The organism is Bifidobacterium kimbladii (genome assembly GCF_032193675.1).
Taxonomy (GTDB): domain Bacteria; phylum Actinomycetota; class Actinomycetes; order Actinomycetales; family Bifidobacteriaceae; genus Bombiscardovia; species Bombiscardovia kimbladii.
Genome location: NZ_JASTZZ010000001.1, coordinates 749,730 through 807,400, shown reverse-complemented (window position 1 = coordinate 807,400; position 57,671 = coordinate 749,730). Strand labels below are relative to the sequence as shown.

General features: G+C 59.1%; 43 protein-coding genes and 1 riboswitch (2 of these 44 cut by a window edge). Of the genes, 32 read left to right on the top strand and 11 right to left on the bottom strand.

Translation table 11 applies throughout. The annotated features are described in order from the left end of the window. Both QRX41_RS03355 and QRX41_RS03350 read left to right on the top strand, forming a co-directional pair. Positions 1-478, top strand: the final stretch of a protein-coding gene (locus tag QRX41_RS03355; RefSeq protein ID WP_306221524.1) for an ABC transporter ATP-binding protein. The gene continues 650 nt to the left of window position 1, outside the view; only the last 478 of its 1,128 coding nucleotides appear in the window; its start codon lies beyond the left edge, outside the window; the stop codon is at positions 476-478. 172 nt (positions 479-650) lie between these two features. Next, the gene (locus QRX41_RS03350) at positions 651-2,327 is read left to right on the top strand and encodes a DUF4032 domain-containing protein (RefSeq protein WP_313838656.1); all 1,677 of its coding nucleotides are present in this window, start codon (positions 651-653) and stop codon (positions 2,325-2,327) included. Positions 2,328-2,430: 103 nt separating this feature from the next. Here QRX41_RS03350 and rlmB read toward each other — a convergent pair whose 3' ends face one another. The 5 genes from rlmB to QRX41_RS03325 form a co-directional block, all read right to left on the bottom strand. Beyond that, complete coding sequence (gene rlmB / locus QRX41_RS03345) at positions 2,431-3,423, bottom strand: 23S rRNA (guanosine(2251)-2'-O)-methyltransferase RlmB (RefSeq protein ID WP_121914881.1); 993 nt, start codon at positions 3,421-3,423, stop codon at positions 2,431-2,433. Between the two features lie 114 nt (positions 3,424-3,537). Continuing rightward, positions 3,538-4,308 carry a carboxymuconolactone decarboxylase family protein gene (locus QRX41_RS03340; RefSeq protein WP_313838653.1) on the bottom strand — a complete coding sequence of 257 codons (771 nt, stop codon included), beginning with the start codon at positions 4,306-4,308 and terminating at the stop codon, positions 3,538-3,540. 107 nt (positions 4,309-4,415) lie between these two features. Beyond that, a complete protein-coding gene (dcd, locus tag QRX41_RS03335) occupies positions 4,416-4,997 on the bottom strand; it encodes a dCTP deaminase (protein ID WP_045925038.1) in 582 nt (193 codons plus the stop codon). Positions 4,998-5,851: 854 nt separating this feature from the next. After that, complete coding sequence (locus QRX41_RS03330) at positions 5,852-7,255, bottom strand: MFS transporter (protein ID WP_045925037.1); 1,404 nt, start codon at positions 7,253-7,255, stop codon at positions 5,852-5,854. 13 nt (positions 7,256-7,268) lie between these two features. Further along, positions 7,269-8,261 carry a nucleoside hydrolase gene (locus QRX41_RS03325; RefSeq protein ID WP_313838651.1) on the bottom strand — a complete coding sequence of 331 codons (993 nt, stop codon included), beginning with the start codon at positions 8,259-8,261 and terminating at the stop codon, positions 7,269-7,271. 274 nt (positions 8,262-8,535) lie between these two features. On the opposite strand from QRX41_RS03325, the gene fbaA reads away from it, so the two are divergent. Both fbaA and QRX41_RS03315 read left to right on the top strand, forming a co-directional pair. Further along, entirely contained in the window at positions 8,536-9,600 is a 1,065-nt protein-coding gene (fbaA, locus tag QRX41_RS03320; protein ID WP_313838650.1) for a class II fructose-bisphosphate aldolase, read from the top strand. A 194-nt stretch (positions 9,601-9,794) separates the two neighbouring features. Further along, positions 9,795-11,096, top strand: a complete 1,302-nt coding sequence (locus QRX41_RS03315; RefSeq protein WP_029678349.1) for an adenylosuccinate synthase — start codon at positions 9,795-9,797, stop codon at positions 11,094-11,096. A gap of 73 nt (positions 11,097-11,169) precedes the next feature. Here the strand turns inward: QRX41_RS03315 and QRX41_RS03310 are convergent, their stop codons facing one another. After that, entirely contained in the window at positions 11,170-12,207 is a 1,038-nt protein-coding gene (locus QRX41_RS03310; protein ID WP_110413628.1) for a LacI family DNA-binding transcriptional regulator, read from the bottom strand. 319 nt (positions 12,208-12,526) lie between these two features. Between QRX41_RS03310 and QRX41_RS03305 the strand changes: the two genes are divergently transcribed. The 11 genes from QRX41_RS03305 to QRX41_RS03255 all read left to right on the top strand — a co-directional run bounded on the left by QRX41_RS03305 (position 12,527) and on the right by QRX41_RS03255 (position 25,752). Beyond that, positions 12,527-13,864, top strand: a complete 1,338-nt coding sequence (locus QRX41_RS03305; protein ID WP_183129820.1) for an ABC transporter substrate-binding protein — start codon at positions 12,527-12,529, stop codon at positions 13,862-13,864. Positions 13,865-13,947: 83 nt separating this feature from the next. Further along, positions 13,948-14,817, top strand: coding sequence for a carbohydrate ABC transporter permease (locus QRX41_RS03300; protein ID WP_110413698.1), 870 nt, complete (start codon positions 13,948-13,950; stop codon positions 14,815-14,817). Beyond that, positions 14,814-15,638 carry a carbohydrate ABC transporter permease gene (locus tag QRX41_RS03295; protein WP_015022642.1) on the top strand — a complete coding sequence of 275 codons (825 nt, stop codon included), beginning with the start codon at positions 14,814-14,816 and terminating at the stop codon, positions 15,636-15,638. The genes QRX41_RS03300 and QRX41_RS03295 overlap by 4 nt, the downstream gene beginning before the upstream one ends. Positions 15,639-15,658: 20 nt before the next feature. After that, the gene (locus QRX41_RS03290; RefSeq protein WP_232341854.1) at positions 15,659-17,323 is read left to right on the top strand and encodes a glycoside hydrolase family 13 protein; all 1,665 of its coding nucleotides are present in this window, start codon (positions 15,659-15,661) and stop codon (positions 17,321-17,323) included. Positions 17,324-17,363: 40 nt separating this feature from the next. After that, positions 17,364-18,476 carry a glycoside hydrolase family 172 protein gene (locus tag QRX41_RS03285; protein WP_121914888.1) on the top strand — a complete coding sequence of 371 codons (1,113 nt, stop codon included), beginning with the start codon at positions 17,364-17,366 and terminating at the stop codon, positions 18,474-18,476. 35 nt (positions 18,477-18,511) lie between these two features. Beyond that, a complete protein-coding gene (locus QRX41_RS03280; protein ID WP_121914889.1) occupies positions 18,512-19,531 on the top strand; it encodes an FAD:protein FMN transferase in 1,020 nt (339 codons plus the stop codon). A gap of 348 nt (positions 19,532-19,879) precedes the next feature. Next, a complete protein-coding gene (locus QRX41_RS03275) occupies positions 19,880-21,229 on the top strand; it encodes an MFS transporter (protein WP_181414968.1) in 1,350 nt (449 codons plus the stop codon). A gap of 167 nt (positions 21,230-21,396) precedes the next feature. After that, positions 21,397-22,683, top strand: a complete 1,287-nt coding sequence (locus QRX41_RS03270) for an extracellular solute-binding protein (RefSeq protein ID WP_121914890.1) — start codon at positions 21,397-21,399, stop codon at positions 22,681-22,683. 70 nt (positions 22,684-22,753) lie between these two features. After that, positions 22,754-23,635, top strand: coding sequence for a carbohydrate ABC transporter permease (locus QRX41_RS03265; protein ID WP_232341853.1), 882 nt, complete (start codon positions 22,754-22,756; stop codon positions 23,633-23,635). A gap of 9 nt (positions 23,636-23,644) precedes the next feature. Then, on the top strand, positions 23,645-24,526 hold the full coding sequence (locus QRX41_RS03260) for a carbohydrate ABC transporter permease (protein ID WP_181414967.1): 882 nt from the start codon (positions 23,645-23,647) through the stop codon (positions 24,524-24,526). Positions 24,527-24,567: 41 nt separating this feature from the next. Beyond that, entirely contained in the window at positions 24,568-25,752 is a 1,185-nt protein-coding gene (locus QRX41_RS03255) for a glycoside hydrolase family 1 protein (RefSeq protein WP_121914892.1), read from the top strand. Here the strand turns inward: QRX41_RS03255 and QRX41_RS03250 are convergent. Continuing rightward, positions 25,733-26,764, bottom strand: a complete 1,032-nt coding sequence (locus QRX41_RS03250) for a LacI family DNA-binding transcriptional regulator (protein ID WP_183129802.1) — start codon at positions 26,762-26,764, stop codon at positions 25,733-25,735. The two genes, QRX41_RS03255 and QRX41_RS03250, sit on opposite strands and share 20 nt — an antisense overlap. 166 nt (positions 26,765-26,930) lie before the next feature. Between QRX41_RS03250 and gtfA the strand changes: the two genes are divergently transcribed. Together gtfA and ilvC are read left to right on the top strand one after the other, a co-directional pair. Further along, positions 26,931-28,511, top strand: coding sequence for a sucrose phosphorylase (gene gtfA / locus QRX41_RS03245; RefSeq protein WP_313838633.1), 1,581 nt, complete (start codon positions 26,931-26,933; stop codon positions 28,509-28,511). Positions 28,512-29,264: 753 nt separating this feature from the next. Continuing rightward, a complete protein-coding gene (gene ilvC / locus QRX41_RS03240; RefSeq protein WP_015022635.1) occupies positions 29,265-30,314 on the top strand; it encodes a ketol-acid reductoisomerase in 1,050 nt (349 codons plus the stop codon). Between the two features lie 273 nt (positions 30,315-30,587). Here ilvC and QRX41_RS03235 read toward each other — a convergent pair whose 3' ends face one another. Next, a complete protein-coding gene (locus QRX41_RS03235) occupies positions 30,588-32,093 on the bottom strand; it encodes an amino acid permease (protein WP_313836254.1) in 1,506 nt (501 codons plus the stop codon). Between the two features lie 204 nt (positions 32,094-32,297). Further along, entirely contained in the window at positions 32,298-33,689 is a 1,392-nt protein-coding gene (locus QRX41_RS03230; protein WP_396166019.1) for an amino acid permease, read from the bottom strand. Between the two features lie 180 nt (positions 33,690-33,869). Further along, a riboswitch (Lysine riboswitch) is annotated at positions 33,870-34,048 on the bottom strand. 310 nt (positions 34,049-34,358) lie between these two features. On the opposite strand from QRX41_RS03230, the gene QRX41_RS03225 reads away from it, so the two are divergent. The 7 genes from QRX41_RS03225 (at position 34,359) to QRX41_RS03195 (ending at position 45,947) form a co-directional block, all read left to right on the top strand. Beyond that, the gene (locus QRX41_RS03225) at positions 34,359-35,684 is read left to right on the top strand and encodes an ABC transporter substrate-binding protein (RefSeq protein ID WP_313838630.1); all 1,326 of its coding nucleotides are present in this window, start codon (positions 34,359-34,361) and stop codon (positions 35,682-35,684) included. A 143-nt stretch (positions 35,685-35,827) separates the two neighbouring features. Next, positions 35,828-36,784 carry a carbohydrate ABC transporter permease gene (locus tag QRX41_RS03220; RefSeq protein ID WP_313836250.1) on the top strand — a complete coding sequence of 319 codons (957 nt, stop codon included), beginning with the start codon at positions 35,828-35,830 and terminating at the stop codon, positions 36,782-36,784. Further along, complete coding sequence (locus QRX41_RS03215) at positions 36,781-37,716, top strand: carbohydrate ABC transporter permease (protein ID WP_313838629.1); 936 nt, start codon at positions 36,781-36,783, stop codon at positions 37,714-37,716. The genes QRX41_RS03220 and QRX41_RS03215 overlap by 4 nt, the downstream gene beginning before the upstream one ends. A 66-nt stretch (positions 37,717-37,782) precedes the next feature. Next, positions 37,783-39,948 (top strand): 1,3-beta-galactosyl-N-acetylhexosamine phosphorylase, encoded by a 2,166-nt coding sequence (gnpA, locus tag QRX41_RS03210; RefSeq protein WP_313838628.1) that lies wholly within the window; start codon positions 37,783-37,785, stop codon positions 39,946-39,948. A gap of 28 nt (positions 39,949-39,976) precedes the next feature. After that, a complete protein-coding gene (locus QRX41_RS03205) occupies positions 39,977-41,062 on the top strand; it encodes a phosphotransferase enzyme family protein (protein WP_313838627.1) in 1,086 nt (361 codons plus the stop codon). Next, positions 41,062-42,534 (top strand): UDP-glucose--hexose-1-phosphate uridylyltransferase, encoded by a 1,473-nt coding sequence (locus QRX41_RS03200; RefSeq protein ID WP_313838625.1) that lies wholly within the window; start codon positions 41,062-41,064, stop codon positions 42,532-42,534. The genes QRX41_RS03205 and QRX41_RS03200 overlap by 1 nt, the downstream gene beginning before the upstream one ends. Positions 42,535-42,572: 38 nt before the next feature. Next, positions 42,573-45,947: an endo-alpha-N-acetylgalactosaminidase family protein gene (locus tag QRX41_RS03195; protein WP_313838623.1), complete on the top strand. Its 3,375-nt coding sequence runs from the start codon at positions 42,573-42,575 to the stop codon at positions 45,945-45,947. Between the two features lie 136 nt (positions 45,948-46,083). On the opposite strand, the gene QRX41_RS03190 is transcribed toward QRX41_RS03195, so the two are convergent. Beyond that, on the bottom strand, positions 46,084-47,541 hold the full coding sequence (locus QRX41_RS03190) for an amino acid permease (protein ID WP_313838622.1): 1,458 nt from the start codon (positions 47,539-47,541) through the stop codon (positions 46,084-46,086). Between the two features lie 302 nt (positions 47,542-47,843). On the opposite strand from QRX41_RS03190, the gene QRX41_RS03185 reads away from it, so the two are divergent. The 8 genes from QRX41_RS03185 to QRX41_RS03150 all read left to right on the top strand — a co-directional run bounded on the left by QRX41_RS03185 (position 47,844) and on the right by QRX41_RS03150 (position 57,156). After that, positions 47,844-49,334: an amino acid permease gene (locus tag QRX41_RS03185; protein WP_313838621.1), complete on the top strand. Its 1,491-nt coding sequence runs from the start codon at positions 47,844-47,846 to the stop codon at positions 49,332-49,334. Positions 49,335-49,493: 159 nt separating this feature from the next. After that, positions 49,494-51,308: an FTR1 family iron permease gene (locus tag QRX41_RS03180; protein WP_313838620.1), complete on the top strand. Its 1,815-nt coding sequence runs from the start codon at positions 49,494-49,496 to the stop codon at positions 51,306-51,308. Next, positions 51,305-51,928 (top strand): iron transporter, encoded by a 624-nt coding sequence (locus QRX41_RS03175; protein ID WP_045925021.1) that lies wholly within the window; start codon positions 51,305-51,307, stop codon positions 51,926-51,928. The genes QRX41_RS03180 and QRX41_RS03175 overlap by 4 nt, the downstream gene beginning before the upstream one ends. Before the next feature lie 13 nt (positions 51,929-51,941). Beyond that, positions 51,942-53,216 (top strand): DUF2318 domain-containing protein, encoded by a 1,275-nt coding sequence (locus QRX41_RS03170; protein WP_313838617.1) that lies wholly within the window; start codon positions 51,942-51,944, stop codon positions 53,214-53,216. Between the two features lie 21 nt (positions 53,217-53,237). Beyond that, positions 53,238-54,548 carry an ABC transporter permease gene (locus tag QRX41_RS03165; RefSeq protein ID WP_313838616.1) on the top strand — a complete coding sequence of 437 codons (1,311 nt, stop codon included), beginning with the start codon at positions 53,238-53,240 and terminating at the stop codon, positions 54,546-54,548. A gap of 16 nt (positions 54,549-54,564) precedes the next feature. Further along, a complete protein-coding gene (locus QRX41_RS03160) occupies positions 54,565-55,731 on the top strand; it encodes an ABC transporter permease (protein WP_313838615.1) in 1,167 nt (388 codons plus the stop codon). 44 nt (positions 55,732-55,775) lie between these two features. Then, positions 55,776-56,603, top strand: coding sequence for an ABC transporter ATP-binding protein (locus QRX41_RS03155; protein WP_101433096.1), 828 nt, complete (start codon positions 55,776-55,778; stop codon positions 56,601-56,603). 1 nt (position 56,604) lies between these two features. After that, positions 56,605-57,156, top strand: coding sequence for an FMN-binding protein (locus QRX41_RS03150; RefSeq protein ID WP_313838614.1), 552 nt, complete (start codon positions 56,605-56,607; stop codon positions 57,154-57,156). 72 nt (positions 57,157-57,228) lie between these two features. Here QRX41_RS03150 and QRX41_RS03145 read toward each other — a convergent pair whose 3' ends face one another. After that, positions 57,229-57,671, bottom strand: partial view of a class I SAM-dependent methyltransferase gene (locus QRX41_RS03145; protein ID WP_306221500.1) — the end only. It continues 847 nt past the right edge of the window; 443 of the gene's 1,290 nt are visible here — the last part of the coding sequence; its start codon lies off the right edge, out of view; it ends in the stop codon at positions 57,229-57,231.

Here is a 57,671-nt window from a genome sequence, read left to right as displayed (position 1 = left end):
CGGTGCGCCTACCGAGCTCTACGATCGGCCCGAGAACGTCTTCGTGGCCGGCTTCATCGGCTCGCCCTCCATGAACATCAACATCCACCCCGTGGTCAACGGGCAGGCCAAGATCGGCGAGGACACCATCAGCCTGCCGCGCGAAGCCGTCGACAAGCTGACCCCCGACGACCAGGGCAAGATCGTCGTCGGCTTCCGTCCCGAGAATGCTTCTCTGGCCGGTGCCGACGAGCCTGATGCCTTCTCCCTGAAGGTGGCCAACGTGGAGGATCTGGGCTCCGACGGCTACATCTACGGCAACATTCTGACCGACAACAGCGCGGCTGAGCAGGCCATCGTCATGTCTGACCAGAACAAGTTGACCACCATCCGCGTCAATCCGCGCGACCTGCCCAAGGTGGGCGACGTGGTCAAGATCCACATCGATCCTGAGAAGATGCACCTGTTCTCCCCGGCCAGCGAGCTGCGGCTGAACTGAGTCTTCCTGCGACCCTGCGGTTCGGCCACGGTTTCCCGCCGGTCCGCAGGGCCTGTATCGATCATTGATATCATCTCCTTTCCTTGTTCGACCGGGTGACCAGGAGCCCCGCGCGGCGCATCCGTGCGGGGCTCTTCCCGTATAGGATGGGCGGCGATGGGATGGATGAAGCATGACTAGCGTGAATATCAACCGGGCGACGGCCTCCTCTCTGGACCCCCGCGCCATGAAAGCCACCTCGATAAAGACCACGGCCGGCCCCTCCTCCGAGCGGGAGCCGGCAGCCCTGCACATCACAGCCACCAGCTCCAACCCCAGGATGTTCACCCTGCCCTGGGAGAGGCCGCTGGCCACCTGGCCCCGGGATCTGCTGGCCAACCTGCCCAGAGGCATATCCCGGCACGTGGTGCGCTTCGTCCACGTAGGCGACGATGTCTATGCCATGAAAGAGATCACCCAGCGGGTGGCGGAGCGTGAGTACGAGCTCCTGCGCAAGCTGCAAAAGCTGGAGCTGCCTACGGTCAACCCCATCGCCGTGGTCACCGGTCGGCACACTCGCGAGGGCGAGCCCCTTGAGGCCATGCTGGTCACCCAGCACCTGAAGTTCTCGCTGCCCTACCGTGCCCTCTTTGCCCGCAACCTGCGTCCGGACACGGCCGAGCGGCTGATCGATGCTCTGGCGGTTCTTCTGGTAAGGCTTCATTTGGCCGGCTTCTACTGGGGCGACGTCTCCCTGTCCAACGTGCTCTTCCTGCGCGACGCCGATGCTTTCTCGGCCTTCCTGGTCGATGCCGAGACCGGCGATCTGCACGCCAGCCTGACCGACGGTCAGCGCGAGTACGATATCGACCTGGCCAGAACCAACATCATCGGCGAGCTCATGGATCTGGATTCGGGCAACCTGCTGGCCGGCGAGGTGGACGAGGTCGGCGTGGGCAACCGGCTGGTGGACCGCTACCACTCCCTCTGGAGCGCCCTGACGGACGTGGACAGCTTCGATCCGGACGAGATGTGGAAGATCGAGCGCCGCGTCAACCGGCTCAACGATCTGGGCTTCGACGTGGACGAGCTGGAGATGAAGACCGAGGAGGACGGCAACCGGGTGCTGGTGCGCCCCAGGGTGGTCGATGCCGGCTATGCCTCCCGCAAGCTGCTGCGGCTGACCGGTCTGGATGTGCAGGAGAACCAGGCCCGGCGGTTGCTCAACGATCTGGATGCCTACCGGGCATCCACCTGGCGGCAGGGCGAGGACCTGGAGATTGTGGCCACCGACTGGATGCGCGAGGTCTTCGAGCCCACCGTGCGCATGATCCCGCCGGAATACCGCTCGCAGATCGAACCGGCCCAGTTCTTCCATGAGGTGCTGACCCACCGCTGGCTGATGGCCGAGAAGGCCGGCCACGACGTGCCCATGGCCGAGGCCGTGCAGAGCTACATCAGCGAGTCCCTGCCCGAGTACCGGCTGGACTCCGAGGACATGAAGACCATCAACGAAGAGGCCGATGCCGGGGTGGTCGATGACGAGATGAGTTGGCAGGACGCCCATGCCCAGGCTGGTCAGAGTAAGCAAACTGCCCGTGATCAGACTGACAAGGATGCAAGTGGCCATGAGGAGGGGGGCCATGACGCAGCCAACAGTGGGATGACTGGCCAAACCAGTGTTGGAGGCCAGACCGGAGCGGGCGCCCAGAAGGATCGTGACCGGGCAGGCGGGGAGGTGCCGTCGCAGCCGGCCTTTGAAGACGCCAATGGCGGCCGAAGCTCGCTGAGATCGGTCTACGCCCCTGGCAGCCTGGATGCGGCTGCCGACGAGGACGATCAGGATGATGCGGTCTGGGCCTCCAGTTGACTCTTGGGTTTGTGCGGCACCGGTCTGATGCATGCTGGCTGAGGCGCGCAGGCTGTTGCCGCTTGGGTCTGCCCGTCTTCAGATTGCCGGTGCCTGTCTGGGGCTATTTGGCTTGGCTGGCGGACCGTCGGCGTGCCATGGCTACGGCGTACAGGCTGATGCCGGCCGCCACCGAAGCGTTCAGGGATTCCACCGAGCTGGAGATGGGGATGGAGGCCAGGGCATCGCAGTTCTCTCGGACCAGGCGGCTCAGTCCCTTGCCCTCGGAGCCCAGGACCACCACCAGCGGATCGGTTTCGAAGCCTGTCTCGCCCACTGTGGTGGTGCCCGCGCCGTCCAGGCCGACCGCATAGTAGCCGCGCTCCTTGAGTCCTTGAATGGCCTTGGTCAGATTGACCACACGGGCCACGGGCAGATGGGCGGCGGCCCCGGCAGACACCTTCCAGGCTGCGGCTGTGACCGAGGCGCTGCGACGCTCGGGCAGAACCACCCCCGAGGCTCCGAAGGCCGCGGCTGAACGGATCACTGCCCCCAGATTCTGTGGGTCGGTGACCCCGTCCAGGGCGATGAACAGCGGGCGGGCGGCAACCCTGGTCGCTTGGTCGGCCCCTTCCAGGGCGGCCGCGTGTTTTTCGGCCCTGTCGACCAGGCTCTGCAGGGAGGCGTACTGGTAGGGCTGCACCTTGAGGACCACGCCCTGGTGGTTGCCGGACCGGGCGATGCGGTTCATCTCCAGACGGTCGGCTTCCAGCAGGTTGAGTCCCTCCTGTCCTGCCAGCCGCACGATCTCCCTGGTCCTGTCGTCGTGTTCCATCCGGGCGGCCAGATAGAGCTGGCTGGCCGGGACTCCTACGCGCAGGGCTTCCAGGACGGCGTTGCGGCCGATGACCAGGTCGTCGGAATCGGAGGTGAACCGGTCGGCCCGGCGGCGGGCCGCCAGGCGTGGGTCGGCCGCCTGTCTGCGCTGGGCCGCCTGCCGGGCCTTGTAGGCCTTGTGGTAGACGCGATCCTCGGCCTTGGGGGTAGGCCCCCGGCCGCGCAGTTTGTTGCGGTGCTTGCCGCCCGAACCCTTGGTCGGGCCTTTCTTGTTAGCCATGTCTTCAGTGTAAAGGCAGGCGGGAACCGGTCAGATATCGGTCGGCCTCAATATCTGCAGGGCGAAGACACGCTCTACCTTTATCGTTCAGGCCGGGCGGATCGGCCGTGCGGGTCATCCCAGAGCGGCTACCTGATCAGGATCTGGGAACTCCATCCACTCGACCGGGGACTGTCCCTTCGATGCCGGGGTGACGGCGATGTGGGCCATGGATGACCGGCCTGAAGCCCCGTGCCAGTGTCTGACGCCAGCCGGGCAGAAGACCACATCACCTGGTTCCAGTCTGCGCGGCTGATGGCCTTCCTCCTGCTCCCACCCTTGCCCGGCGGTGACGATCAGGAGCTGGCCATGCGGGTGGGTGTGCCAACGGTTGACGCATCCGGGTGCGAAGGTCACATTGCTGGCTGAGCATTCCGCGTCCGGATCGGTCAGAGGGTGCAGCCAGACATGGCCGGTGAAGTTGGGTCCGTCTGCCGAATCTCCCAATGGATAGGGCCCTGAATCCGGCTCAGTCCCGGCTTTAGATGGGGTTGCAGCAGTATCCCGGCTCTCGTCGTCGCTGTCGCCCTCACCATAGACCTCCTTGGCCAGGTCGAAAGCCGACCATGCCTTGGGCCATCCCGCGTAGAAGGCCAGGTGGGTGATCAGCGCCACCATTTCAGTGCGGGTAACGCCATTGCCCTTGGCCATGGCCATATGGCTCTTCAACTGGGGGAAGAGCCCCATGCTCATCAGACCTGCGCAGGTGATCATGCTGCGGTCCCGAGCCGAAAGTTCGTCCTCGCGGGACCAGACCTGGCCGAAGAGCACATCGTCGTTGAGGTGGGCGAATTGTGGTGCGAGCCGACCGAGTTGGTCGTGGCCCGCCGTTTGTTTGATTGCCATGGGTTGATCTCCTTGCCGTCATCTTGGCCGGGTCATTCCGGCAGGTTCAGCTATACCCCTTCGAGTGCGCTCGAAGTCAAGGTGATGGCGGAAGCGGCTGCTGGCAGTCAGCCCGAGACGTCGGCCTTGTAGAAGTTGACGTAGGAGCGGGAAGGGGTCGGACCGCGCTGGCCCTGGTAGTGGGAGCCGTTGTGCTTGGATCCATAGGGGTACTGTGCGGGCGAGGAGAGCTGGAAGAAGCACATCTGGCCGATCTTCATGCCAGGCCAGAGCTTGACAGGCAGGGTGCTCACGTTGGACAGCTCCAGGGTGATGTGCCCTTCGAAGCCCGGATCGACGAACCCGGCGGTGGAGTGGGTCAGAATGCCCAGACGGCCCAGGGAGCTCTTGCCCTCCAGCCGTGCGGCCAGCGTCGAGTCCAGCTTGACGTACTCCCAGGTGGATCCCAGAACGAACTCGCCTGGATGCAGGATCCAGGGTTCGTCCTTGGGCACCTCGAACTGCTCGGTCAGTGCGCCCTGGTCCTCTGCCGGATCCACGTAGGTGTACTGATGGTTGTTGAAGACCCGGAAGTAGCGGTCCAGGCGCACGTCCACGCTGGAGGGCTGGACCATGGCAGGCGTCCACGGGTCCAGATTCAGGTGTCCTGCCTGGTGGGCATCCAGGATGTCATGGTCGCTGAGCAACATGCCTAGGTATCTCCTTCAGGTTCGTTGATCGAGGGTCTCTCCTCTGACGGGAAACTATCCGGAATCCAGTCTAACCGGCCCTATGCCCGCTTTCTGACCTGGCCGGATTCACAGAGAATTTTCAGATAACACTATCGTCACTACAAGGTAGTTGTTCTTTACTATAGATATCGGCTCAAAAACCGAACGGGCGGTTGACCTCCGTCCGACAACTGATTTCCCTTTCTTCTCTCTCGCCCGGCGGTGTTCAAGCACCGCCGGGTTCTCTTCATTTTGGGGGAAGGATCAGTGCGCCGACGTTTCACGTGAAACCACCTGGCCAATGGCTCGATTGAGTTCGATGAGGCTTATTGCAGGACAGCAGGGCATTCGCAAAACCATGAGACGTCTAGTGTTTGATCGGGCCGGGCTTCTGTTCCTTGAGCTTCCATCTCCTTTGGATTTGAGACTCAAGGTCGGCTAATCTCCAAGATGGGCTCGAAAGTTCCGGGCACTCGCATTCTCTGGTTCAGATTCCTCTTCTCTGATGTCTGTATAAATTGTGTTTCGGTGTACGGCCCGAGTCGTAGGCACAGAATTGAAGACAGGAGCTGAAGATATGAAGATATGGAAGAACCCCCGTCAGTTATGGCTATGACGGGGGTCCTCCACCGGGGGGAGGGGCGGCGATCTTCTTGCCTTCGGCGGCTGAGGGAAGAGGGGGACTATCACAATGCCGAAAGCAGTCCGAACTCCGCTTCCTCCCCGGTTCGCGCGGCCGGGTGCCGGGCCTGGACCTGACCCATTCCCAAGGCTGGGAAGAGCGGACCGGGCCGTGCGGCTATCCGACCAAGTATGTGTGGGTCACACCAGCCTTACTCCTGGGGAGCCTTGGCTGACATGGCCTTGTGGAAGACGGCCACGATGATCAGGGCCAGCAGGGCGGCCAGCGCCATGACCCAGAACATGTTGGCCACCTGGGCCTGGATGCCGGTCTTGACGCCCGCCAGTGCATGCGACCCGAATTGGGGATTGGCCATGAGTCCGCTGTAGACGGCCATGCCGATGGAGGCCGAGGTGTTCATCATCAGATCTCCGATGCCGATGCCGCGTCCGTTCTGATCCACGGGCAGGGTGGCCGAGAAGGAGTCGTAGAGGGGCGTGTAGGACATGGTGATGCCGGCGATGAAGACCGAGGCCAGCGCGGTCAGGACCCAGAAGCCCGAGGTGAGCATCAGGGCCGAACCTGCAGCTCCGGCGATCATGAGCAGGGCAGACAGGATCAGCATGGGCAGGCGTCCCATGGCGTTCATGATGACTCCGGACAGGCAGCCCACCAGGGTGGCCACGATGTAGACGATGGTCAGGCAGAGGGAGACCTGGCTCAGGGAGATTCCGTAGATGCGGTCGCCGATCACGTTGTAGATGGGCACGCAGGCGAAGTTGAAGAAGTAGAAGACGAAGAGGGCCAGCAGGACAGCCATGTAGGCGCCGTTGGTCACGAACCCGCGGCTCAGGAAGGGGTTGGCGCCCTTCCAGACATAGCCGGCGAAAATCAGGATCAGGATGGCCAGCACTCCCAGCATCCAAGTGGCCGGGAAGGAGAAGTAGACGGCCACGAACCCGGCGATCAGCGCGAACAGGGCGATGCCGAAGACATCGATGCGCTCGCCCTTAATGCCGGTGTCAGGCGTGTATTTGAGCACCGGAGGGATCAAAAGAACGGAGACCAGCGGCACCAGGAAGAGGTAGCGCCAATCGATGGAGGTGATCAGTCCGCCAGCGAAGATGCCCACGGCAGAGGATGCGTAGTAGACAGCGTTGAAGATGCCCAGATAGAAGGCGCGCTCCTTGTCGCTCAGGTATTTCATGGCCATGACCAGGAAGACCGAGCCGGCCACCTGGCCACCCGCGGTCTGGATCATGCGGGCCAGGACCACGGCCCAGAAGTTCGATGCGCCGAAGAAGCCCAGGAGGCTGCCGATGATCAGGGCGCCCACGCCGAACAGGGTCATCTTCCGGGGGGAGATGTAGTCGCAGAGGGTTCCGTAGAGCATGCAGACCACGCCCAGGACGATGCCGGGCAGGGTGCTGATCAGCGAGGCGTTGGCGGACATCCCCAGGGAGTCGCCCACGTTCTGGAAGACCAGGTTGAAGGCCTGGATCATCAGGGTGCCCAGCAGGAAGATGGTCAGCAGGGCCGGCAGGGCCCGCTTGGTGCTGCGGCGGTTTTCGTCCACGGTCGCTTCGGTAGCCTCGGTGGTGATGGATTCGCTCATGACTGCCGTCCTTCTATCGTTCGCTCTCGGTCTTGCGCACCAGGGTCAGAAGCCTGTCCATGAAGCGCCGGGTGAACCGCTCGGCGTCGACTGACAGGGCCACCTTGGTGTTCTTGACCGTGTCCAGAAGCCTGCTGGGGTCGCCGATGGTGCGGGCCCGCTGTGGCCCCTCGGTCTCGACCATCAGGTTGGTGGCGAAGGTGGTGACCAGGCTGGGGTCGATGGCCACGGCGGCGGCCAGGGGGTCGTGCAGGTTGCAGCCGCCCAGGTAGACCCCGCTCTCCTTTTCGCTGATGTCGATGTAGTAGTCGGTCATGTCTGCCAGGAAGCGGCCGGCGCTGGTGCCTGTGGCGCGCAGGGCCTCGGTGTCCTCGCGGCTCATCAGCGCCTGGGTGGTCACGTCCAGGCCGACCATAGTGATGTCTGCGGTGGTGGCGAAGACCCGGTTGGCGGCCTCGGGATCCTGGTTGATGTTGGCTTCCGCGAAGGGTCCTACGTTGCCCGGCTGGGTCAGCGTGCCGCCCATCATGACAATGCTGATGCGGTCGACGATGTCGGGGGCCTTTTCCAGGGCGGCGGCGATGGTGGTCAGAGCGCCGGTGGGCACCACGACCAGCTCGCCCTTGGAGTAGCGGCGGACCGCGTCGATGATGAAGTCCACTGAGCTCTGCTGGCTGGCCTGCCGGTCGGTGCGTGCAGGGATTTCAATGTTGCCGGTGCCGTTGGCCCCGTGGAAGATTTCGGAGTCCGGCGGAACGCTGAAGGATTCGGCCGTGCTGGGGTGATCGATTCCCTTGAAGACCGGGATGTCCTCCCTGCCATACATGGCCAGCAGCCGCAGATCGTTGTCGACGCCTTGGCCGAGCACTACGTTGCCGTAGGTGCCGGTGATCCCGATCAGTTCGGCGTCTGGGGAACCCAGGACGTAGGACAGGGCCAGCGTGTCATCGATGCCAGTGTCCAGATCCAGGATGATCTTGCGGACGGTTTCCTTGCTTGCTGACACGTTGGTCTCCTTCCCAGAAGGATGGGCAGCCCCAACCCTCTGCTTACCTATGTCGTGCCTTCCCTAGGCTGATTCGTTACTGCCGTGAAACAAACAACCTGTTTGATGTAACGTTTCATCAAACTGTACGGAGCTAAACTACCTGCGGCTCGGAGGCTTGTCAAAGTGCGTCGCGGGGTGTTCGCCATCAGGGCAGAGACCTGCAAATCCATCGGTGATGTCTGCAGCTGCGAGTGGCCGGCCGCTTTTCCGCGCAACCGACGATAATGAGGGTATGACTTTAGCGACTCCTGAACGGTATGCGGCAATGCTCGATGCGGCCAGACGGGGGTCCTACGCCTATCCCGCCATCAATGTGACCAGCACGCAGACCCTGAACGCGGCCCTGCAGGGGCTGGACGAAGCCCAGTCCGACGGGATCATCCAGATCTCAGTCGGAGGAGCCGCCTACCTGTCCGGACAGCGTTTGGCCGACCGGGTGGCTGGCTCCATCGCCTTTGCCAGATTCGCCCACGAGGTGATCGCCCGCTATCCAAGCATCACCGTGGCCCTGCATACGGATCACTGCGCCCCGCAATACTTGGACGAGTGGGTGCGTCCCCTGCTGGCCTACGAGAAGGACCAGGTGGCTCACGGTCAGGATCCGCTCTTCCAGTCGCACATGTGGGACGGTTCCGGCTTGCCCTTGCGGGAGAATTTGGCCACGGCGGCAGAGCTGCTGGAGCTGTCCCGCGCCGCCCACACCGTTTTGGAGATCGAAGTGGGAACAGTCGGCGGCGAGGAGGACGGTCACTCGGCGGCTATCGACCAACGGCTCTATTCCTCGCCCGAGGATGGCCCCAGGGTGGTCGATGCCCTGGGCCTGGGTGAGCGCGGCCGCTACATGGTGGCCTTTACCTTCGGCAACGTGCATGGGTCCTACAAGCCCGGTGTGGTCAAGCTAAGGCCCGATCTGCTGGGGCAGATCCAGGCCAGGACGGCCAGAGCCATATCCGATGGACAGGTCGGCGGCATCCCCGCCCCGGATGCCCCTGCCGACAAGCCCTTCCTTTTGGTCTTCCATGGGGGCTCTGGCTCGCAGCCGGAAGAGATCGCCTCGGCCGTCGCTCATGGCGTGGTCAAGATGAATGTGGACACCGACACCCAGTACGCCTTCACTAGGGCTGTGGCCGGGCACATGTTCGCCAACTATGACAAGGTCCTCAAGGTGGATGGGGAGGTTGGCGAAAAGAGCGAGTACGACCCCCGTTCTTGGGGACGCCAGGCCGAGGACGGGATGGCGGCGCGCGTGGTCCAGGCCTGCCAGCAGCTGGGCAGTGCAGGACGGGCCATGAGATGATTGGTGATTTCCTATCCGAGTAGGGCCCTGCAAGCGGGGAACTTACGATCGGCTGCTGAGCCTGTCGGGCCTTCTGATGCCAGGGTTGGTGCCTGGGTCGGTCTGTCTTCCGCTCCATACGTAGGGTTAGGCTCGTCTATGGATGGTCTGCCTTTGTTTTCCTTGGATGGCGACCAGCGGATAAGGAGCATCGTATGCCTGGAATCGTGATCGTCGGGGCCCAGTGGGGCGACGAGGGCAAGGGCAAGGCAACGGATCTGATCGGCGAGCACATGGACTACGTCGCCAGGTTCAACGGGGGCAACAACGCCGGCCATACCGTGGTCGTGGGCGATCAGGAATACGCCCTCCATCTTCTGCCCTCGGGGATCATTCACCCGGCCATCACCCCGGTCATCGGCAACGGCGTCGTGGTCGACCCGGCCGCCCTCTTCGAGGAGATCGATGGGCTCCAGTCCCGTGGCGTGGACTGCAGCCGGTTGCGGATCAGCGAGTCTGCGCACATCATCGCCCCCTACCACCGGACGCTGGACAAGGTGACCGAGCGCTTCTTGGGCAAACATAAGATCGGCACGACAGGCCGCGGGATCGGCCCGGCCTATGCCGACAAAATCAACCGTGTGGGCATTCGTGTGCACGACCTGTTCAATGTCGACCACCTGCGCGACAAGGTGGAGGCCAGCCTGCACCAGAAGAACCAGATGCTGGTCAAGCTTTACAATCGTCGGGCCATCGAGGTGGAGGCCACCGTTGAAGAGCTGGCAGGATACGCCGAACGGCTCAAGCCCTATGTGGCGAATACCTCATTGATGCTCAACCAGGCCCTGGAGCAGGGCAAGAATGTCCTCTTCGAGGGGGGACAGGCCACCATGCTGGACGTGGACCATGGCACCTATCCCTTCGTCACTTCATCCAACTGCACAGCCGGGGGCGCCTGCACCGGCACCGGCGTGGGCCCGACCAAGATCGACCGGGTGGTCGGCGTGGCCAAGGCCTATGTGACCCGTGTGGGGGAGGGGCCCTTCCCCACGGAGCTGGACAACGAGCAGGGCGAATGGCTGCGCCGTCAGGGTCACGAGTACGGGGTGACCACCGGCCGCTCCCGCCGCTGCGGCTGGTTCGACGCGCTGGTCAGCCGCTATGCAGTGCAGATCAACGGCCTGACCGACATCGTGCTGACCAAGCTGGATGTCCTCTCTGGTCTGGAGACCATCCCGGTCTGCGTGGGCTACGACATCACCCGCTCCGACGGCTCCAGGGTCAGGGTGGATCAGATGCCTGTGGACCAGGCCGAGTTCCAATCCGCCCAGCCGGTGTACGAGGAGCTGCCGGGCTGGCGCGAGGACATTTCCGGCGCCAAGAGCTTCGAGGAGTTCCCGACCAAGGCCAAGGACTACATCCACCGCCTGGAGGACCTGTCCGGCTGCCGCATCTCGGCCGTGGGCTCGGGTCCGGGCCGCGACCAGATCGTGCAGATCCATTCTCTGATCGACTGAGGAAGATCCATGAGTTTGGCCCTGTCTGCCCGCCTTTCCCGGGGCGGTCAAGAGTCGGGTTCAGCGGCGTGAGTCACTGGCCGCTGATTTTAGGTGCGGGCCCCATGGTCTCCCTCAGTATGAATGTGGCTTTAGCAGTAATACGGCGGTGGGGCAGTTTATTTCCATTGGCCAAGCGAATAGCCATTTGTGCAGCTGTCCGGCCGTAGGCGTTTGGCTCATGACGCACTGTTGAAATGCCTAGGGGGCCGGCCAGTTCTCTGTCGTCAAACCCCACCACTGATATGTCATCCGGTACCCGAATTCCCAAACGGCGGAGTTCATGGACCAGGCATATGGCCACTTCGTCGCTGATGCAGCATACTGCTGTCGGGCGTGGGGCCAGTGCCAGAATTGCACTGGCTGCCAGCTTGCCGATGTCTCCTTGGTAGGGGATTGCAATCTCGTAGTCGTCTCTTCTGGGAATGGCTCCCTCTTCAAGCCCAAGGTGGTAGCCAGTTATGCGCTGGTCGGCATCCCAGACGAAGTCCTTGTTGAATTGTGTCCGTTTGAGATATGCGATGTTGGTATGACCGATGGCGATCAGGCGGCGAATTAGATCCCTGGTAGTGGTGACTTCATCGACTCCGATTGATGCATTACTGTAGCGGTCATCCAAATGCATGGTGTTGACACCCACGATGGGCATGCCGGTGCTGCGCAAGGTCTGCCCCTCTTGGTCGGTAAGGGCGAAGGACGAGATGATCATGGCATCGGCGTTGCGCTTGACTGGCATCGAAGAGAAGAATTCAGCGCGTTGTTTTTTATCTGCTACCCGATAAGACAGCAGGTCATACCCTTCTTCGCAGAGTGCTGAATAGACTCCTTCAGCAAGTTCGGAACTGTACCATCCTGAAAGGTGATTACCGACAATCAGCGCTATTCTGCCTGTCTTACCGCTGCGGAGCCTTGATGCTTCCTTTGAAGCGGTGAATCCGAGCCTTGCGCTCGCTTCAAATACTTTGGCTCTGGTGTTGTCTGAAACACGGTTCTTGCCTTGGAGCGCTCTGGAAACCGTTGACGCAGACACCCCAGCTTCCTTGGCTACATCATAAATAGTCGGCTCTCTCATCTCTTACGCCCCTTGGTTGGTGTCACAGTATGTCGCAGTGTTAGTACAACCGATTTTACAACGGTAACTTCTGATGAACAGAGACGATCAGAGCCGGCCAATGCCGCAATCAGTCATTGTTGTGGTTGGTGAGTCATCGGCAAGCATCCAGAAGGATCGATTTGACATGTGAGGAAGTGTTTTATACACTGTGTGCAACCGATATTACAAATCTATCAATATTAGGAGGATAGGTCACAGTTTATCATTTATTTAACATGAATAAAATCGGTTTTACATGTTCATCAGTGTTGTGAACATTTGAGGAGTAGAAACAATGATGAAATCAGTGATTAAGCAAGGTGGTGTGGCCCTGCTTGCAACAGGAATGATTCTTTCGCTTGCAGCGTGTGGGCCAGGTTCCACTGGCTCATCTGAGAGTAGCAATGAGCCGTCTTCAGTCAGTACGGATATGGGCTCGAAGTCGTATGAGCTTAAACTCTGGGACGGCGCAGGGCTCAAGACAGTAGACGATGCGCTCATCAAGGGGTTCCAGAGCAAATACCCTAACATTCATATCAAGGCAAACTATGATCCGGACAATGTTTCGGCTCAAAATGGACCGCGTGTCATCTCTTCCACCGATGCTCCGGATATAGCGCGCCTGACGGATGTCAACACTGCGGTCAGCGGTCACCATGTGATATCCCTCGAACCGTATGTAAAAGCATACGGATGGAAGGTCCCCAAGTCCCAAACGCAACTGTATAGGGCTGATGCCAAGGGCAGACTCGGTGATGGCGACTTATATGCGCTGCCCAATTCCTATTCGGTTTCAGGTGTGTATGTCAATACCAAGCTGACGGCTAAGGCAGGAATTGCCGATCTTCCCCGCACCTTGGATGAATTTGAATCGGATATGGGCAAAGCTAAGGACGCAGGCCTCATTCCTATGATGACCTATGCGAAGGACGGCGGGACATCATTCGCTTTCCAAGCGATGATGACCAACACTGACTCGGTGCAGTCGGTGCAGGACTGGATATTGCAAAAGCCAAAAGCTGATTTCAGGACCAAGGGTTCAAAGGAGGCGGCGCAAAAACTTCAGGATTGGAATAAAGAGGGGTATTTGCCACAAGGGGTCAATGCCATCGATGCTTCCACCGCCTTAAGCAGATTCACCGCCGGCGAGGGTGTGTTCTTCCCCAGTGGAAACTGGAATTTGGCAACGGTGGCTAAAGCCATGGGTGACGATGTGCAATTCATTCCCTTCCCGGCGAATTCTGCCAATGAGCAGCCAAGCATTGCAGCCAATGCGGGAAGCTTCTTCGGAATTCCTAAGAACTCCCGAAACAAAGACGCAGCAGCCTGCTTCCTCAATTACACGCAGAGTGATGAAGCCCGGCAGATCATAGCGAATGTCAGCGGGTACTACCCGAAGACAGTCGAGGGCCAATCCCTGCCCAAGGCGCAGAGTGCTCTTCAGCGCAGCATGTTTGACTATTACAAGGATGTTTTCGATTCGGGCAGATCGACTGACTTCATCAACAACGCCACAGCTGGAATCCAGTCAAGTGGGTTCATTCCCAATTTCCAGCTCTTGCTCGACAACAGTCTTACCGCTCAGCAGTTTACGGAAAAGATTCAGCAGGAGTATAGCCAAGAGGTGCGGCATTGAGCACGCATCTCACAAATCGGCGGCGCGCGAGGTCGGTATCGGCCTCGCGGGCTGCCGATGCCCTCCCGGCTCGTGGCAGGAGTCTGAGCTCCACCCTGGCAGGTTGGTTGTTTCTGCTTCCCGGGCTGGCCTTCTACCTGGTCTTTGTGTTCTGGCCGATTATCCAGACTGCCTGGTATTCTTTCTATGACTGGAACGGAATTGATGCCAGCACTTGGGTGGGCGTGAAGAATTTCGTCAAGGTCTTCACTGATCCTGTGTTGCTGGGAAGTATAGGGCACTCGTTCTACCTGGTTATCTTCTTCTCGTTGATACCCATTGTTTTGGGAATGATCATCGCATCCTTGATCCGTGATATTCGTGCCAAAGCTGTCAGCACTTTTGCTCAGGTCTGTCTGTTTTTGCCTCGTGTCATCCCTGGAGCGGCGGCGGCCGTGGCTTGGACCTGGATGTTGGCACAGGACGGCATCGTCAATCAGATGCTCAGTGCAATGGGGCTGGGGGAGCACGCCACCTCATGGTTGGGCAACCAGCACACCGCGCTGACGTCAGTCGGCGTTATTGGTTTCTGGTTGCAGCTGGGCTTCTGCATCGTGCTGCTATCGGCCGGCATCGGAGGCATCGATAAATCCTTATATGAAGCGGCCAGTATTGATGGAGCAGGTTGGTGGAGCCAGCTCTGGCATATAACGCTGCCTGGGTTGCGCGGACAGATCGCTGTCTGCCTGACTATGACGGTTGTGGCAGCTCTGGCCAGCTTTGACGTGGTCTTCATGGCCACTCAAGGAGGTCCTGGCTACAGCACGATGGTACCTGGCGTCATGGTATATCGCCTGGCCTTTACGCAGAACCGGGTCGGTCTGGCTTCTGCGCTCGCCCTGGTGCTTATGGTGCTCGTGCTGCTTGTGGTGGGCCCGCTCCAGCGACTGGTGCAGGGAAAGGAGGAAGCGTGAAACAGTCACTCTCTGTGCGTGTGCTCGGGAACCTCACCCTGGCCGTGACTATCATCTTCTCAATACTGCCCTTTGTCAGCATGTTCTCGGCAGCCGTACAACCGCAGGGTTCCATGCCGCACGGGATCCAATTCACGGCACACCCTCATTGGGAGAACTTTGCAGCTGCCTGGAAGGTAGCGAATATCACCCCCTTGCTGATATCTAGTGCAATCCTTGTCCTCGTTGTAGTGCCGGTTGTGCTCATTTGCTCGGCAATGGGCGGTTACGCCATGGGTTCTCTCCATGTGAAGGGTGGATGGATCGCCTATGGCCTGCTCTTTGTCGGTCTGACTCTGCCCTTCGAAGTGCTCGTTACTCCTCTTTACTATGAAATCCAATCCATGGGGCTGCTCAATACCAGATGGGCGCTCATCTTGCCGATGATCGGGCTCAATATGCCATTTGGCATGGTCTGGATGCAAGCCTATTTCTCGCAGATGCCCAAGGATCTGATTGAGGCGGCAAGCATCGACGGTGCTAACCATTTCAGAATCTTCCGCAGTATTCAATTACCCTTGGTCGTTCCTGCCCTGTCTTCATTGGGCATACTGACCTTCTTGGCTACATGGAACCAATTCCTTCTTGCCGTCGTCCTCATTGACGACCCAACCAAGCGGACTATGGCCGGTGCGTTGCAGTCTTTCGTTGGTCAGTATTCCACTGATGTGGTCCTTTTGAATGCGGGCTCTCTGTTGATCATGGCGCCGACAATGATACTGTTCATTTTCCTGCAAAGATACTTCATCAAGGCCATGCTGGATGGATCGGTAAAGGGCTGAGAGTCGTGACAATAGATAACATGCATGATCCGGACTGGTGGAGGTCTGCCGTCGTCTACCAGATTTATCCTAGGTCCTTCCGAGATTCCGACAATGACGGCATAGGGGACCTGCAAGGCATTGAGAGTGGGCTGGAGTATCTGGCTGATCTTGGTGTGGATGCAATCTGGCTGAGTCCCTTCTATCCCTCTCCTATGGTCGACGGTGGTTATGATGTAGCCGACTATAGGGATGTGGATCCCCAACTGGGCACGCTGGCGGATTTTGATTCGATGATGGAGCATGCCCATTCCCTCGGCATCAAGGTCATCATCGATATCGTGCCTAATCATTGCTCGAACCAGCATCCCTGGTTCAGGCAGGCCTTGGAAGAAGGACCTGAATCTTCCATGAGATCCAGGTTCGTCTTTCGGCGAGGACGTGGGAGACATGCCGAGTTGCCGCCGACCAATTGGCGTTCTGAATTCGGCGGCAGCGCCTGGGAGCCCTGCGGATCCGGTTGGTATTACCTTCATTTGTTTTCCAAGGAACAGCCTGATTTCAACTGGGACAATCCAAGCGTACGGGAGGAATTCCTTTCGGTTCTTCGATTCTGGAGCGACAGAGGGGTCGATGGTTTCCGTGTGGACGTATCGCATGGGTTGGCCAAGGACCTTCATGATCCTCTTCGTGACAGACCGGATCCGGAGGTCATGGCGCCTATGAGCGATGACGGCAGCGATCCATTGTTCGACAGAGATGAAGTCCATGAGATTTATAGATCGTGGCGGACGGTCTTGAACCAATACGATCCTCCCCGCATGGCCGTGGGGGAGTCCTGGACTCCTATCACTGACCGGGTCTTTGCATATGCACGCTCGGATGAGCTTGGATCGGTCTTCGATTTCTCATTAGCAAAGGCTTCTTGGAATTTGGATGAGTATGCGTCAGCCATAACCAGGACATGCCGCGGTTTCAAGAAAGTCGGAGCCACGCCCAGCTGGGTCCTTGGCAATCATGATGTCCCAAGGCTGGCTTCGCGGTTGGCTCTGCCCAAGGGTGCCGATGAACTCGCTTGGGTGGCTTCGAATGGAACTGATCCCGTCGTTGATCGCGAGGTCGGGTTACGGAGAGCACGGTCTGCCGCGATGATCATGCTGGCTCTGCCGGGAACCGCATACATCTATCAAGGCGATGAGTTGGGGCTGCCGGAAGTCACCGACCTTAAGTCGACAGATATCCGCGATCCTCAGTGGGAACGATCCGGGCACCGAATCAAAGGGAGGGATGGATGTCGTGTGCCGATTCCATGGACGAGCGAGCATGACAAATCCTTCGGCTTCAATAAGGGTGCTGCCCCATGGCTACCGCAGCCTGCTTGGTTTGATGACTACTCCGTAGAGTCTGAAATGCGATCGGACAAGTCGGCTCGTTCCCTGATTAAAACGGCTCTGGCTTTGCGCAGCAAGTGGGTCGAAGATGATATGAATGTGAAGGTTAACGTTGTTGATGACGGGCTGACCCACACCTTAGAACTAATCTTGGCTTCCGGCTTGAGGAGCATGACTAATTTTGGTAGGTCGTCGGTGAGGTTGCCGGTCTCGGCCAAGTGTTTGTTGAATAGCAGTGTCGTTGAATCAGTAAATGGAGCGGTTTGGCTCGCGCCTGATGCCACGGTCTGGTATACGACAAAGATATGCGAGTGACAGATACGTGATGACGGATGTCGGCATAGAAAGGATGGGTATGCGTTCGCAGCTGGCAGGAGATCCATTGGGGCTGGCGCTCGTCAAATCCAGCGTAAGCAGGTCGATTAATGCTGAAAATCCCCGTGGCGAGAAAGGTCGGGGAGCCATGTCAGCAGGAGAGCTTGGCCCAGGCAGGAAGGGCAGCCCCTGCATCAGGAATCTGGAGCCAGGTTCGTCTGTGGTATTGGCTGATATTGAAGGTACAGGGGTCATTAATCATCTGTGGTTCACAGTGGCGGATAGAACAAGTGATGCGGATCGATATGTTCTGCGTGATCTTGTGCTGAGGATTTACTGGGATGATGAGCAGACTCCCTCGGTTGAGTGCCCCCTGGGTGATTTCTTCTGCTGTGGCTTTGGCCAGGTCTGTCGAGTCAACTCCCTGCCCATACAAGTGGTGCCGACAGGAGGGATGAACGCCTACTTCCCCATGCCGTTTGGCAGACACGCCCGTCTCGTTTTGGAAAACCAGCATGTGAATGTTGTGCCTGCCTTGTTCTACCAGATCGATTACTCGTTGCAGGACGATCCGCTGCCAGCGAGTACGGGGTATTTCCATGCCCAATGGCGCAGGCAAAAAGTAACTGTTCCTGGACAGGACTACGTCGTTCTGGACGGGGTCCGGGGCAGAGGCCAGTACATTGGAACCTATCTGGCCTTGAGTGTGCTTGAACGCTACTGGTGGGGAGAAGGTGAATTTAAATTCTATATCGATGGGGACGAGGCATATCCAACGATATGCAGCACTGGTACTGAAGATTATTTTGGAGGAGCTTGGAGTTTTGCCGTTTCAAGCGCTGAAGGGACCAGTGAGCAGACATACTGTGCGCCCTTCTGCGGGTATCCCTTCTATAGCAACCATGATTACTCGATTCGCAATCCCTATCACAATGATGATTGCCCTCCAATGCGGGGGTTGTATCGGTGGCATATACCAGATCCGATCCGATTCGAACAAGATCTACGCGTCACTTGGCAACAAATTGGGTCCGGGTTCCAAGGCGCTTTTGAACGAAGCGATGATGTGTCCACAGTAGCCTATTGGTACCAGTTGGAACCTCATGGCGATTTTCCTGCTCTTCCCTTAGCACGTGATCGATGGCCGCGTTGACGCGAAGGAAGAGCGCTGGAGAATAGAATCGCTGTATGGCACATGCTTTGTCTTCTGCAGACCATGGTTCTGGTTCCTTGGGCGGTCTGGAATCTCTGCCATATGTTCTGAGCTTTCCCCAGGCCCTGGGTACAGGAATCATCATCAATACGGCAAAACTGGTGCCAGCCGAGCTTCATAAGAGAATGGCGGATCTGATAGAGGATTATGAGTCGGCGCTTTCCCGATTCCGTAGCGATTCGTTGCTCGCTTCCATGGCAAAGGCTGATAATGGCGGAGAATTTGTTTTTCCTTCGTACTGCTGTCCTCTTTTTGAATTGTATGACCGGTTTTATGCCTTGACTGAGGGGCGGCTTGACCCTGCCGTGGGTGCTGACCTGGTGGCACTTGGTTACGGTCCGGATATGAGTTTCGTTATGCAGGCAGGCGCTTTGGGAAAATTGGGGCGCATACATGGTCGTCCAACCTGGGCTCATGATGTTCGGCGAAACGGAGCGACCTTGATAACGGCAGGTCCGATCCACCTGGACTTCGGGGCGATAGGCAAGGGGTTTCTAGTTGATCTGTTGGGCGCCTTCTTGGCGGATGCTGGCGAGTATGTGATCGATGCGGGGGGCGACATGGGGGTGCAGACGTCAATTCCGATCACTGTTGCCATGGAGGATCCCGATGATCAAGCAAATGCGGTGGGTGTCGTCTCGCTGTCATCGGGTGCTTTGTGTGCTTCGGCTCCCAGTCGCAGGCATTGGACCTCTCGCTACGAAAGGGATGGTGAAGCTGGTCTTATCAGTCTCCACCATATTCTCAATGCAATTGACGGTACGCCCGTGCGGCAGGTTCTTGCTACATGGACGCTTGTTGGTTCTGGCTCTTTTCCCGTTGCAGTTGCGGATGGACTGGCGACGGCTCTATTCCTGATGGATCCGTCGGTTCTGGCGCTTCATGTGGATTATTCCTGCGCTGTGCTTCGTTCGGATCGACGGTTCATCGTCTCATCCGCATTTCCTGGTGAGGTGTTCACCAACTTAGATAGTCATCCTATAGCGTCGCGATGAATCTGCCGTTTCGCATATTGGACTATCAGGCACCAATTCAGGTAGTCGGATTTATGGTCAGAGACATTGCGGATGGTGGTTTCATCTGCTGGAAGACGATGGAAGGAGGTTCGCTGCGATGACGTGGAAGTATAGTACGGCAAGTGTTAGTGCCCTGTCAGTTCGAATTATTAGCCCGTCTTCGCAGGCGGACTGATTCGTCGATCTTCGGATTGCGCGACCCCGCCGGAAGGCAGGGCCGCTAAGTAGATCAACTTCATCTCACCGGATCCTGCTCATGTCGGGATCTTTTCATAAATGCCGGTTAGACAGTTAAAGAAATCGGCTGGAGAGAAAGAGATGATGGTGATGGAGAAACACACAAACGAAGTGGAGAGTCCGAGCGCGGCGAGTAGACCAGCAGTCTCTCGTAGCTCGGTCCGCACAGTCATCGGGGCCTCCATGGTCGGCACGGCCATCGAGTTCTACGATTTCTACGCTTACGGGACGGCTTCGGCCAACTATTTCCCCAAGCTTTTCTTCCCGAAGACAGATCCGACTGTGGCCCTCCTGGCCTCCCTGCTGACCTTCGCCATCGCTTTCATTGCGCGGCCACTGGGATCCTTGATCTTCGGACACTTCGGGGACCGTCAGGGACGCAAGACCACGCTCGTGGTCTCGCTGCTGACCATGGGCTGTTCCACAGTTCTGATCGGCGTCCTGCCCACCTATGCCACATGGGGACTCTGGGCTGTGGTGGTCCTCTGCCTCTGCCGGTTCGTGCAAGGTATCGGCCTGGGCGGCGAGTGGTCTGGCGCGGCCTTGGTGGCCACCGAGAACGCCCCGGAGGGCAAGAGGGCGCTCTACGGCTCCTTCCCTGAACTGGGCGCCCCCATCGGCTTCTTCCTGGCCAATGGGACCTACTTCCTGTTGGAGATGTTCTGCACCCCCGAGCAGATGCTGAGCTGGGGCTGGCGTGTGCCCTTCCTGCTCTCCGCCATCCTGGTGGTCGTAGGACTGGCCGTGCGCGTCTCCATGCAGGAGACCCCTATCTTCCAGATGGCCCTGGATCAGCAGAAGGTCGTCAAGACCCCGCTGTTGGAGGTCTTCCGCAAGAGCTGGCGCCAGGTGCTCCAGGCCACCTTCCTGGTCGCGGTCACCTACACCCTCTTCTATACCCTGGCTACTTGGTCCCTGGCCTACGGTACCAAGCCCAAATCCCAGGGCGGCGGCGGACTGGGCTTCACCAACCAGGAGTACTTGCTCATGCTCATGGTCTCCATCCTGGTCTTCGCCCTTTTCATCGTGCTGGCTTGCGTCTATGCGGACCGCATCGGCCGTCGCCGGGTGCTGATCGGCAGCTCCGTCATGCTGGTGGTCTTCAGCCTGGTCTTCCCCTACCTGCTCATGGCCCATCACAACACCTTCCAGGTCATGGTCTTCCTCTGCGTCGGGTTCGCCCTGATGGGCATTGCCTTCGGGCCCATCGGCGCTTTCCTGCCGGAGCTCTTTGACGCCAACGTGCGCTACTCGGGTTCCGGTATCGGTTATAACTTGGCGGCCATCGTGGGCGCGGCCTTCGTGCCTACCATCGCTACCTGGCTCTCCTCCCATTGGGGAGTGCGCTCGGTCGGGCTCTACCTGGCCGTTATGGCGGTCTGCTGCCTGGTGGCAGTGCTGACCTGCCACGAAACCAAGGATGTGGACTTCACCAAGTAGTTTTCGTTTTCTCCTGTAAGATTCATGGGAATCTCAACAAGATGGCGGCCTTAAGAGGCCGCCATCTTTTCTGCGATCCACCCTGGTCTTGATTGACATAGTAATGCCTAATCGTTTATACTGAACAAGCTATCTAAGCGTTTAGCTACCTGAGCAAGGAGGTTCAGATGAGATCGCGGTTGACGATGGTGGTAGCCGGAATAACGAGCATTGCTGCTATGGTTTCCTTGGCTGCATGTGGCCGTACAGCTGATTCTGGAGCAGAAAAGGACAACACGGCAGTATCTCATATCGGTGACTCCAAGGCCAGTGGTCAATTGACCATTTGGGCCATGGGCAACGAGGGTGAGAAGATGAACAGCTTCGTAAAGAAGTTCGAGCAGCAGAATCCCGATGTAAAGATATCCGTCACTTCCATTCCTTGGTCCAGTTACAAGGACAAGTTCCAAACGGCCATAGCAGCAGGTACTGGTCCGGATGTAGCCATGATGGGCAACACTGACATGGCTACCTACTCAAAAGCATTGTCCGCGGTGCCGGCTGACCTTGACATGAGCGATCTGAATGCCGGGCTTAAGGCCAGTGGCAAGGTCGGCAAGACTCAGCTTGGAGTGCCCATGTATGTTGACACCCGAGTGCTGTATTACCGTACCGACATTGCCAAACAGGCAGGCTGGGATCATGCCCCAAAGAGCTGGGATGAGCTCAAGGCTATGTCCAGCGATTTGAAGAAGGCCGATGGAGTGAAGTACGGATTCTTCATGTTCCCTACAGGGACTGACAGCTTCCAAGGCATGTCGCCTTTTGCCTTCTCGGATGGGGCCCAGTTTGTCAGCAAGGACAATAAGGCTTATACCTTCGACACTCCCGAGTTGAAAGACGCTCTGAAGTACACGACCAGCCTTTTCAAGGATGGGCTAGCGGATGTGAATGCTGATGTTACCCCAGGTTCCAACATGCAACAGTTCGTCTCAGGTGCAACACCGATGATGATCGAGGGCCCAACGGCTGCTGGTCAGATTGAGGAGCTTGGCGGGCCAGGCTTCGCAGACAAGTACGCCACTGCTGTGGTGCCTGCCAAGAAGTCGTCAACCTCTTTTGTCGGGGGTTGCAATTGGGCGGTTTTCAAAACATCGAAGAACAAGCAGTCAGCCTGGAAGTTCATCCAGTGGTTTGCACAGCCGCAGACCCAGGTTGATTGGTATAAGGCTACTGCCGATCTTCCCGCCTCAGGCAAAGCATGGAAAGACAAGGAACTTGCAGGTAATGCCAAGCTGCAGGCATTCGAAGAGCAGCTCAAGCATGTTCACTCCATGCCAGTCACCTTCACATGGGGCGAGATGGGCAAAACCGCAGATACCATCTATGAGAAAATGAACAGGGGAACCGTATCCGTCGAGGATGGTCTTAAGGAGTTGCAGCAACAGGCTGACTCCATAGGGACAGGAATGTAGCTCTGCTATGAATTCTTCGTCGCGTATCCGTGCAGAACGAAGACGATCCATGAAGGTGAGCGGGTCGTCGATGAGACTCGCTCGCCGCAGAAGGACTCTGGTCGCCTGGGGGTTCTCGCTGCCGTTCGTGATTGTCTTTGCTATATTTATGCTGATTCCTTTGGCTACTTCGCTGGTGATGTCGTTTACTGACATCACTGCCAGGGATATCCAAACACCCTTTAACGTCAACTTCATGGGGCTGAGCAATTACTTTAAGTTGTTCCGGGACCCCAGGTATTTGCATTCCCTAGGGACTACAGGCATATTCGTGGTTGTCGGGCTTCCGCTGACCATGGTTGTTGCCCTAGCCTTCGCAGTTGCGCTCAATAAGGGGCTCAAGCATGTCAACGCTTTCTTCCGTGCCTTGTTCTATGCTCCCGTGGTTGCAAGCACTGTGGCAGTCTCAGTGGTGTGGCGCTACATCCTGCAAAAAGATGGTCTGCTAAACACCCTTCTTGCAATTATCGGAGTCCAGGGCCCTGACTGGCTGCATGATACCAGGACGGCCCTGCCGGCCTTGATGGTCATGACCCTATGGCGGAACATGGGCACCCTGATGATCATCTTTTTAGCTGGTCTGCAGGCCATACCTGAAGAGGTTCTCGAAGCCGCAGAGATGGATGGCGCATCGGAATGGCGCAAGTTTCGCAGCATCACCCTTCCTCTGCTCCGGCCCACTCTTCTTCTTGGCGCCGTCCTGCAATCGGTGCTTTACCTGCAGTTCTTTGAAGAATCCTTTGTCATGACCCAGGGAGGTCCTTTGGATTCAACCCTTTCGGCTTCCTATTACATCTATGAAAAGTTTGGATTCGGGCAGTATGGTATGTCGTCGGCGGCAAGCTATGTGCTCTTCGCCATCATCGCCTTGGTGAGTCTGCTCCAGTTCAGAATTCTCAAGTCTGAGGATTAGGAGGGGAATATGTCAACCGCTGCAGTAACGATGTCGCCGGAAATATCAGAGAACAAACCGAGTCTATGGACGAGATTTCGAAAGGCCCATGGCATTACCTATGTAGTTCTTTCTCTGGTCGGCATAATCTGGGTCTTTCCCTTCTTCTGGATGGTTCTGGGGTCGCTCAAGACTCAGCGTGAAATTATGGCAGTACCGCCTACACTCTTGCCTAAAAACCCAACCCTGGGCAATTTCACGCAGTGGTTTACTCAGCTTCATTTCGGCAACTATTTTATTAACAGTCTTGTAGTGGCCGTGGTGACGATGCTGGGTAACCTGGTCTTTTGCTCCATGGTCGGGTATGCGCTGGCGAAGATCGACTTCGCAGGCAAGAACGTGCTCTTCCTGCTGGTCATGGTTACGCTGATGGTACCAAGTGTCGCTACTTTTATACCTTTGTTCGTGATCATTTCGAACCTGCATATGCTCAATAGCTATTTCGCGCTCATTCTGCCTTTCCTGACTCAACCCATTGGTGTGTTCCTGATGCGTCAGTTCATGCAGAGTATCCCTGATGCCCTCTTGGAAGCTGGTCGGATAGACGGAGCGGGTGAGTTGCGGATCTTCTTCCAGATAGTTTTGCCGCAGTGCAAGCCGCCTTTGGCCACGCTTGCCGTCTTGACTTTCCTATCTTCTTGGAACAACTTCCTATGGCCCTTGGTTGCTGCCCAGTCCAACAAAATGTACACCTTGCCCGTTGCTCTGTCTCTGTATTCCACGGGGCAAAATGCGACCAACTACAGTGTTCTGCTGGCTGGAGCCGTCCTTGTGGTCACGCCTATCCTGCTGCTGTTCGTCTTCCTTCAGAAATACTTCATACAAGGTGTGACCATGAGCGGCATCAAGTAAACATCAATTACCAGTTACAGATACAGAGAGGGAAGCAGCCTATGACAGGTGCCTTGCAATTTCCAGATGACTTTATCTGGGGGGCTTCCACGGCCGCTCATCAGGTCGAGGGAAACAATATCAACAGTAATTGGTGGGTTCGCGAGCATGCTGATGGGACTGACATCAAAGAGCCGTCAGGAGATGCCTGCGATAGCTACCATCGGTATGATGAAGATATATCACTATTGGCAAATTCGGGTTTGCAGATGTACCGATTCTCCATTGAGTGGGCTCGGATTGAGCCGGAGGAGGGTTGCTTCTCCCAAGCTGAGCTGATGCACTATGCCCGGATGATCGAATCTTGCAGGGCGCATGGCGTGGAGCCCATGGTGACCCTTCACCACTTCACCGTTCCAAGGTGGTTTGCTGCCAAGGGTGGTTGGAGCAATCCCTCCGCGCCGGACCTATTTGTTCGTTACGTTCGTTTTGTTCTTCCGATCTTGGATGGAGTCACCTGGATCTGCACTATCAATGAGCCCAACATGGTGGCCATGACTCAGGGAGGGGAGACCGGAGAGGATATGGCCGCTTCCTCCCTTCCGGAGCCGAGCGAGAAGATAGCGCGTATCATTCTGCAGGCCCATCTTCAGGCTTCTGCTCTGCTCAGACAGGACAAATCCAAACGTGTGGGCTGGTCAGTTGCTGCTCAGGCCTTTCACGCCATGCCGGGCTGTGAGCAGGAAACGAGCGATTACGCCTATTGGCGCGAGACTTTCTTCTTCGAGCATGCGGCCGGAGATGACTGGGTCGGTGTGCAGGCCTATCTGCGTACATTCATCGGCAAACATGGACCGCTGCCGGTCCCTGCAGAAGCTGAAAAGACTAAGAACGGGTGGGAATACTTTCCTCCCGCCTTAGGCATTGGCGTGCAGACTGCCTGGAATCTGACTGGCGGCGTTCCGGTCTTCGTGACTGAGAATGGTCTGGCCACTGATAGTGATGCCCGCAGGATCGACTACACTCACGATGCTCTTTTGGGTCTCAAGAAAGCCATGGACCTGGGGATTGATGTTTTGGGTTATCTTCACTGGTCATTGCTCGACAACTATGAGTGGGGTTCATACGATCCAACATTTGGTCTTATCAGCGTGGACCGCAAGACATTCAAGCGAACTCCCAAGCCTTCTTTGACTTGGCTGGGTCAGGTCGCCAGGACAGGTATGCTCAACGTCCCTCGTCCCTAGGAGCCGGACCGGTGGTGGCTCTGTCGATGATATGAGTCTTGACCTGTGTGTGCGGTTCGGTTAAGGGTGAGCCGTTGATGAGCTGCAGGGCCTTTCTGGCGGCCTCGGCTCCTATGTCTCTGGCCGGCTGGGCTACTGAAGACAAGCCGGCCAGAGCGGCCACATCCGAGGAGTCGAATCCCATGATCGAGACGACGTCGGGCACCCTGATCTCAGCCTGGCGCAGTTCAGACAGAAGAGCCAAGGCGCAATCGTCAGACCAGGCGCAGATGGCCGTGGGGGCTGGTGTCATGGAGGCGATCCGATCCGCTGCTGTCCTGGCAGGATGCTCCCTGTCCGGATCCATGGTGAGTACTCCGCAGTCTACCAAGTGGTAGCGGTCGATGGCTTTCTTGTAACCGATAATGCGCTGGTTGGCGCCCCAGGAGTACTCAGGCAAAGGGTTGAATCTGTCGAGAAAGCAGAACCTTGTATGGCCCAGTGATGCCAAGTGTTGCACTGCTTCAATTTCGGATTCGCAATCGTCTATACGGATGGATCCCTGACTGAACGATGTGGCACCTGAGTGGATCGCGACGATGGGCATGTCCAATTCTTGAAGGGCCTTGGTCTCCTTTTGCGCCAGAGTGAAAGAGACCACGATAATGGCATCGGCGTTGCGCTTGGCGGGAAGATTCCTGAAGAAAGCGGCGCGCTCCTCACTTGTTCCGGCTCGGTAGATGAGCAGATCGTAGCCATGGGTGCTCAGCACATCATAGACGCCTTCCTGAATGTTCCCATTGAACCAACCGGTTATCTGTTCTCCTATCAGCAGGGCGACTCTTTTGGTCTTTCCACTGACCAGTGCGGCAGCTGATTTCGACGCTGAGTAATTGAGCCTGGCCGCAGCCCTCAACACCCTTTTGCGGGTTTCAGGGGCGACATGAGGCTGATTACGCAGGGCTTTGGATACTGTGAAGGTCGACACGCCCGCTTCCCGAGCCACATCCTTGATTGTGGCTTGTCTGCTCATGAATCCTCCAGTAGTCCGAGCGAAAATGGCAAGCATATTATTTCCACCTTCGTCCCAGAATCAACGATCGTTTCCGGAGCAGAGATGCAAAGTACTCACTGCATACTATATTAGGCTTATCTAAACGATTAGGTAACACTGTTGGTTGCCGAGCTCAGGAGGACGGATGGACAACAAGGTTCAACTCATTACATATGCAAACAGGTTTGGAGGCGATACCCTGGCCTCCTTGACCAGAGTGTTGCGTACGTATTTTGACGGCGTGTATCAGGGAGTCCACATCCTGCCCTTTTTCACCCCCTACGATGGTACTGATGCAGGCTTCGATCCCATTGACCATCGTCAGGTGGATCCAAGGCTAGGCACTTGGGACGATATAGCGGAGCTGAGCCGATCGCACAAAATTATGGTTGACGCTATTGTCAATCACATGTCCTCGAAGTCCGAGCAGTTCCGGGAGGTCATGGCCAAGGGGAAGGCGAGCCCGTATTATTCGATGTTCTTGACCATGTCTTCAGTCTTTCCTGATGGGGCTGACGAAGAAGATCTGGCACGCATATATCGGCCGCGCCCGGGCCTGCCTTTCACCCACTATACCTGGGCAGGTGAAACCCGGCTGGTCTGGACTACTTTTACTCCACAGCAAGTTGACATCGATACCGATTCGTCCCAGGGATGGGCGTATCTGACATCTATACTTGATCGTTTGGCGGCCAGCAATGTCAGCTACATCCGTTTGGACGCCGTCGGATACGGAGCCAAGCAGGCGGGCACCAGTTGTTTTATGACGCCCAAGACTTTCAACCTCATCACTCGTATCAAGCAGGAAGCTGCCACTCGGGGTTTGGAGACTTTGATTGAGGTCCACTCCAATTATCGCAAGCAGATTGATATAGCCTCTAAAGTCGACAGGGTTTACGATTTCGCCCTGCCGCCTCTGCTGCTGCATTCGATCTTCACCGGAGATATCGCGGCACTGGTCCATTGGATCGAGGTCAGACCAATCAATGCGGTCACTGTCCTGGACACCCATGATGGGATCGGAGTGATAGATATCGGCGCTGACCAGATGGACCGTTCCCTGAAAGGGCTCGTGGATGATGCGGCCGTGGACCAACTGGTCCGGATAATTCACTGTAACACTCACGGCCAATCGGAAGCTGCTACTGGAGCTGCTGCCAGCAACCTGGACCTGTATCAAATCAATACGACCTATTACTCGGCATTGGCTTGCCATGACAGGGCCTACCTGGCTGCAAGAGCCGTTCAGCTCTTCCTTCCGGGGGTGCCTCAGGTTTATTATGTCGGGGCGCTGGCCGGCGCCAATGACATGGATCTGCTAGCGAGAACCCGCAATGGACGAGATATCAATAGGCACTATTACACCGAAGAGGAGATTAAGCGGAATCTGACTAGGCCGGTCGTTCGCTCCTTGAACGCTCTCTGTCGATTGCGCAATAAGCTGGATGCCTTCAATGGCACATTCTCTTATCAAATCGATGCGGCGCGTAGCGTGCTTCATCTTGTCTGGCAGGGGAAGACCAGTAAGGCTGAACTGATCTTCTGCCCATCCGCCGCTGTCGGCACCTTCGCGGCTCTGCGTGACCGGACGGAGACAGTAGGGAAAAACGGCAGAAGTGTCAACCCCCAATCGTCAGGCGACGATCCCTCTCTCGCCACCTTGGTCTGGTCGGATGCTCAGGGTTCGCACCTATGTCGTGATTTGTTGACAGATCTGGGCGAGTAATCCTTTTAGCCCTTTTCCTGGCATGGGGGGGGCTGAGATTGATTTTTCGTCACGTTATGTCAGAGCGGCTTCAAGGTAGGCGTATTCCCAGCTGGTCCGGAGTTGCTTGATGGTCAAAAGTAGTGCGGAAAATTGTGCGTCATTTTGTCCAATTGCTCGCAAGCGAAAGTGAATAGTCCATATTGTGAACCCGTCCGGCGCTCCGCTCTGTAATGGCGATATGGTGCCAGTACTTGGCTCCTGCGGGGAGCTGATTGATGCGAAACAAATGGAGAGGAGGCTTTCAGCGATGACTGCACAGTTCAATTGCTTCTTGGTATTGCTGCGAATTATTAGCTCGTCTTCGCTGATGAGCTGATTCGACGCAGACTCGGATCCTGTCAGCGTAGGCAGGATCCGTAATCGCGATTTTCCGACAATAAGATTCAACATCCTGCCGATGGCGAGATTCAAGTTAGCTGATGAGGCCATACCTGTTCGTGTCGTGAATGTTGACCAATTGATTGTCGGAAAGGAGATGACGCGTATCGGAGCGGCTGATAGCCGCTTTTCGTCCGAACAATGAGTCGTGGAACTTATGCCAGCCATGTCACGAGTATGGTTGAATGCACAGAAGGTGCATCAGGCAGTTCGATTTCGGCAGACGGACAAAATCCTGCGTTGGGATCGATGAATAGCATCCACTGACTGGAATCAAGTCGTAGAACAATTATGCGTGAAGCGGTTGTAACCGCACATAAAGGAGTGTAGATAATGGCAGCACAGATCTGGTATGAGAAGGATGGGGACCTTTCGGTTCTGGATGGCAAGAAGGTGGCCATCATCGGCTACGGTTCTCAGGGACATGCTCATGCGCTGAACCTGCGTGATTCCGGTGTGGACGTTGTGGTCGGCCTGCGCGCCAACTCCAAGTCGGTGCCCTTCGCCAAGGAGCAGGGTCTGGAGGTCAAGACCGTGCCCGAGGCCACTAAGGAGGCCGACATCGTTATGATCCTGGCCCCCGACCAGTACCAGCGCAACATCTGGCGGGATGACATCGAGCCCAACATCAAGGAGGGTGCGGCAGTCGCCTTCGCCCACGGGTTCAACATCCATTACGGCTACATCAAGCCCAGCGCTGACCACCCGGTCTTCATGGTGGCCCCCAAGGGCCCGGGCCATATCGTCCGTCGTGAGTATGTCGCTGGCCGTGGCGTGCCCGTGGTCGTAGCTGTGGAGCAGGATCCGCGCGGCGACGCCTGGGACATCACCCTGGCCTATGCCAAGGCTCTGGGCGCTCTGCGCGCCGGCGCCATCAAGACCACCTTCAAGGAAGAGACCGAGACCGACCTCTTCGGCGAGCAGGATGTGCTCATGGGCGGCGTCAACCACCTGGTTGAGGCTGGCTTCGAGGTGCTGACCGAGGCTGGCTACCAGCCGGAGATCGCCTACTTCGAGGTCTGCCACGAGCTCAAGATGCTGGTCGACCTGATGAACGAGGGTGGTCTGAACAAGGCCCGTTGGTCCTGCTCCGACACCGCCCAGTACGGCGATTTCACCTCCACCGTGGTGGACGAGTCCACCAAGGACAGGATGCGTCACCAGCTGCAGCGCATTCAGGACGGCTCCTTCGCCAAGGAGTTCATTGACGACCAGGATGCCGGCGCCCCCAAGTTCAAGGAGCTCCAGGAGAAGTACTCCCACGAGAAGATCGAGGAGGTCGGTCCCAAGCTGCGCGCCATGTTCTCTTGGAACAAGGACGTCAAGGATGCCGATGAGGCCCAGTCCTTCACCGGCAAGATCGCCCGTTCACAGGTGCAGTGACCTCTAGGTTCTGTCGGGAGGACCCTGTCTAGTCCAACTGACCATTCAGCAAATGGTCGTTCCCTCACCTGGATTCAATGCCGATGAGGGAACGACCATTTTGTTAGCGTAACCCGATGCTCACGTTTCAGTTGCGCGGTCATGTGGATGTGTGGAATATTCAACGCCAGAGGATATACGGCGGTGCCCCACGGATGGAACGACCATCTGCGGGGCACCATTGGTTATATAAGGACGTTACCTACTTACAAGGTGTCCACTGTGTCTGCTGCTTCAGCGGGCGGATTCGGCGCCGGACACGTCCATGTCCTTGAGACGCACGATCTTGGTGTGGTTGACGAACTTGAAGCCCAGGTAGAGGACCAGGACCAGCACCACGCTGAAGTAGGTCATGGCCATGTGCGACCAGTTCAGGCTGAGCAGGGAGGGGATGTCCTGTCCGGCGATGACGATGACGCAGAGCACCATGGCCAGGACCGGGCCCAGCGGATAGAGCTTGGAGTGGTACTTGAGCTCGCTCAGGTCGTGCCCCTGGAGCTTGAAGGCCCTCCGGAAGCGGAAGTGGCTCAGGGCGATGCCGATCCAGGCGATGAAGCCGGTCAGTCCAGTGGCGGTCACCAGCCACATGTAGAAGGACTGGCCGAAGATGCTGGAGGCGAAGGTGGCCAGGGACATGCAGACCGTGGCTACCAGGGCCGCCAGGGGGATGCCCCGCTTGGTGGTCTTGGCGAAGATGGCCGGGGCATAGTGGTCCTTGGCCAGTCCGTAGAGCATGCGGCTGGAGGCGTAGGCCCCGGTGTTGACGGCCGAGAGGATGGATGTCAGCACCACCGCGTTCATGACGCTGGCCGCCGAGGCCAGGCCGGCCCGCTGGAAGACCAGGGTGAATGGCGACATGGCGATGTTCCCGTCAGAGGCTCCCAGGAGGTTGGGGCTGGTGTAGGGGATCAGGGCAGCGATAACGAAGATGGACAGCACATAGAAGAGCAGGATCCGCCAGAAGACGTCGTTGATGGCCTTGGGGACCGCCTTGCCTGGATTTTCGGACTCGCCAGCGGTCACGCCTACCACCTCGGTGCCCTGGAAGGAATAGCCGGCGATCAGGAAGACGCTCATGATGGCCGGGAAGCCTCCCACGAAGGGGGCGTCCTTGTAGGTGAAGTTCTTGAGGCCGACCGCCGGCTGGAACATGATGCCGCAGATCATGGCCATGCCGATGACCAGGAAGACAATGATGGTGGCCACCTTGATCAGGGAGAGCCAGAATTCGGTCTCCCCGAAAGCGGAGACCGTCAGGGCGTTGATCAGGAAGACGATGACCAGGACCAGCAGGCTCCAGATCCATCCCGGGGTGTGGGGCAGCCAGTACTGGATCAGCAGGGCGGCGGTGGAGATGTCCACGGCACCCGAGATGGTCCAGTTCAGCCAGTAGTCCCAGCCCATGGCGAAGCCCAGGGCCGGATCCACGTAGCGGGCGCTGTAGGCGGCGAAGGATCCCGACACCGGCAGGTGGGTGGCCAGTTCGCCCAGGCTGGTCATCAGGAAGTAGACCATGACGCCCATGGCTATGTAGGCCAGAAGTCCGCCGCCGGGGCCGGCTGTGGAAATGGTGGAGCCGGAGGTCATGAACAGGCCCGTGCCGATGCAGCCGCCCAGGGCGATCATGGAGATGTGGCGGGTCTTGAGGTTGCGCTTGACGCTGCCGTAGCCATGATGCTCTTGCCCGGCCCGGTCGGATTGATTGGTGTTCGACGCTGCATTGCTGGTGTTCCGCGTCATGATCCTCCTCCTTTTGGCTGGGCGACGCACCGGGGAGTCCGGGGTCGTACTGAAATTGCGATTCCTGATATGCCGGCTGGATGCCGGAACAGATTCATATGGCCGGGTCCTTGAGCCGGTCCTCGAACGCTTAGGGATTCTATGCCATTGGTGTGGCTTTCCAGCTCCCATGGCCATAATGTGTCATGCTAGTTGACAAATCTTTCATAGCGATTCCGGATCCCCGCTCAAATCCATCTCCTTCAGGGGAACGATGCGGGTATGGTATCGGATCTTGTAGCCCAGGTAGAGCGCAAGCACCAGGGGCACGCTGATGTAGGTGACGCCGATCTCCTGCCAGTTCCAGTTGACGAAGGCCTCGATGTTCTGCCCGCCGATGACGATGATGCACAGAATCAGGGCCAGGATGGGCCCTAGGGGGAAGAGCTTGGCATGGTAGCGCAGCTCCTCAACCCGGTGGCCCTGGACCACCCAGGCGCGGCGGAAGCGATAGTGGCTGAGTGCGATGCCGATCCAGACGATGAATCCGGTGAGCCCCGAGGCGGCCACCAGCCACATGTAGATCCGCTGGCCGAAGATGCTGGCGGCGAAGGTGGCCAGGGAGACCACGAGAGTGGCGACCAGCGAGGCCATGGGGATGCCATGACGGGTGGTGTGCCCGAAGAAGGCCGGGGCGTAATGGTCCTTGGCAAGGGCGTAGAGCATCCGGGTGGAGGCGTAGACCCCTGAGTTGGCGGACGAGAGGACCGAGGTCAGGATGATGGCGTTCATGACGCTGGCTGCCGAGGCCAGGCCGGCCCGCTGGAAGACCAGGGTGAAGGGCGACATGGCGATGTCCCCCTCGGCGGAGCTCAGCAGATTAGGGCTGGTGTAGGGGATCAGCGCAGCGATGACGAAGATGGACAAAATATAAAAGAGCAGGATCCTCCAGAAGACATCATTGATGGCCTTGGGGACCGCCTTGCCGGGGTTTTCGGACTCGCCGGCCGTGACGCCGATCAGCTCGGTGCCCTGGAAGGAGAAGCCTGCAATCAAAAAGACGTTGAGAATGGCGGGGAATCCGCCCACGAAAGGAGCATCCTTGTAGGTGAAGTTGCCTAGGCCCACGGCCGGGCGAAACATGATGCCGCAGATCATGGCCAGACCGATGGCCAGGAAGACGATCACTGTCACTACCTTGATCAGGGAGAGCCAGAATTCGGTCTCGCCAAAGGTGGACACGGTCAGGGCGTTGATCAGGAAAATGACCACCAGGACCAGCAGGCTCCAGACCCATCCTGGGGTGTGGGGCAGCCAGTACTGGATCAGCAGGGCGGCGGTGGAGATGTCCACAGCCACGGTGATGGCCCAGTTCAGCCAGTAGTTCCAGCCCATGGCGAATCCCAGTGCCGGATCCACATAGCGGGCATTGTAGGCGGCGAAGGAGCCGGAAGTGGGCAGGTGGGTGGCCAGTTCGCCCAGGCTGGTCATCAGGAAGTAGACCATGAGGCCCATGGCCGCGTAGGCCACCAGCGCGCCTCCCGGTCCGGCCTTGGCAATAGTGGAGCCGGAAGTCATGAACAGGCCGGTGCCGATGCAGCCGCCCAGGGCGATCATGGTGACGTGTCGGGTCTTGAGGTTGCGTTGGACCCGGTCGTCGGATGTGGAGGGGCTGACCTTTCCGCCCTGCCTGGTCGCCATGGCTGCTCTTCTCCTCGAACTGACCTGAGAGCCCTATGACGACGGTTCCGGCCAGTTCCGCTCAGGCGGAATCCAGGCGGGTTGCCTGTCTGTGACACTGCACATAGCGCTCCGCAACATCTGGTTGCGACAGTCCCGGACCTGTTCGACCCGGGCCCAACGGGTCGGATGGGCGGATCCGAACCGTTTCGGCCGGACATCCTTTCGCCGGGAATAGGCGACACCGCACTGTCTGATCCCGGTTACTGATAGGTTCGGCGACCTCTTCAGTGGCTTGCAATTACGGGTAAGCATAGATGGATTCTCAGACAAGGCCGGATCGCTCGCCTATAGGGCATAGGGTGAAGTCGTCGAAAGCGCCGCTACCGCAAATCACTACTCTCGCTTAGAACGCATTGGATCCAATAGATCGATATCAATTGTGAACGAAGGTAATCAAATGAAAATCCCGTGGTTTAGCACTGCTTTGCTAAATCTACATTTCTTATAATTGAATTAATAAACTATCCTTGCAAATAAGTACTGCTATACTGAATGTGAACTTCGAGGTAAGACAATGATGTTTTTGTGAAGGGGTGAGTCTAGATGAGAACCAGCAACAAACGCATAATGGCGGCCATGGCTGCAGTCGCGGCCTTAAGCATGGCACTGGCCGGGTGCGGTTCCTCCGGCGGATCCGATGCCAACAAGAGCGGTGACACCAAGTCGGGCGGCAAGGTCGAACTGACATACTTGCATCGTCTTCCCGACAAGCAGGGCATGACCATGGTCAAGGACACCGTGGCCAGGTGGAACAAGGATCACCCGAACATCCAGGTTAAGGCCACTAAGTTTAACGGCAGCCCCGGCGACCTGATCAAGAAGCTGGAGACCGACGTCAAGGCCGGCAATGCTCCTGATCTGGCCCAGGTGGGCTACGCTGAGCTGCCTGAGGTCTATACCAAGGGCATCGTCGAGGATGTCACCGCAGAGGCCGGCAAGTACTCCAAAGACTTTGCAGAGGGTCCCAACAAGCTCATGAGCGTGGACGGCAAGGTCTTCGGCCTGCCCCAGGATACCGGCCCCATGGTTTACTACTACAACAAGACTGAATTTGACAAGCTGGGCATTAAGGTCCCCACCACGGCCGGGGAATTCATCGAATCGGCCAAGAAGGCAGCCGCTCAGGGCAAGTACATCATGACCTACCAGCCTGATGGTGCAGGCATGGCCTTCTCCGCCTTGTCCGGCGCGTCATCTCCCTGGTACGAAATCAAGGACGGCAAGTGGGTCGTCAACGTTGACACGCCCGGCTCCAAGGCCACGGCCGACTTCTACCAGCAGCTGCTCGATGCCAAAGCGATGAACCTGACCCCCAGCACCGACCCCTCCTTCGCTGGCGCCTTCCATGACGGCTCCATCATCGGAACCATTGATGCCGCCTGGAATGCCCCGATCATGATGGACTGGATCGGTGATGCCGGCAAGGGCCAGTGGAGGGTCACCCAGATCGGCGACTGGTTCAAGAACGGCGAGAAGACCGGGCCCAACGGCGGTTCGGGCGTTGCAGCCATCAAGGGCACCAAGCACAAGGCAGAAGCCATGGAGTTCCTGGACTGGTTCAACACCCAGGTGCCTGATCTGACCTCTCAGGGTCTGATCGTTGCGGCCTCCACCGAGAAGGCCAAGACCCCCCAGTCCTGGACCGAATTCTTCGGCGGGCAGGATGTGATGGCGGAATTCGCCAAGGCCAACGCCAACATGGGCTCCTTCAACTACATGCCCGGATTCTCCGCGGTGAGCAGCGCCGTTGGCGAGGCTGCCGACAAGGCTGGCAAGGGTCAAGCCAAGGTCTCCGATGCTTTCGATGCGGCACAGAAGACCTCCCTTGCCACACTGAAGGATTATGGCCTTCCGATCGCCAAGGATTGATCGGTAACCGCTCTTCGGCGGATACAGCAGGTAGGCCTTCCCTGACAATCTCACCAGGTCGGGGAACCCGGGTCTGTGGCCCGTGTTCCCCGCCTGCTGGAAGGTCGCTCGCCTTATAGGTTCCGAGAGGATGGGTTATTCACATGAGCCATCGAACAGCAGCTGAGGCAGGGGCCCAGAAGAAGGGAAGATCCGAGATCGTCAAACGCAACGAGCGGACAGGTTGGGCATTCATGATGCCTTTCTGCATCCTCTTTGCGATTGTCTTCATCATCCCCATTGCCTATGCCGTCTATATGAGCTTCTTCCAGCAGGTGGCTTCGGGCGGCGGCGCCTACGGCGGGGGCGAGATGATCAATAAGTTCGTCGGGTTTGAGAACTTCCGATTTACAGTCACCTCCGCAGCCTTCTGGACCGGCATCGGCAGGGTCCTGATCTACACGGTCATCCAGGTCCCGGTCATGATCATCGCAGCCCTGGCTTTGGCCATGCTTCTGGATTCTTTCATCGTCAAGCATGTCACCCCCTATCGGCTGGGCTACTTCCTGCCCTATGCCATTCCCGGCGCGATCGCGGCCATCATCTGGGTATTCCTTTACAACGACCAGTTCTCGCCCATCGTCAAGGGTCTGGCAGCCATAGGAATCCACGTCAACTTCTTCGCATCCAACGCTCTGATCGCTTCCATGGCCAACATCACCACCTGGACCTTCACGGGCTACAACATGCTGATCTTCCTGGCAGCCCTCCAGGCCATCCCGCGTGACCTCTACGAGGCTGCCCGAATCGACGGAGCCAACGGTTTCCAGATCGCCATGAGGATCAAACTCCCCAACGTCAGGGGGGCCGCCCTCCTAGCCATGCTCCTGTCCATTATCGGCAGCATCCAGCTCTTCAACGAGCCCCAGGTCATGCAGACCGTCGACAAGGGCATATCGAACTCCTACACCCCCATGATGATGGCCATGAACACATCGCGAGGCATCCTCACCCCCAAGGGTGACGGTCCGGCTTCAGCCATCGCCATTGTCATGGCGCTGATTGCCGGGGTCCTTGCCGCCCTCTACGCATACATCGAGAGGAAGGTGAACGAATCATGACCTCGGCCAATCCCGCACGCCTCGCAAAAAAGCAGGAGAAGCTCCTCAAGCAGAAGGCCGATGAGCTGCCCCGCTCCATGAGGCCTACCAAGGTGGTCAAGATCACCACCATCGTGGTCCTGGTCTTTGCCCTGATCTACTTCCTCTTTCCCATTTATTGGGCCATCATCGCCTCTACCAAGTCGCCCTCCCAGCTGGTCAGCAGCAACGGCCTTTGGTTTGCGGTCGACCTGAATAAGATTCCCCAGGCGGTGGCCACAAACTACTCGATTCTCCTGGGCTGGACCCATTCACAGTTCTGGCACTGGGTCTTCAATTCCTTGATCTACTCGGGGGTCTCCGCCCTGATTGGCACGGTGGTTTCGGTCATGGCCGGATATGGCACAGCCAAGTTCCAGTTCCGGGGCAGAGGTGTCGTCATGACCATCGCCATGTCCGCCCTGCTGATGCCTTCGGCGCTGATGACCATCCCCCAGTACTCCATCTTCAACGCCCTGCATTTGAGCAACACCATGCTGGCGGTGATCATCCCCTGCTCGGTCTCGCCATTCGGTTTCTTCCTGGGAAGGGTATACGCCCAAAGTTCGGTCCCTACCGAGCTTCTGGAGGCGGCCAGGATCGACGGTGCCGGTGAAGCCAGGATCTTCTTCACGATTGTGCTGAGGATTCTTGCGCCCGCCATGGTCACGATCTTCCTCTTCCTCTTCGTGGCTACCTGGAACAACTTCCTCCTGCCGTTGATGATGCTCTCCAGCGAGAACCTCTTCCCAGTGACCCTTGGCCTCTATGGTCTGGTCTCTCTGCCGGTCTTTACCGATCGAGGGGCGCTGATGATGGGGTCCCTGCTGGGTGTTCTGCCGGTGATCATCCTCTTCTTCTGCCTGCAGCGGTTCTGGCAGGCTGGACTGACCGCCGGTTCGGTCAAGGAGTAAGGGTCCAAGGCTGCACACAGTTTTTCAGTCATTCCGTTACGAGATATTCCAAGGAGATTTGATTCAATGACCACGACCGGGCGCTTTACCCTGCCGGGCGAAGAGAACTTTGCCGAAAAGACCAAGGAACTGGCCAAACTCTGGGGAGCGGATGCCATTCGCAACTCGGACGGCACCCGCTTGGACCAGGAGCTGCTGAACTTAGGGATGAAGGTGTACAGCGCCTACTTCCCTACTCGCGCCCACAACGAGTGGATCAGTCAGCACATGGACGAGACCCCACAGGTCTACCTGATGTCTGAGCGCATACTGGCCCACGAAGACCAAGTGCAGATTCCCTTGATGGACCGCTACTTCGACCAGCAGCTCAGGCCCAACAGGGATGCCGACCCCCATCGGTACTGGGAAGTCATCGATCGCACCGCCGGACGGGTCCTGGACCAGTCGGAGTGGAGCCTGGATCCGGATCAGGACCTGGTTCGCGTGACCGGGGCTACTCCTATGCATGAGTACACGGCATCCTTCCTGGCCTACATCATCTGGGATCCGGTCGAGATGTACAACCACCTGACCAACGACTGGGGCGACAAGGAACACGAGATTCCCTTGGACATCTACCACCCTGCCACCCGAAAGTTCGTCATGGATGCCTATCGGCAGTGGCTGGATGAGAACCCGGCGACCGACGTGGTCCGGTTCACCACCTTCTTCTACCAGTTCACGCTGATCTTTGACCAGCTCCACCGGGAGAAGCTGGTGGACTGGTTCGGATATGCCTGCACAGTCTCCCCTCAGGCCTTGGATGACTTCGAGACTCGGTATGGTTACCGTCTGCGTCCAGAGGACTTCATCAACAAGGGCAGCTACAATTCCACCTTCTGCATTCCTGGCAGGGCACAGCGCGATTGGATCGATTTCCTCTCGGATTTCGTGCGGGAGAATGTGAAGACCATGGTCGACATGACCCACCAGGCAGGCAAGGAAGCCATGATGTTCCTAGGAGACCAGTGGATCGGCACCGAGCCCTACAAGCCGGGCTTCGAGAAGCTGGGTCTGGATGCTGTGGTCGGATCCGTGGGCGACGGCACCACCCTGCGCATGATCTCCGATATTCCCGGGGTCCGCTACACCGAAGGTCGTTTTCTGCCTTACTTCTTCCCAGATACCTTCCATGAGGGCAACGATCCCAGCATCGAGGGGCTGGACAATTGGCGCAAGGCCCGTAGAGCCATCCTGCGCAGCCCCATATCGCGCATGGGCTACGGCGGCTACCCATCCCTGGCGGCCAAGTTCCCCAAGTTCGTTCAGACCGTGGCACGTATCGCAGACGAGTTCCGCGATCTGCACGACAGGACCCAGGGGAGGGCGGCACAGGGCCAGCTCAATGTGGCGGTGCTGAATTCCTGGGGCGCCATGCGGTCCTGGATGGCCTACACGGTTGCGCACGCCCTGCCCAACAAGCAGACCTACTCCTACTACGGGGTTCTGGAAGCACTGTCAGGCATGAGGGTGAACGTCCGCTTTATCAGCTTCGACGACATCCTGGCCCACGGCGTTGATCATGACCTGGATGTGATCATCACAGGTGGTCCGGCCGATACGGCCTTCAGCGGTGGCGGAGTCTGGAAGAATCCCGCTCTGCTGGAGATCCTGCGGTCCTGGGTCGACGGGGGAGGGGCCCTGGTCGGCATAGGCCAGCCGACTGCTTTGGAAAGAGAAGGGCGCTTCTTCCAATTAGCCGACGTTTTCGGGGTTGATCAGGAGCGTTTCCGCACCCTTTCGGTAGACAAGTACTTCCCGAAGGTCACTGAGAGGCACTTCATCACCGTCGATCTGCCTGAGGACGGCAAGGCGGACTTCGGAGAGCAGGTGGTGAACACTTATCCCATCAACGAGGAGGTCACCCTGCTCAGGGCCGACCAGGGGCAGGTGCAGCTGGCGGTCAACCAGTATGGTATGGGCCGTGGTGTCTACCTTTCCGGACTGCCCTATTCGGCCGTCAATGCCAGGCTTCTTGAACGGATCCTCTTCTATGCCAGTGGGCGGGAGGACCGGTACAGGGACTGGAGCTGCACCAATCCTCATTGCGAGGTGGCCTACTTCCCACAGGGGGATGTCTATTGCGTCGTCAACAACACTGACTTGCCCCAGGAGACCAGCGTTCGTCAGGCAGATGGCCAGGTCAGAGACATTGTCCTGGAACCCAGCGCCATGGTCTGGCAGCAGGCATAAGGGCAGTTTCGGCAGGAAAGGGGCTATTATGACGACGGTTCAGGATCAGGAGCTGGCCGCAGTTGCCGCCCACTACCCCCTCGAAGGGCGTGTGGAGAGCATTGCGCCTTATGGCAACGGGCACATTAATCAGACTTATCTGGTGCAAACAGACAGGCGCCGTTACATTCTGCAGCGAATGAACACTTCGGTTTTCCCCGATACGGCCTCCCTGATGCGCAACATCGAGTTGGTGACCGAATTCCTGCGCTCGCAGGGTCAGGAGACCCTGGACATTATCCGCAATAGAGAGGGCAATACCTACTGTGAGCTGGCAAGTGGGGCCTGGCGGGTCTATGCCTTCATCGAGAACACGATTTCCTACGATCTGGTCCCCAGCTCAGATGTTTTCCAGGAGGCGGGCCAGGCTTTCGGACGCTTCCAGAACTCCCTGGCGCTCTTCGATGCCTCTCAGCTGACCGAGACCATCGCCCACTTCCATGACACCCCCAAACGGTTCGAGACCTTGAAACGGGCTGTTCAGGAAGATATCAAAGGCAGGGCATCCACCTGTCGGGCCGAGATCGGCTGGTACGTGGAACGTGCCGACCAGTACCCGGTCATCATGGAAGGGCTGGCCGATGGATCCATTCCACTCAGGGTCACCCATAACGACACGAAGCTCAACAACATCCTGATGGATGCCGCCACCGGTAAGGCCAGGGCCATCATTGACCTGGACACGATCATGCCTGGATCCATGCTCTTCGATTTCGGCGACTCCATCCGTTTCGGCGCCTCGACAGCCCTGGAGGATGAGCGTGATCTGGATAAGGTTCATTTCAACCCCGATCTTTACCGTGCCTATGCTCAAGGGTTCCTGGGAGCCGTGGCCAGAAAGGCCGTGGACCGGGAGCTGAGCCTCTTCCCGACTTCCTGCAGGATTATGACCCTGGAGTGCGGCATGCGCTTTCTGACCGACTACCTTCAGGGCGACACCTATTTCGCCACCGCCTACCCGGAGCACAATCTGGTGCGGACCCATACCCAGATGCGCTTGGTTGAGGAGATGGAGGCTGACGATGCTCAAATGCAGGAGATGACCGCCCAAGTGGTCGAAGAGGTGAGGGGCTGATGCTGAACCGGGTTTACCGGAGCATTGACGCTCTGATAGGGTACGCCTGTGCCTGTCTGGACCTGGACCCGTCCGATGTCGACTGGGCTCGCAATCAGATACTGGCGCTTTTCTCCTTGGACTCCTACGATTCCGGGGATGGACCTGCTGATCCCGCCTCCGGTGGCGTCGATGATCTCCTGGAATCCTTTATACAGGCCTTGGAGGGTGCCGGACTTATGGCTCAGGATGATGCCCCCTCCATGGCAGATACGGTTATGGGAATCCTGTCCTCCAGGCCTTCTCATTTGCAGCGGCGTTTCGCGCAGGTGGAGGGGGCCCAGGGTGGTATGGCCGCCATGCACTGGTTCTATGACTATTGCGTCAAAAACACCTACATCAAAAAGTCCCGCCTGGATAGGAACCCTCGTTTCTCATCCGGGGGCGTGGTGGTCACCATCAACCTGGCCAAGCCGGAATTCAAGGATATGAAGAAGGCTGCGGCGGGCAACAGCACCGCAGGAGGGTACCCCCAGTGCACAATCTGCCATGAAAATGAGGGCTTCGCCGGGCGTGACAAGCGCACATTGAGGACCATCCCTCTGACTTTGGGCGGCCATGACTGGTTCTGGCAGTTTTCGCCCTATGGGTACTTTCGCGAGCACGGCATCTGTGTCAACGCTGATCACACCCCCATGCACGTGGACAAAGACACCTTCGGGAACCTGCTGGATTTTGTGGACCGTTTTCCCGGCTACTTTCTAGGCTGCAACGCTGCCCTGCCTCGAATTGGCGGATCCGTTCTGGCCCATGACCACTATCAGGGCGGAGGAGAGCGCCTGCCCATGCATCAGGCCGGGGCTTGGCGGACCTTGCACTTGGACGGCCACCCGGATACCCCTATCGAGATTCTGGACTGGCCGGGGACCGTGGTCAGAGTGGTTTCGCCGTCACGGCAGGAGATTATCGAGGTCAGCGAGACCATCAGGCAGGCCTGGGTGGATTACGACAACCCTGACCTAAACATCGCCAGCCAGGGGCCAGAAGGACGGCAATCAGCCCTTTCGCCCAGCCTGGTCAAGACCGACCGAGGCTACGAGATGAGTCTGATCCTGCGTAATAACGGTGTCAGTCCGGAGTTTCCGGATGGCATCTTCCACGTGCACCCGGAGTTCTATCCGGTCAAGCAGGAACCCATCGGGCTGATCGAGGCCCAGGGGCTCTTCGTCCTGCCCGGAAGGCTGGTCGGCCAGCTTGCCTGCTTGGAAGAGGCTCTGGTGGCAGGTACCGGGCTTCCCGAACAAGTAGCCGACTTCAGCTTGGAGTATGGCGAAATTACCAAGACTCTGCAGGGGTCGCATGATCCGGATCAGGTCCATGAGGCCCTTAAGAGTGAGATCGGCAGTGTCTGCGCTCGGATCCTGGGCAACACCGCAGTCTTTAAGCGGCCCGAACAGACCGAGGGATTCCTGCGGGGGCTGGGTTGCCGGTAGTGGCGTAGATGAATAACACCAATGACAGGGGATGACCGATGGGCGGAACAATCATGGGCGGAAACCAACCGATCGCGAGGCCGGGCGCCACGGACTCTTGGGAGACCCTGCGTACTCAAGTAATGGAAGTGCGCCTCAGGCCCGACTTTCCTTCGGTGATCGACTATCGGTTGAAGACGCCTCAGGCTGAAAGAACCATGCTTGGGCAGGTCCGGGATCTACGTCTGGTGGCCATCAACGGCATCGAGATCGAGCTGGGTCCTGATCGGGTGGAGCTGGAGCGGGAGAATGAGACCAGTCTGGTCTATCGACTTCATGTGATTGCTGTAGGTCAGGGGATCAATGCGGTTTTGGCGGTCCGCATTTCAGTCGAGGACGCCTCTCTAAGCTTTAAGGTGCTCTCGATTGGGAACCAGGCTGGACCTGACCATCCAGTCCAGACGGTGGCCTTCCCCGGACAATGCCTGATTTCCGTGGCCAGTACTCAGGCGAATGCGGAGTTTACCGGCGCTCGCATGTCTGCGGACGTCTCCATCAGTGGCGATGTGCACCGGGCGGTCACCGAGCAGATGGAGGAGGACCCTATCGGGCAGGACTACATGTATGGCTTCCTCTCCGCAGATGGCCTCAGTGCCGGCCTCTGGAGCAACTCCGAACACGACGGGACCACGGCCAGCAAAACAGGAACCGGTGGCGCGCAGAACACCAGGGTTATGACTGTTCGCGACCAGGTGGACGGAGTCACCATCCTCGGCCTGACCAGCGCACCTTGGATATACAACCGGGTGGTCCAGGATTCCCACGGACGTTCTTATACGGTTGGGGAGACGGACAAGCCCGCCATGGCAGTGGCTCTGGCCGGAGACCTGAATGATGACGGGGTGGTCAACTGGCAGGATGGTGCCATCGCCTTCAGACACATCATGAACAATCCGTATGGTTCTGATGACATCCCGGACCAGGTGGCACGACGCATAGCCATGAACTTCGGCTCTCAGGCCCAGAATCCCTTCATGACGACCTTGGATAACGTCAAGCGGGTTGCCCTGGCTACCGATGGCCTAGGTCAGTCCGTCCTTCTCAAGGGATATGGCAACGAGGGCCACGACTCCGGCCATCCGGACTACGACGACATCGGTCGACGAATGGGCGGAGTCCAGGACTTGAATGCTCTGATAGACAGGGGCAAGGCCTATGGTGCCCGGTTCGGAGTCCACGTCAATGTGGACGAGATGTATCCCGAGGCCAAGGCCTTTTCAGAAGACATGATTCGCAGGGACGACAAGGGCGACCTCTGCTACGGCTGGAATTGGCTGGATCAAACCGTGGGTATCGATGGCATCTACGACCTGGCCTCGGGCGCCAGGAGGGAGCGCTTTGCCGCCCTCGCCCGCGAGGTCGGTGACAGGATGGACTTCGTGTACGTGGATGTCTGGGGCGATGGGACCTCGGGGGAGGAGGATTCCTGGCAAACCAGGCAGCTCTCGAAGATTTTGACCGATAACGGCTGGGGGATTGGCACGGAGTACGCTTCGGCCAATGAGTATGACGCCACCTTCCAGCATTGGTCCCTGGATTTGACCTATGGATCCCCCCGCGACAAAGGTGAGAACTCCCAGGTCATGCGCTTTCTGCGCAACCACCAGAAAGACAGCTGGATAGGTGATCACCGAGCCTTCGGAGGCGCAGCCAACGCCCCGCTCCTGGGCGGCTACAGCATGAAGGACTTTGAGGGCTGGCAGGGGCGCAACGACTTCGATGCTTATATGGATAATCTCTACACCTGCGACCTCTCGACCAAGTTCATCCAGCACTTCAGAATCATGGCCTGGTACAACGACCCAATCAACGTCGATTCCGTCCATGATTCGACCAGGAATCAGGGCAATGAACAGATCGAGCTGGTCAATGATCAAGGTGACAGACTGATCATCTCCAGGGGTTCCAATGAGCAGGCATCGCCCGCTTACCGCGAGCGCACGATGAGGCTGAATGGCTGCGTGGTGCTTGTCGGCGATCTGGAGGCCAATGACCCCAAGGCCGACAAGCCTGGGATTGAAACTGGAACCGGCGAAGGGGCGTATCTGCTGCCCTGGGTCTGGGATGCCAATACAGGGGACCGGCTTGATCCAGATGAGCAGAAGCTCTACCACTGGAATACTGCAGGCGGCTCGACCGCCTGGGAGCTCCCGGAATCGTGGCGCGATGCTTCTACCGTCATCGTCTACCGGCTGACCGACCAGGGCAGATCGGAGCCAAGGGAGATTCCGGTGGTGCAGGGGAGCCTCATCCTGGATGCCAAGCCCAGAACACCCTACTTGGTCTGCCGGCATGCGGGCCAGGGAGTCCAGGTGGACTGGTCGGGAGAGCATCTAGTGGATGCAGGGTTCAACGGCGGCGAAAGGCTGTTCCAGTCGGTCTGGTCCGTGAAGGGGCCCGGGCGTGCCTCAATCACCAAGGGCCAATGCGCCAATCCCATGCTCAGGTTTGAGGATTCGGTCTGTGCTGTGCAACCCCTGACCAACCTGGTGCCAGGTAAGAGGTATGCCCTCTATCTAGGGCTTGACAACCGTGGCGGCCAGGTCGAGCTGAGTGTGGAGGCGGACCAGGGTGGGGTGCTGGCTCGCAATATGAGCGGCCCGAGCATTGCCAAAAACTATGTCAAGGCCTATGCTCACAACACCGATGCTCCAACGACTGACGGCAGCAGCTACTTTCAGAATGCCTACCTCTTCTTCACGGCGCCCAAGGGTGGGCAGACCTGTCTGTCCTTGGCGCATGAAGGGGATGGTGTCGCGTATGTCGACGACATTCGCCTGGTCGAGAACGACTATGACGGCATCAGCCTGGACCAGGACGGTCATCTGGCTGGGCTTACCTGTGACTTCGAGGATAACGTCCAGGGCATCTGGCCCTTTGTGGTGGCTGGAGCTGAAGGGGTGGAAGACAACCGAATCCACCTGGCCCAGCTGCATGAGCCCTTCACTCAGGCCGGGTGGGATGTCAAAAGGATGGACGATGTCCTCCAGGGTAACTGGTCTCTGAAAGTCAACGGTCTGACTGGGAGACGAGCTCTCCTCTTCCAGACCATTCCCCAGAACGTCCCCTTTGCGCCGGGTCGGCGCTACAGGGTCTCGTTCGACTACCAGTGTGGATCGGACGGCATATACGCCCTGGCAACAGGTAGAGGCGAATACTCCGGTGAGGACCTGAGCCTGTATCCCTTGCACAAGGCTCTAGGAGTCACCGCCAGATGTGAGTTCGAGCTGACTGGCGATCCGAATGGCGATACCTGGTTCGGCATTTACTCCACTGACAGACAACCAGATCTGGAAGGCAGCAGCGGCTCGGAGGCCAACATGGCTGGCTACCAGGATCTGGTTCTCGATAATCTGCGGATTATCAGTCTGTAGCACAAGACTCGTAAGTAAGGATTGCGGTCGGCGGGGTCAATTTGTCTAGCTTGTTCTTGACCGCACTAAGCGAAACAGCCGGTCGCTCTTAATCGGCCAGCTGCTTCTGATCCTATTTAATACGAATACGCCGGTTTCAGGCTCGCCGCTGGGTCAGCTGGTAGGCCGTCAGAAGGACGATCAGCCAGATGGGCCCGGCGATGACGGCCACCCGGTAGCTGGACGAGAAGCACATGAGCACCACGATCATGGCCAGGAAAGCCAGGACCGCCCAAGGGGTCACCCGGGCAAAGGGCAGCTTGAAGTGCAGGGCGTTCAAAGCGCTTTCGCCGGTCTTGCCAGCCAGGTCGCCGGGGCCCTCGCCTCGGGCTACGGCGCGCCGGAAGAGCATCTCGGTCACCATGATCATGGACCAATTGATGATGGCTGAGATCGTGGCGATGCTCATCAGGTAGTTGAAGGCGAACTGCGGCCAGAGGAAGACCACGACCACGGCCAGGGCGATGATGCAGGCTGAGGTCAGCACTCCTGCGTAGGGCACGCCTCCCTTGGACAGACGGCTCAGGTACTTGGGGGCATTGCCCTGCCGGGCCAGGGAGAAGAGCATGCGGGAGTTGGAGTAGAGGGCCGAGTTGTAGACGCTCATGACCGCCGTCAGGCAGACGAAGTTGAGGATGCCTGCGGCCGCGTGGACTCCCACCGAGTCGAATATCTGGACGAAGGGGCTGACGACCATCCCCTGCGCGTTGGGCTTGCCGATGGCATTCCAGGGAACCACAGCCATGATCACCCCAAGCGTCAGGATGTAGAAGACCAGAATCCTCCAGATGATGGCGTTGGTGGCCTTGGGGATGGTCCGGCGGGGATCGGAGGCCTCCCCGGCGGTGATGCCGATGAGCTCGGTGCCGCCGAAGCTGAACATGACCACCGCCAGCGACATGAGCAGACCGGTCCACTGACCATTGGCCCCGTGACGCATGAGTCCGTTGGGCAGGAACCCGCCGCCCACGGTGAACCAATTGGCGAAGGAGGCCCGCAGTCCGTTGGCCGTGGGCAGGGCCATGACCACGACGGCCAGACCTCCGATGATCATGGCGATGATGGCCGCGATCTTGATGATGGCGAACCAGAATTCGAACTCGCCGAATTTGCTGACTCCCATCAGGTTGGCGGCCGTGATGACCACCAGGAAGAAGGCCGCAGAGACCCAGGCTGGGATTGCCGGGAACCAGAAGTTGACGAAGGTGCCCACCACGGAGAGTTCGACCATGGATACCAGCACGTAGTTCATCCAGTAGTTCCATCCCGACACGAAGCCCGCCCGCTTGGACCAGTAGCGGGTGGCGTAGTAGCTGAAAGCGCCGGACTTGGGGTCTTCCACGCTCATTTCGCTCATGGCCCTGACGATCATGAAGATGGCCAGGCCGCCTATCAGATAGGCGATGATGATGGCCGGCCCTGCCAATGAGATGGATTCCCCGGACCCGTAGAAGAGTCCCGTTCCGATGGCGCCGCCCAGCGAGATGAGCTGGATGTGCCTGTTCTTCAGGGTTTTGCGCAGGTTCTTGCCCTGCGACTCCTTGGGTTGATCCATGGGGATGTCATTCCTTAGGTGGTAGTTGTCAGCTGAATGTGACCGGCTGACAGGGCCAACCCTATAGGAGCCGGTCCGAGCGGAATGAGCATGCCTTTGCATTGTGGAACAGAGACGTCCGCCATATGAGATGGTCAATTCACCGAATGGTGACCGTCAGGCCCTACCATGGGCGTCGGTGCCTGCCGTCTGCTCCCGGTTATCGACACCTCTGTGGTATTGCTGTCCTACCGGCCTTGATGGGATACCCCTTCCTGGACGGCGATGATTAATGGGTTGTGAAGACAAGGAGGTGCAGTCGCATGAACCGTACGGGCAATGGCCCTTTGGCGCAGCAGAATCAAGGTGACAGCGCCTCGGCAGGCGACGGCATGGAACGCGGTCTGAGCAACCGTCATGTACAGTTCATCGCCATCGGCGGCACCATCGGCACCGGGCTCTTCCTGGGGTCGGGCAAGTCCATAGCCCTGACCGGTCCCTCCATCATCCTGGTCTACATCGGGGTGGGGCTGATCATGTACCTGCTCATGCGGGCCATCGGCGAGCTCATGTATCGCAGTCCCGTCCAGCACACCTTCATCGCCTTCATCAGCCGCTACCTGGGCCAGGGGTGGGGGTCCTTCGCCGGCTGGTCCTACTGGATCGTGCTCATCCTGATCGGCATGTCCGAGCTGACTGCCGTGGGCACCTACTTCGTCACTTTCTTCGGCACCTTCGGCATTGATCTGAGTGCCTGGCGGGGTCTGATCGAGCTCTGCTTCCTGGCGGCCATGGTGTGCATCAACCTGATTGCCGTGCGGGTCTTCGGGGAGACCGAGTTCTGGTTCTCCATGATCAAGATCACCCTGATCCTGGCCATGATCGCCACGGCCGTGGTCATGGTCATCATGGGCTTCCACTATCCGGCCGTTCATATGCCGGGCCAGGATCGGATCAGCCCGGCCGGCCATGCGGGCCTGGACAACATCACCACCGGCCTGAGCCTGGCGCCCAACGGGTGGATGGCCTTCTTCATGAGCTTCCAGATGGTCTTCTTCGCCTACGAGATGATCGAATTCGTAGGGGTCACCGTCTCCGAGACCCAGAATCCCCGCAAGGTCCTACCCAAGGCCATCAACCAGATCATCCTGAGGGTGCTGATCTTCTACGTGGGCGCCCTGGTCGCCATCATGCTGATCGTGCCCTGGCGCTCCTTCCGCCCCAACGCCGACGGCAGCTTCACCTCGCCCTTCGTCATGGTCTTCCGCTACGCCGGCGTCGACTGGGCGGCCGCCCTGGTCTTCTTCGTGGTCATCACGGCAGCCAGCTCCTCGCTGAACTCCCTGCTCTACTCCGCCGGCCGCAACCTCTTCCAGCTGGCCGCCGCCGGCCACTCTCCGGTGATGCGCAGTCTGCATACGATCTCGCGCCGCGGCAAGGTGCCCGCCCGGGCCATCATTCTGTCCGGGGTGCTGATCCTCCTGTCTCCGGTGCTGCATCTGCTGCCCGGCTTCGAGAACACCTTCGTCCTGTTCACCTCCTGCTCCAGCGCGGTCATCATATTCATCTACATCCTGACCCTGCTGGCTCACCGCCGCTACCGGACCAGCCCGGACTTTATGCCTGACGGGTTCATCATGCCGGCCTACCGGGTGACCGGGGCCATTGCCATTGCCTTCTTCGTCCTGATCTACCTCTCGCTCTTCCTGGCTTCCGACACTAGGTATCCAGCCATACTGGGACTGGTCTGGTTGCTGGTCTTCGGCGGCATCTGCCTGTGGAAGCACAGGGGCGAGCCGTTGTCGGTCGACTGACCGTCTGCGAGCGTGGGCGCATTATATGGCCTCAAAACGCTATAAACAAGTCTGTTTTTCCGCTTGTGCTTGGGCTAGATTGATTTTCGGTACTTGTCAAATCGGCCTTCGTTTCTCGCAGGCTTGATAACGAGGGACTGACGAAGGAGATCATCGCCCATGGTTGCACAGGTCTGCAGGACGCGAGTGGCCAGGACCGCTGGCTCCCTGCTCTCATGCCTGCTGCTGGCCCTGATATTCCTGTTCCTGCAGACCCCGCAGTCGGCCATGGCGGCGAGCGGAACCACGGATTATGACAGCTGGGCCCAAGTGGCTGGCTCTGTATCTCGCCAGCTGGATAGAGGGTGTGAGGACTACGCCCGGGGGGATCGCGCCGGGGCGGCCTCGCAATTCATGGGGGCCTACAACGTAAGCTATGTGGGATCCGGATTCGTCTCGGTGGTCGAGTCGACCCTGGGGCAGGATAGGCGCAACGCTCTGGATGGGCAGTTCCAGGCCCTGCAGAATCAGGCCTATGCCCCGGATGCCGGGCAGGCCCTGACCCAGGGCAGTGAAAAGCTCAAGGCCGATCTGGCTGCTGCGGCCTCCCAGCTGGATGCCACCCAGGGGCTGGCCAATCCCCGCGCCTATGCCAAGGCTCAGCAGGAGCAGATCAAGGCGGACCGTCGAAGGCTGGACGCAGCCAAGAAGCATCGGAACAACGGCAAGGGCGACCGGACCTGGACCCAGGTGGCCCACGAGATGACGCCCATCCTGGATCAGGCGCTCGCCCAGGCGTCCAAGGGGCAGGGCCAGGCGGGATCCGACCTGGTCAACAAGGCCTATTACCAGTATTACGAAAAGCTGGGCTTCGAGAAAAACGTCATGAACGCCATCAGCGGCAACAGGGTCTCCCAGGTTGAGTACCAGTTCAAGGAGACCCGGATGGCCATGGTGGCGGGTAAGCCGGCCAAGACCCTGGTGAACGACCTGAAAAGCATGCTGGTCGAGGATGCCGCCATTCTGGATGGAGGCGCCGCGGACCAGGTCAATGGGTGGACGACCTTCCTGACCTCCGCCTTCGGTCAGGCCTTTGTGGTCCTGCTGCGGGAGGGGCTGGAGGCCATCCTGGTGGTGGCTGCCATCATCGCCTACCTGGTTAAGTCCGGCCATAAAGACAAGGTTCGGCACATCTACTGGGGCATTGCAGCGGGCCTTATAGCCAGCGGGCTGGTGGCCCTGCTCTTCACTCTGCTCTTCAACGGGAATGGCCCCCAGCAGGAGATCCTGGAGGGCGTGGTGGCCCTGGTGGCCATGCTCATGCTGCTTTACACCAGCAACTGGATGCTATCCAAGTCCTCTGTGGAATCCTGGAACCACTACATTCAAAGCCGGACGGTGGCGGCCATCTCGAAGGGCAGCGTGATCTCCCTGGCCCTGCTCTCCTTCCTGGCGGTCTTCAGGGAGGGGGCTGAGACGGTCATGTTCTACCAGGCCATCTTTGCCATGGCCCCTGGCGGCTCACGGGAGATCTGGACCGGTTTTGCAGCTGCCGCCGTGGTCCTGGTCATCGTCTTCGTGCTCATCCGCTTCACCTCGGTCAAGATCCCCATCCGGCCCTTCTTCATCATCACCAGCCTGCTCATGGCGGTCATGGTGGTCATCTTCGCCGGGGGCGGCGTACATGCCCTGATAGAGGGCGACCTGGTGCCGGCCACCTATCTGCCCGGGGTGCCCACCAGCGACTGGATCGGGCTGTATCCCTATACGCAGACCATCGGCGCTCAGATCCTGGCGGCTCTGGTCGTGGTCGTGCTGGCAATTGTGTCGACCCGCCGCCTGCACAGGCAGGAGCGTTCGCGGTCGAATCAGGACTCCGGCAGGTCAACGTCGGCAACCGCCCGCCAGACGGAAACCGAGCAGGCTGCCGAAGGGGCTGTGCCCTCTGAGGTCACGGCATCCATGCAAACACCAAAGAGCGAAGGAAAATCATGAAGAAGAGACAATTGACCGCCCTGGTCGCGCTGGTGCTCTCAGGCACCCTGGCCCTGGCGGGGTGCGGCTCCGGCGGGTCAGGCACCCGTGAGGCCCCCGCGCCTGAGGCTTCCGGTGCCTCCCAGTCCTCGGCGGGCAAGGGGGCCGGGTTCGAAGAGATCCCCATCCCGCCCGACGACCAGCAGAAGGGCCCTCTGAACATCGGCACGGTCTTCTTCCAGCCCATCGACATGGAGCCTGCATCCATGGGTCTGAAGGCGGCTGATGCCAGCCTGCATCTGGAGGCTGATATCCACGCCCTGCCCAACAACAACCTGGGCTATGCCAAGGGCGAGTTCGTTCCGGATCTGACCGTCAACTACACCATTCAGAACAAGGATGACCCCAACGACAAGCAGTCCGGCACCTTCATGCAGATGAACGCCTCGGATGGCCCGCATTACGGGGCCAACATCAAGATGGAGAAGGCCGGATCCTACAAGCTGACCTATTCCATCGACTCTCCTGAGAAGAAGGGCTGGATGCTGCACGTCGACCCGGAGACCGGCGTGAAGGGACACTTCTGGACCGAGCCCATCGTGGTCAGCTGGGACTGGGACTACACGCCCCACCAGTGGTAAGCTGCCATGCACCATGCTTGAACAATTTGTCACGGTCTTGCCGGGGACACTGGCCCCGGCCCTCCTGGTCATGGTTTTCAGCGTGCTTCTAGGGGTTGGCGAGGGCCGCGATCGGCCCCGCTCCTCCTCCTGGCGACTGATTGGCCTGGGGGTCGGCGTGCTGGGGGCGTTGGTCTTCGCCCTCCTGCGCGCCACCGTGATCATCAACCGCCGGACCATGGTCAACTATCCGACCCTGGTGGCTTGCGTTCTGGCCGATCTGGCGGCCATCGCGGTAGTGCTGGCCGCTGACCGGCTGGTTTCAGACTGGCATCGCCGCCCCTGGGCCATGGATCTGGCCAACGCTCTGGCAGCCCTGGCCATAGCCCTGACCGCCTTCCGTGCCCTGCCTGATGTCATCCTGCAGCTTACGGCCTTTGTGGAGCCGGGGGAGCCGGTGCTGACCTCGGCCATGCTCCTGCGGGCCCTGGGTTTCCTGCTCGGCCTGGCTGCCGCTGTGACGGTGGCTGCCATTCTGAGGACCATGCATGCCTCCTGCCCCCGGGTAGCCTTCCGTCTGGCCGCCCTGCTCATGGTGGTCCTGCTGCTGGTCCGGCACGGCGTAGCCCTGGTGGCCCTGATGCAGACGACCGGCCTGGTTCTTCTGCACGGCTGGACCTTCCGGATCATGGCCCTGGGTTACAACGCCGACCTGATCCTGGTGCTTGCCCAGGTTCTGGTCTTCATCATTCCAGTCCTGGCCTGCCTGGTCGCAGGCTGGCGCATGCCGGTGACCGGAGCCTCCACGGCCGACGACCGCAGCCATCGGGCCTTCCGCCGAAGGGCCCTGGCATCAGCGGTCTGGAGCCTGGTGGCCATGATCGGCGTCACCTTGGCCCTGACGGTGGGTACCGCCAAGGCCCACCAGGTGCCTGTGCTCTCGCCTCCGGAGAAGTATTCCTTGACCTCCGATACGGCTACCATCCGTTTCTCCCAGGTGGAGGATGGCCACCTGCATCGATTCAGCTACCGGGCCAAGGACGGCACCGAGATGCGCTTCATCATCATCCGCAAGAATGGCGCCGCCTACGGGGTAGGGCTGGATGCCTGCGATAATTGCGGGGATGCGGGCTATTACGAAAAAGACGGCAAGATTATCTGCAAGAAGTGCGACGTAGCCATCAACCTGGCCACCATCGGGTTCAAGGGCGGCTGCAATCCCGTTCCCTTGCCTTACAAGACAGGCCGGGGGGCCATACTGATCAGCACCGCCGATCTGGATGCTCTGTCCTCGCACTTCAAGAGCTGAGAGAGGGAAGGAGCGGTTGTTATGTTCTTCATGCGAATGATGCTGCGGTCATTCAGCCGCCAGTTCGGGCGAAGAATGCTCATCGCCGTCACGGTCTGCCTGTCTGCCTGCGTGGCTACGGCCATGCTGGGGGTGGTCTTCGACGTAGGTGACAAGCTCAACGCGGAACTGTCCACCTACGGATCCAACATCACGGTCCAGGCCAAGGCGGATGCCGTGGTCTCCGACCTCTACGGCGACCAGGAGGGCGGCCCCTCAGGCGATGAGTCAACGCCGACCGCCTTCCTCAAGGAGTCCCAGGTGCCCAAGATCAAGACCATCTTCTGGGCCTACAACATCACTGACTTTGCCCCCCGCCTGGACCTTCGCGGCACTGTGGACCAGGCCGCCGCCCCCCTGGTGGGCACCTGGTTCGGCCGGACCGTCAAGGTCGACAGCGGTGAAAGCAGCACCGCGGGCCTGAAAGGTCTTCGGCCCTGGTGGAAGGTTCAAGGTCGCTGGCCCAAGGATGAGGCCGTATCCGGCGGCAAGTCTGAGGCCATGATGGGCAAGGAGCTGGCTGCACGACTGGGTGGCCGTCAGGTTGGCGACCAGGTCAAGGTCGGCCTGGGTAATCAGCAGCGGACCGTCACCATTGTGGGCATCTTCGATTCCGGTGATGCTGATGCCTCCTCCCTCTACCTGCCTACCAAGCCGTTGCAGGAGATGTCTGGCCTGACCGATCAGATCGACCAGGTGGAGGTCAAGGCCCTGACCACGCCCGAGAACGACCTGGCCCGCAAGGCCGCACGAAATCCTGCTGCCCTCTCCCAGGACGAGTGGGAGACCTGGTACTGCACGGCTTACCCGTCCTCCATCGCCTACCAGATCGAGGAGGCCATCCCCGGGTCCATGGCCAAGCAGGTCAGACAGGTGGCAGCCCTGCAGGGCGATGTTCTGCAAAAGACCCAGGCGGTCATGATCCTGATGACTGTGCTCAGCCTGCTGGCGGCAGCCATCGCCGTGGCCAATCTGATGGCATCCTCCATATCCGAGAGGTCCTCGGAGTTTGCCCTGCTCAAGGCCTTGGGCGCCACTGACGGGGCCGTGTCCCGACTGGTGCTGGCCGAGACGGCCCTGATCGCCTTGGCCGGGGCACTGGTCGGCGCTCTGCTGGGCTCCGGAGTGGCCCAGATTGTGGGCAGAGTGGTCTTCGGTTCGGGCATCACCATGAGGCCCATGGTTTTCGTGCTGGTCTTCGTATTGCTGGCCCTGACCGTGCTGCTGGCATCCATCTCGTCCATCAGATCGATTCTGCGGCTTCGGCCGGCGGAGGTGCTTCATGGCCGCTGATCGCCATACAAGCCATATGACCAACACTCGTATGTTCCTGACCATGCTCTTCGGGGCCGTCTTCCGCCGTAGGGGCCGGGCCCTGATGGCCGTGGTGGCCTCCCTGGTGGGTGCGGCCACCCTCTTCTGCCTGGCGGCGGTCTGCATCGAGGCCCCCAGGCAGATCAACCAGGAGATGCGCTCCTACGGAGCCAACCTGGTTGTCTCGCCCATCCAGGGGCGCAACCGGTCCGGCTCCGGCATCGAACAGGGCATGGTGGACCACACTACTCATATGGTGACCGCCAAGGCCCCGGCCCGGTATGCCACCTATCGATATGAGACGGTGCAGGTCAATGCCGGGGCCCGCGAGATGGCCGGCATCCACCCCGACCAGGTCCGTCAGCTCAACCGTCACTGGAGTGTGGAGGGATCCTGGCCGCAGGCCGGTTCAGTCATGGTGGGGCGGGATCTGGCAGATTCCCTGGGGCTGACCACCGGCAAGCAGGTGACCATCGGCTATCCGGCCGGGCAATCCACCGTCACGGGCAAGACCGGAGGGCAGGGGCGAGACTTCCGTGTGGGGGGCATCGTCGATACCGGCGGTCCCGAGGATCGCATCATCTACGCCGACCTGACCGATCTGGAGCTCCTGACCGGGGACAAGAGGGGTACCGATGTTATCGAATACTCGGTCAACACCATGACGTCTGGCCTAAAGACCATCGCCAACGACATCAACGACATGACCTCCATGGGGGTCAAGGCCCGACCGGTCACCAGGATCACAGCGGGCGACAGCCACACCATCGCCATGCTCCAGTCGCTCTTCTGGCTGGTTTCGGTGGTGGTGCTGGTCCTGACCTTTGTGGGCGTGGGGACCACCATGGCCTCCATCGTCTCCCAGCGGCGCAGCGAGATCGGCCTGCGCAAGGCTCTGGGCGCCTCCTCGCGGGGGATAGCCATGGAGTTTCTGGCTGAGTCGGCCTGCTACGGATTGGCAGGAGGTCTGATCGGCACCGCCTTGGGTTATGGCTTCGCCCGGCTGCTCTGCCTGTCCGTCTTCCAGCGGCCGCTGGGCTTCAACTGGTGGCTGGCCCTGGGCACGGTCCTGCTGAGCGTGGCCATATCCATGATCGCATCCATCCGGCCGGTGCTCCGGGCTTCGCGTATCGACCCGGCCCTGGTTTTGAGGGAGGAATGACAATGACGCAGGCAAAGGCGAACGAGTCCCCGTCGGGCGGCGGCATGCTGCTGGATCTGGACCATGTATCCAAGATCTACGGCGATCTGCATGCCCTGGACGATTTGAATCTGAGCGTCCCGCAAGGTCAGTGGCTGGCCGTGGTGGGGTCATCCGGCTCAGGCAAGACCACGCTGATGAACATTCTGGGTTGCATGGACACGCCCAGCCGTGGTTCGGTCCGCCTGCAGGGGCGGCCGTTGGAGGATCTGAGTCAGTCCCAGCTGGCCGATGTGCGCAAGAACGTGATCGGCCTGGTCTTCCAGAAGTTCTACCTGGTCCCGCATCTGACCGCCCTGGAGAACGTCATGGTGGCCCAGTACTACCACTCAGTGGTGGACGAGGACCAGGCCATGAAGGCTCTGGACCGGGTGGGTCTGGCGGATCGAGCCCGACATCTGCCCAGCCAGCTTTCGGGCGGCGAGCAGCAGCGGGTCTGCGTGGCCCGGGCGCTGATCAACGAGCCCAAGCTGATCCTGGCTGACGAGCCCACTGGCAACCTGGACGAGGCCAACGAGCGGATCGTGCTGGACCTCTTCCGGCAATTGCATGACCAGGGGACCTCCCTGATCGTGGTCACCCACGATGCCCTGGTGGCCTCCTGCGCCCAGCGGGAGATCATGCTCAACCACGGTGTGCTGGCCGGCGAACAGTGGAATGATGAGGAGGCCAAGCGGGCCTACCTGGCAGCCGGAGGTCGTCCGGCATTCAGTGGTGCTCCTGGCGATTCCGGGGACCAGGATATTCCGGTGGGCTTCCACGACCCCACCAAGACGGCCAAGACCGGCGGCACCCTGCCGGGATCGGCTGCTGATGCAGAAGGAGGGCGTTGAAATGGCCACAAGCAGGTCTCGGGGACTGGCCACGGCCTCGGCAACATTGGCGACCCTGGTGGCGGTGGGCTCTCTTTTGGGCGGCTGCGGAAGCCAGCAGGCCAAGCCCATGGACGACGAGTTCGCCGGGTCAGGCGCAGAGTCTAGCTCTGCTCCAGGGTCAGCGGAAGGATCCGGCGCGGCGGGCGAGGGCAAGCCTACGGCCGTCTCGCGTGATGGGTTGCCGGCCGCTCCGGCCGACACGGGCAACTATCACGACGGCACCTACGCTCTGACGGGCAAGTACGGACATGACGGGGCCGACACCATCGATGTGGATCTGGATCTGTCGGGAGGGCAGGTGAGCCGGGTCCAGGTCCAGGGGCATTCGGACTCGCCCATTTCACGCGGTCACATGGAACGCTTCGCCCGGGCTGTGCCCGGTGTGGTCCAAGGGCGTCCGCTCAAGGACCTCAAGGTGGAGAAGGTGGCCGGGGCCAGCTGGACCTCGGACGCCTTCAACAAGGCACTGGACCTGGCCCGGCTGGAGGCTTCGGCGGACAGATCTTCCTGAGAACCGGGCTGCACGGGTGGCAGAGACAAAAAGGGGCGAGGATTCGATTCCTCGCCCCTTTCTTCAGATCAACTAGCGATCCCACCAGGGCCGCAGCGGGTAGGTGTCCGTGCCGGTCTCGGGATCGGGCTTGATGCACTGGAACTGGTGTATTTGAATGTTGTCGAGCTCGAAGTTGAGCCGCGCGCCGGCCATGTACAGGCCCCAGAGACGCGCCTTGGGCTCGCCCACCATGGGCTTGGCCTGGCCCCAGTGCTCCTGGAGGTTCTCAGTCCAGTGCTTGAGGGTCAGCGCATAGTGCTGGCGCAGGTTCTCCTGGGTGATGACCTCGAAGCCGGTGTCCTGGATGGCCAGTTCGATCTCGGCCGGGCTGGCCAGCTCGCCGTCGGGGAAGATGTAGCGGTCGATGAAGCCGCCGGCCCGCTTGTGGTCATGGGAGTTGGTGCGGGTGATCTGGTGGTTGAGCAGGATGCCGCCCGGACGCAGCTTGTCCATCATCTCCTTGAAGTAGGAGG

Bases quoted from the DNA above. Each gene is read 5' to 3' on its own strand.
- QRX41_RS03350 (WP_313838656.1), top strand. From the start codon at position 651: ATGACTAGCGTGAATATCAACCGGGCGACGGCCTCCTCTCTGGACCCC.
- rlmB (WP_121914881.1), bottom strand. From the start codon at position 3,423: ATGGCTAACAAGAAAGGCCCGACCAAGGGTTCGGGCGGCAAGCACCGC.
- QRX41_RS03340 (WP_313838653.1), bottom strand. From the start codon at position 4,308: ATGGCAATCAAACAAACGGCGGGCCACGACCAACTCGGTCGGCTCGCA.
- dcd (WP_045925038.1), bottom strand. From the start codon at position 4,997: ATGTTGCTCAGCGACCATGACATCCTGGATGCCCACCAGGCAGGACAC.
- QRX41_RS03330 (WP_045925037.1), bottom strand. From the start codon at position 7,255: ATGAGCGAATCCATCACCACCGAGGCTACCGAAGCGACCGTGGACGAA.
- fbaA (WP_313838650.1), top strand. From the start codon at position 8,536: ATGACTTTAGCGACTCCTGAACGGTATGCGGCAATGCTCGATGCGGCC.
- QRX41_RS03315 (WP_029678349.1), top strand. From the start codon at position 9,795: ATGCCTGGAATCGTGATCGTCGGGGCCCAGTGGGGCGACGAGGGCAAG.
- QRX41_RS03310 (WP_110413628.1), bottom strand. From the start codon at position 12,207: ATGAGAGAGCCGACTATTTATGATGTAGCCAAGGAAGCTGGGGTGTCT.
- QRX41_RS03305 (WP_183129820.1), top strand. From the start codon at position 12,527: ATGAAATCAGTGATTAAGCAAGGTGGTGTGGCCCTGCTTGCAACAGGA.
- QRX41_RS03290 (WP_232341854.1), top strand. From the start codon at position 15,659: ATGCATGATCCGGACTGGTGGAGGTCTGCCGTCGTCTACCAGATTTAT.
- QRX41_RS03285 (WP_121914888.1), top strand. From the start codon at position 17,364: ATGCGTTCGCAGCTGGCAGGAGATCCATTGGGGCTGGCGCTCGTCAAA.
- QRX41_RS03280 (WP_121914889.1), top strand. From the start codon at position 18,512: ATGGCACATGCTTTGTCTTCTGCAGACCATGGTTCTGGTTCCTTGGGC.
- QRX41_RS03275 (WP_181414968.1), top strand. From the start codon at position 19,880: ATGGAGAAACACACAAACGAAGTGGAGAGTCCGAGCGCGGCGAGTAGA.
- QRX41_RS03270 (WP_121914890.1), top strand. From the start codon at position 21,397: ATGAGATCGCGGTTGACGATGGTGGTAGCCGGAATAACGAGCATTGCT.
- QRX41_RS03265 (WP_232341853.1), top strand. From the start codon at position 22,754: ATGAGACTCGCTCGCCGCAGAAGGACTCTGGTCGCCTGGGGGTTCTCG.
- QRX41_RS03260 (WP_181414967.1), top strand. From the start codon at position 23,645: ATGTCAACCGCTGCAGTAACGATGTCGCCGGAAATATCAGAGAACAAA.
- QRX41_RS03255 (WP_121914892.1), top strand. From the start codon at position 24,568: ATGACAGGTGCCTTGCAATTTCCAGATGACTTTATCTGGGGGGCTTCC.
- QRX41_RS03250 (WP_183129802.1), bottom strand. From the start codon at position 26,764: ATGAGCAGACAAGCCACAATCAAGGATGTGGCTCGGGAAGCGGGCGTG.
- gtfA (WP_313838633.1), top strand. From the start codon at position 26,931: ATGGACAACAAGGTTCAACTCATTACATATGCAAACAGGTTTGGAGGC.
- ilvC (WP_015022635.1), top strand. From the start codon at position 29,265: ATGGCAGCACAGATCTGGTATGAGAAGGATGGGGACCTTTCGGTTCTG.
- QRX41_RS03235 (WP_313836254.1), bottom strand. From the start codon at position 32,093: ATGACGCGGAACACCAGCAATGCAGCGTCGAACACCAATCAATCCGAC.
- QRX41_RS03230 (WP_396166019.1), bottom strand. From the start codon at position 33,689: ATGATCGCCCTGGGCGGCTGCATCGGCACCGGCCTGTTCATGACTTCC.
- QRX41_RS03225 (WP_313838630.1), top strand. From the start codon at position 34,359: ATGAGAACCAGCAACAAACGCATAATGGCGGCCATGGCTGCAGTCGCG.
- QRX41_RS03220 (WP_313836250.1), top strand. From the start codon at position 35,828: ATGAGCCATCGAACAGCAGCTGAGGCAGGGGCCCAGAAGAAGGGAAGA.
- QRX41_RS03215 (WP_313838629.1), top strand. From the start codon at position 36,781: ATGACCTCGGCCAATCCCGCACGCCTCGCAAAAAAGCAGGAGAAGCTC.
- gnpA (WP_313838628.1), top strand. From the start codon at position 37,783: ATGACCACGACCGGGCGCTTTACCCTGCCGGGCGAAGAGAACTTTGCC.
- QRX41_RS03205 (WP_313838627.1), top strand. From the start codon at position 39,977: ATGACGACGGTTCAGGATCAGGAGCTGGCCGCAGTTGCCGCCCACTAC.
- QRX41_RS03200 (WP_313838625.1), top strand. From the start codon at position 41,062: ATGCTGAACCGGGTTTACCGGAGCATTGACGCTCTGATAGGGTACGCC.
- QRX41_RS03195 (WP_313838623.1), top strand. From the start codon at position 42,573: ATGGGCGGAACAATCATGGGCGGAAACCAACCGATCGCGAGGCCGGGC.
- QRX41_RS03190 (WP_313838622.1), bottom strand. From the start codon at position 47,541: ATGGATCAACCCAAGGAGTCGCAGGGCAAGAACCTGCGCAAAACCCTG.
- QRX41_RS03185 (WP_313838621.1), top strand. From the start codon at position 47,844: ATGAACCGTACGGGCAATGGCCCTTTGGCGCAGCAGAATCAAGGTGAC.
- QRX41_RS03180 (WP_313838620.1), top strand. From the start codon at position 49,494: ATGGTTGCACAGGTCTGCAGGACGCGAGTGGCCAGGACCGCTGGCTCC.
- QRX41_RS03175 (WP_045925021.1), top strand. From the start codon at position 51,305: ATGAAGAAGAGACAATTGACCGCCCTGGTCGCGCTGGTGCTCTCAGGC.
- QRX41_RS03170 (WP_313838617.1), top strand. From the start codon at position 51,942: ATGCTTGAACAATTTGTCACGGTCTTGCCGGGGACACTGGCCCCGGCC.
- QRX41_RS03165 (WP_313838616.1), top strand. From the start codon at position 53,238: ATGTTCTTCATGCGAATGATGCTGCGGTCATTCAGCCGCCAGTTCGGG.
- QRX41_RS03160 (WP_313838615.1), top strand. From the start codon at position 54,565: ATGACCAACACTCGTATGTTCCTGACCATGCTCTTCGGGGCCGTCTTC.
- QRX41_RS03155 (WP_101433096.1), top strand. From the start codon at position 55,776: ATGCTGCTGGATCTGGACCATGTATCCAAGATCTACGGCGATCTGCAT.
- QRX41_RS03150 (WP_313838614.1), top strand. From the start codon at position 56,605: ATGGCCACAAGCAGGTCTCGGGGACTGGCCACGGCCTCGGCAACATTG.